The sequence below is a fragment of the Mycobacterium sp. IDUB_1 genome (assembly GCF_055419625.1).
Genome location: NZ_JBVAYA010000001.1, coordinates 224579 through 280555 on the forward strand (window position 1 = coordinate 224579; position 55977 = coordinate 280555).

At 67.1% G+C, this 55977-nt stretch carries 60 protein-coding genes and 1 tRNA gene (2 of these 61 only partly in view); 37 read left to right on the forward strand and 24 right to left on the reverse strand.

The window, feature by feature from the left end:
- The 5 genes from ACZYYX_RS01120 to ACZYYX_RS01140 form a co-directional block, all read left to right on the forward strand.
- Nucleotides 1-795, forward strand: the 3' portion of a protein-coding gene (locus tag ACZYYX_RS01120) for an oxidoreductase (protein ID WP_463812563.1). The gene continues 42 nt to the left of window position 1, outside the view; the window shows 795 of its 837 coding nt (coding positions 43-837); its start codon lies beyond the left edge, outside the window; the stop codon is at nucleotides 793-795.
- Nucleotides 792-1508 (forward strand): MBL fold metallo-hydrolase, encoded by a 717-nt coding sequence (locus ACZYYX_RS01125; RefSeq protein ID WP_463812564.1) that lies wholly within the window; start codon nucleotides 792-794, stop codon nucleotides 1506-1508. Before ACZYYX_RS01120 ends, ACZYYX_RS01125 begins: the two co-directional genes overlap by 4 nt.
- A 178-nt stretch (nucleotides 1509-1686) precedes the next feature.
- Nucleotides 1687-2769, forward strand: a complete 1083-nt coding sequence (locus tag ACZYYX_RS01130; protein ID WP_463812565.1) for an ATP-dependent DNA ligase — start codon at nucleotides 1687-1689, stop codon at nucleotides 2767-2769.
- Between the two features lie 48 nt (nucleotides 2770-2817).
- Entirely contained in the window at nucleotides 2818-3690 is an 873-nt protein-coding gene (locus ACZYYX_RS01135) for an LLM class F420-dependent oxidoreductase (RefSeq protein ID WP_463812566.1), read from the forward strand.
- A 113-nt stretch (nucleotides 3691-3803) separates the two neighbouring features.
- A complete protein-coding gene (locus ACZYYX_RS01140) occupies nucleotides 3804-4445 on the forward strand; it encodes an MBL fold metallo-hydrolase (RefSeq protein ID WP_463812567.1) in 642 nt (213 codons plus the stop codon).
- A gap of 31 nt (nucleotides 4446-4476) precedes the next feature.
- On the opposite strand, the gene ACZYYX_RS01145 is transcribed toward ACZYYX_RS01140, so the two are convergent.
- Genes ACZYYX_RS01145 through ACZYYX_RS01160 form a run of 4 tightly spaced genes read right to left on the reverse strand, consistent with a single transcriptional unit; the run spans nucleotide 4477 to nucleotide 10336 of the window.
- The gene (locus ACZYYX_RS01145; protein ID WP_463812568.1) at nucleotides 4477-6210 is read right to left on the reverse strand and encodes a diol dehydratase reactivase ATPase-like domain-containing protein; all 1734 of its coding nucleotides are present in this window, start codon (nucleotides 6208-6210) and stop codon (nucleotides 4477-4479) included.
- The gene (locus ACZYYX_RS01150; protein ID WP_463812569.1) at nucleotides 6207-6536 is read right to left on the reverse strand and encodes a diol dehydratase small subunit; all 330 of its coding nucleotides are present in this window, start codon (nucleotides 6534-6536) and stop codon (nucleotides 6207-6209) included. Before ACZYYX_RS01150 ends, ACZYYX_RS01145 begins: the two co-directional genes overlap by 4 nt.
- Nucleotides 6533-8773, reverse strand: coding sequence for a propanediol/glycerol family dehydratase large subunit (locus tag ACZYYX_RS01155; RefSeq protein WP_463812570.1), 2241 nt, complete (start codon nucleotides 8771-8773; stop codon nucleotides 6533-6535). Before ACZYYX_RS01155 ends, ACZYYX_RS01150 begins: the two co-directional genes overlap by 4 nt.
- A 33-nt stretch (nucleotides 8774-8806) precedes the next feature.
- Complete coding sequence (locus tag ACZYYX_RS01160) at nucleotides 8807-10336, reverse strand: APC family permease (protein ID WP_463812571.1); 1530 nt, start codon at nucleotides 10334-10336, stop codon at nucleotides 8807-8809.
- Nucleotides 10337-10526: 190 nt separating this feature from the next.
- Here ACZYYX_RS01160 and ACZYYX_RS01165 point away from each other — a divergent pair, with 190 nt between their 5' ends.
- From ACZYYX_RS01165 to ACZYYX_RS01230, 14 genes are all read left to right on the forward strand, one after another.
- Entirely contained in the window at nucleotides 10527-11807 is a 1281-nt protein-coding gene (locus ACZYYX_RS01165) for a class-III pyridoxal-phosphate-dependent aminotransferase (RefSeq protein WP_463814752.1), read from the forward strand.
- Nucleotides 11804-13354, forward strand: a complete 1551-nt coding sequence (locus ACZYYX_RS01170; RefSeq protein ID WP_463812572.1) for an aldehyde dehydrogenase family protein — start codon at nucleotides 11804-11806, stop codon at nucleotides 13352-13354. Before ACZYYX_RS01165 ends, ACZYYX_RS01170 begins: the two co-directional genes overlap by 4 nt.
- 3 nt (nucleotides 13355-13357) lie before the next feature.
- Entirely contained in the window at nucleotides 13358-13972 is a 615-nt protein-coding gene (locus ACZYYX_RS01175) for a BMC domain-containing protein (protein ID WP_463812573.1), read from the forward strand.
- Nucleotides 13969-14466 (forward strand): hypothetical protein, encoded by a 498-nt coding sequence (locus ACZYYX_RS01180; RefSeq protein ID WP_463812574.1) that lies wholly within the window; start codon nucleotides 13969-13971, stop codon nucleotides 14464-14466. Before ACZYYX_RS01175 ends, ACZYYX_RS01180 begins: the two co-directional genes overlap by 4 nt.
- A complete protein-coding gene (locus ACZYYX_RS01185; protein ID WP_335333126.1) occupies nucleotides 14463-14708 on the forward strand; it encodes a EutN/CcmL family microcompartment protein in 246 nt (81 codons plus the stop codon). The genes ACZYYX_RS01180 and ACZYYX_RS01185 overlap by 4 nt, the downstream gene beginning before the upstream one ends.
- 65 nt (nucleotides 14709-14773) lie before the next feature.
- The gene (locus ACZYYX_RS01190) at nucleotides 14774-15055 is read left to right on the forward strand and encodes a BMC domain-containing protein (protein ID WP_463812575.1); all 282 of its coding nucleotides are present in this window, start codon (nucleotides 14774-14776) and stop codon (nucleotides 15053-15055) included.
- A gap of 9 nt (nucleotides 15056-15064) precedes the next feature.
- Nucleotides 15065-15718 carry a microcompartment protein gene (locus ACZYYX_RS01195; RefSeq protein ID WP_463812576.1) on the forward strand — a complete coding sequence of 218 codons (654 nt, stop codon included), beginning with the start codon at nucleotides 15065-15067 and terminating at the stop codon, nucleotides 15716-15718.
- Complete coding sequence (locus tag ACZYYX_RS01200) at nucleotides 15715-16716, forward strand: phosphotransferase enzyme family protein (RefSeq protein ID WP_463812577.1); 1002 nt, start codon at nucleotides 15715-15717, stop codon at nucleotides 16714-16716. Before ACZYYX_RS01195 ends, ACZYYX_RS01200 begins: the two co-directional genes overlap by 4 nt.
- A 17-nt stretch (nucleotides 16717-16733) precedes the next feature.
- The gene (gene fabG, locus ACZYYX_RS01205; protein ID WP_463812578.1) at nucleotides 16734-17513 is read left to right on the forward strand and encodes a 3-oxoacyl-ACP reductase FabG; all 780 of its coding nucleotides are present in this window, start codon (nucleotides 16734-16736) and stop codon (nucleotides 17511-17513) included.
- A 53-nt stretch (nucleotides 17514-17566) separates the two neighbouring features.
- Nucleotides 17567-18343 carry a GntR family transcriptional regulator gene (locus tag ACZYYX_RS01210; protein ID WP_463814753.1) on the forward strand — a complete coding sequence of 259 codons (777 nt, stop codon included), beginning with the start codon at nucleotides 17567-17569 and terminating at the stop codon, nucleotides 18341-18343.
- 12 nt (nucleotides 18344-18355) lie between these two features.
- The gene (gene gluQRS / locus ACZYYX_RS01215; protein ID WP_463812579.1) at nucleotides 18356-19240 is read left to right on the forward strand and encodes a tRNA glutamyl-Q(34) synthetase GluQRS; all 885 of its coding nucleotides are present in this window, start codon (nucleotides 18356-18358) and stop codon (nucleotides 19238-19240) included.
- 45 nt (nucleotides 19241-19285) lie between these two features.
- Complete coding sequence (locus ACZYYX_RS01220; RefSeq protein ID WP_463812580.1) at nucleotides 19286-20752, forward strand: ABC transporter permease subunit; 1467 nt, start codon at nucleotides 19286-19288, stop codon at nucleotides 20750-20752.
- On the forward strand, nucleotides 20749-21504 hold the full coding sequence (locus ACZYYX_RS01225; protein WP_463812581.1) for an amino acid ABC transporter ATP-binding protein: 756 nt from the start codon (nucleotides 20749-20751) through the stop codon (nucleotides 21502-21504). Before ACZYYX_RS01220 ends, ACZYYX_RS01225 begins: the two co-directional genes overlap by 4 nt.
- Nucleotides 21505-21526: 22 nt before the next feature.
- Nucleotides 21527-22888, forward strand: coding sequence for a flavin monoamine oxidase family protein (locus ACZYYX_RS01230; RefSeq protein ID WP_463812582.1), 1362 nt, complete (start codon nucleotides 21527-21529; stop codon nucleotides 22886-22888).
- Between the two features lie 6 nt (nucleotides 22889-22894).
- On the opposite strand, the gene ACZYYX_RS01235 is transcribed toward ACZYYX_RS01230, so the two are convergent.
- A complete protein-coding gene (locus tag ACZYYX_RS01235; RefSeq protein ID WP_463812583.1) occupies nucleotides 22895-24157 on the reverse strand; it encodes a cytochrome P450 in 1263 nt (420 codons plus the stop codon).
- A gap of 3 nt (nucleotides 24158-24160) precedes the next feature.
- Nucleotides 24161-25408, reverse strand: a complete 1248-nt coding sequence (gene tgt, locus ACZYYX_RS01240) for a tRNA guanosine(34) transglycosylase Tgt (RefSeq protein ID WP_463812584.1) — start codon at nucleotides 25406-25408, stop codon at nucleotides 24161-24163.
- Between the two features lie 171 nt (nucleotides 25409-25579).
- Between tgt and ACZYYX_RS01245 the strand changes: the two genes are divergently transcribed.
- From ACZYYX_RS01245 to ACZYYX_RS01255, 3 genes are all read left to right on the forward strand, one after another.
- The gene (locus ACZYYX_RS01245; protein ID WP_463812585.1) at nucleotides 25580-26041 is read left to right on the forward strand and encodes a lipoprotein LpqH; all 462 of its coding nucleotides are present in this window, start codon (nucleotides 25580-25582) and stop codon (nucleotides 26039-26041) included.
- Nucleotides 26042-26120: 79 nt separating this feature from the next.
- Entirely contained in the window at nucleotides 26121-26492 is a 372-nt protein-coding gene (locus ACZYYX_RS01250) for a hypothetical protein (protein ID WP_463812586.1), read from the forward strand.
- Nucleotides 26485-26793 (forward strand): hypothetical protein, encoded by a 309-nt coding sequence (locus ACZYYX_RS01255; protein WP_463812587.1) that lies wholly within the window; start codon nucleotides 26485-26487, stop codon nucleotides 26791-26793. Before ACZYYX_RS01250 ends, ACZYYX_RS01255 begins: the two co-directional genes overlap by 8 nt.
- Before the next feature lie 26 nt (nucleotides 26794-26819).
- On the opposite strand, the gene ACZYYX_RS01260 is transcribed toward ACZYYX_RS01255, so the two are convergent.
- Both ACZYYX_RS01260 and ACZYYX_RS01265 read right to left on the reverse strand, forming a co-directional pair.
- The gene (locus ACZYYX_RS01260) at nucleotides 26820-27578 is read right to left on the reverse strand and encodes a DeoR/GlpR family DNA-binding transcription regulator (RefSeq protein WP_463812588.1); all 759 of its coding nucleotides are present in this window, start codon (nucleotides 27576-27578) and stop codon (nucleotides 26820-26822) included.
- 10 nt (nucleotides 27579-27588) lie between these two features.
- Nucleotides 27589-29580, reverse strand: coding sequence for a PTS mannitol transporter subunit IICBA (locus tag ACZYYX_RS01265; RefSeq protein WP_463812589.1), 1992 nt, complete (start codon nucleotides 29578-29580; stop codon nucleotides 27589-27591).
- Nucleotides 29581-29771: 191 nt separating this feature from the next.
- Here ACZYYX_RS01265 and ACZYYX_RS01270 point away from each other — a divergent pair, with 191 nt between their 5' ends.
- The 3 genes from ACZYYX_RS01270 to ACZYYX_RS01280 all read left to right on the forward strand — a co-directional run bounded on the left by ACZYYX_RS01270 (nucleotide 29772) and on the right by ACZYYX_RS01280 (nucleotide 32391).
- A complete protein-coding gene (locus ACZYYX_RS01270; protein ID WP_463812590.1) occupies nucleotides 29772-30857 on the forward strand; it encodes a zinc-dependent dehydrogenase in 1086 nt (361 codons plus the stop codon).
- A gap of 113 nt (nucleotides 30858-30970) precedes the next feature.
- Complete coding sequence (locus ACZYYX_RS01275) at nucleotides 30971-31144, forward strand: CsbD family protein (RefSeq protein WP_463812591.1); 174 nt, start codon at nucleotides 30971-30973, stop codon at nucleotides 31142-31144.
- Nucleotides 31145-31671: 527 nt separating this feature from the next.
- Nucleotides 31672-32391: a hypothetical protein gene (locus ACZYYX_RS01280; protein WP_463812592.1), complete on the forward strand. Its 720-nt coding sequence runs from the start codon at nucleotides 31672-31674 to the stop codon at nucleotides 32389-32391.
- A gap of 4 nt (nucleotides 32392-32395) precedes the next feature.
- Here ACZYYX_RS01280 and ACZYYX_RS01285 read toward each other — a convergent pair whose 3' ends face one another.
- Nucleotides 32396-34156 carry an Ig-like domain-containing protein gene (locus ACZYYX_RS01285; RefSeq protein WP_463812593.1) on the reverse strand — a complete coding sequence of 587 codons (1761 nt, stop codon included), beginning with the start codon at nucleotides 34154-34156 and terminating at the stop codon, nucleotides 32396-32398.
- 287 nt (nucleotides 34157-34443) lie between these two features.
- Here ACZYYX_RS01285 and ACZYYX_RS01290 point away from each other — a divergent pair, with 287 nt between their 5' ends.
- From ACZYYX_RS01290 to ACZYYX_RS01300, 3 genes are read left to right on the forward strand one after another with little or no spacing between them, the layout of a single operon-like run.
- The gene (locus ACZYYX_RS01290) at nucleotides 34444-35787 is read left to right on the forward strand and encodes a cytosine permease (protein WP_463812594.1); all 1344 of its coding nucleotides are present in this window, start codon (nucleotides 34444-34446) and stop codon (nucleotides 35785-35787) included.
- Nucleotides 35784-36515 (forward strand): biuret amidohydrolase, encoded by a 732-nt coding sequence (gene biuH / locus ACZYYX_RS01295; RefSeq protein WP_463812595.1) that lies wholly within the window; start codon nucleotides 35784-35786, stop codon nucleotides 36513-36515. Before ACZYYX_RS01290 ends, biuH begins: the two co-directional genes overlap by 4 nt.
- 7 nt (nucleotides 36516-36522) lie before the next feature.
- The gene (locus ACZYYX_RS01300) at nucleotides 36523-37242 is read left to right on the forward strand and encodes a GntR family transcriptional regulator (RefSeq protein WP_463812596.1); all 720 of its coding nucleotides are present in this window, start codon (nucleotides 36523-36525) and stop codon (nucleotides 37240-37242) included.
- A 56-nt stretch (nucleotides 37243-37298) separates the two neighbouring features.
- Here the strand turns inward: ACZYYX_RS01300 and ACZYYX_RS01305 are convergent.
- The 3 genes from ACZYYX_RS01305 to ACZYYX_RS01315 form a co-directional block, all read right to left on the reverse strand.
- Nucleotides 37299-37389 (reverse strand) — tRNA-Ser (locus ACZYYX_RS01305).
- A 45-nt stretch (nucleotides 37390-37434) separates the two neighbouring features.
- Nucleotides 37435-37884 (reverse strand): nucleoside deaminase, encoded by a 450-nt coding sequence (locus tag ACZYYX_RS01310; RefSeq protein ID WP_463812597.1) that lies wholly within the window; start codon nucleotides 37882-37884, stop codon nucleotides 37435-37437.
- A complete protein-coding gene (locus ACZYYX_RS01315; protein WP_463812598.1) occupies nucleotides 37881-38405 on the reverse strand; it encodes a tRNA adenosine deaminase-associated protein in 525 nt (174 codons plus the stop codon). Before ACZYYX_RS01315 ends, ACZYYX_RS01310 begins: the two co-directional genes overlap by 4 nt.
- A gap of 59 nt (nucleotides 38406-38464) precedes the next feature.
- Between ACZYYX_RS01315 and ACZYYX_RS01320 the strand changes: the two genes are divergently transcribed.
- Nucleotides 38465-39424, forward strand: coding sequence for a prephenate dehydrogenase (locus ACZYYX_RS01320; RefSeq protein WP_463812599.1), 960 nt, complete (start codon nucleotides 38465-38467; stop codon nucleotides 39422-39424).
- Here ACZYYX_RS01320 and ACZYYX_RS01325 read toward each other — a convergent pair.
- Genes ACZYYX_RS01325 through ACZYYX_RS01345 form a run of 5 tightly spaced genes read right to left on the reverse strand, consistent with a single transcriptional unit; the run spans nucleotide 39387 to nucleotide 43552 of the window.
- Entirely contained in the window at nucleotides 39387-39983 is a 597-nt protein-coding gene (locus ACZYYX_RS01325) for a putative glycolipid-binding domain-containing protein (RefSeq protein WP_463812600.1), read from the reverse strand. The two genes, ACZYYX_RS01320 and ACZYYX_RS01325, sit on opposite strands and share 38 nt — an antisense overlap.
- The gene (locus ACZYYX_RS01330) at nucleotides 39980-40756 is read right to left on the reverse strand and encodes an ABC transporter permease (RefSeq protein ID WP_463812601.1); all 777 of its coding nucleotides are present in this window, start codon (nucleotides 40754-40756) and stop codon (nucleotides 39980-39982) included. Before ACZYYX_RS01330 ends, ACZYYX_RS01325 begins: the two co-directional genes overlap by 4 nt.
- Nucleotides 40753-41427: an ABC transporter permease gene (locus ACZYYX_RS01335; protein WP_463812602.1), complete on the reverse strand. Its 675-nt coding sequence runs from the start codon at nucleotides 41425-41427 to the stop codon at nucleotides 40753-40755. The genes ACZYYX_RS01330 and ACZYYX_RS01335 overlap by 4 nt, the downstream gene beginning before the upstream one ends.
- Nucleotides 41427-42581 carry an ABC transporter ATP-binding protein gene (locus ACZYYX_RS01340; RefSeq protein WP_463812603.1) on the reverse strand — a complete coding sequence of 385 codons (1155 nt, stop codon included), beginning with the start codon at nucleotides 42579-42581 and terminating at the stop codon, nucleotides 41427-41429. The genes ACZYYX_RS01335 and ACZYYX_RS01340 overlap by 1 nt, the downstream gene beginning before the upstream one ends.
- Before the next feature lie 5 nt (nucleotides 42582-42586).
- Entirely contained in the window at nucleotides 42587-43552 is a 966-nt protein-coding gene (locus ACZYYX_RS01345) for an ABC transporter substrate-binding protein (protein ID WP_463812604.1), read from the reverse strand.
- Between the two features lie 96 nt (nucleotides 43553-43648).
- Here ACZYYX_RS01345 and ACZYYX_RS01350 point away from each other — a divergent pair, with 96 nt between their 5' ends.
- A complete protein-coding gene (locus ACZYYX_RS01350; protein WP_463812605.1) occupies nucleotides 43649-44002 on the forward strand; it encodes a LapA family protein in 354 nt (117 codons plus the stop codon).
- A 7-nt stretch (nucleotides 44003-44009) separates the two neighbouring features.
- Here ACZYYX_RS01350 and ACZYYX_RS01355 read toward each other — a convergent pair whose 3' ends face one another.
- From ACZYYX_RS01355 to ACZYYX_RS01365, 3 genes are read right to left on the reverse strand one after another with little or no spacing between them, the layout of a single operon-like run.
- A complete protein-coding gene (locus ACZYYX_RS01355) occupies nucleotides 44010-44822 on the reverse strand; it encodes a transglutaminase-like domain-containing protein (RefSeq protein WP_463814754.1) in 813 nt (270 codons plus the stop codon).
- Nucleotides 44823-44880: 58 nt separating this feature from the next.
- Nucleotides 44881-45900: a phosphotransferase family protein gene (locus tag ACZYYX_RS01360; protein ID WP_463812606.1), complete on the reverse strand. Its 1020-nt coding sequence runs from the start codon at nucleotides 45898-45900 to the stop codon at nucleotides 44881-44883.
- A gap of 10 nt (nucleotides 45901-45910) precedes the next feature.
- Nucleotides 45911-46519: a histidine phosphatase family protein gene (locus ACZYYX_RS01365; RefSeq protein WP_463812607.1), complete on the reverse strand. Its 609-nt coding sequence runs from the start codon at nucleotides 46517-46519 to the stop codon at nucleotides 45911-45913.
- On the opposite strand from ACZYYX_RS01365, the gene ACZYYX_RS01370 reads away from it, so the two are divergent.
- Nucleotides 46496-47299, forward strand: a complete 804-nt coding sequence (locus ACZYYX_RS01370; RefSeq protein WP_463812608.1) for an SDR family NAD(P)-dependent oxidoreductase — start codon at nucleotides 46496-46498, stop codon at nucleotides 47297-47299. The genes ACZYYX_RS01365 and ACZYYX_RS01370 overlap by 24 nt on opposite strands.
- On the opposite strand, the gene ACZYYX_RS01375 is transcribed toward ACZYYX_RS01370, so the two are convergent.
- Complete coding sequence (locus ACZYYX_RS01375) at nucleotides 47296-49170, reverse strand: alkyl/aryl-sulfatase (protein ID WP_463812609.1); 1875 nt, start codon at nucleotides 49168-49170, stop codon at nucleotides 47296-47298. The two genes, ACZYYX_RS01370 and ACZYYX_RS01375, sit on opposite strands and share 4 nt — an antisense overlap.
- A gap of 49 nt (nucleotides 49171-49219) precedes the next feature.
- On the opposite strand from ACZYYX_RS01375, the gene ACZYYX_RS01380 reads away from it, so the two are divergent.
- Nucleotides 49220-49771: a cupin domain-containing protein gene (locus ACZYYX_RS01380; protein WP_463812610.1), complete on the forward strand. Its 552-nt coding sequence runs from the start codon at nucleotides 49220-49222 to the stop codon at nucleotides 49769-49771.
- On the opposite strand, the gene ACZYYX_RS01385 is transcribed toward ACZYYX_RS01380, so the two are convergent.
- Both ACZYYX_RS01385 and ACZYYX_RS01390 read right to left on the reverse strand, forming a co-directional pair.
- The gene (locus ACZYYX_RS01385) at nucleotides 49755-50168 is read right to left on the reverse strand and encodes an MmcQ/YjbR family DNA-binding protein (RefSeq protein WP_463812611.1); all 414 of its coding nucleotides are present in this window, start codon (nucleotides 50166-50168) and stop codon (nucleotides 49755-49757) included. The genes ACZYYX_RS01380 and ACZYYX_RS01385 overlap by 17 nt on opposite strands.
- The gene (locus ACZYYX_RS01390) at nucleotides 50161-50664 is read right to left on the reverse strand and encodes a metallophosphoesterase family protein (RefSeq protein ID WP_463812612.1); all 504 of its coding nucleotides are present in this window, start codon (nucleotides 50662-50664) and stop codon (nucleotides 50161-50163) included. The genes ACZYYX_RS01385 and ACZYYX_RS01390 overlap by 8 nt, the downstream gene beginning before the upstream one ends.
- 76 nt (nucleotides 50665-50740) lie before the next feature.
- On the opposite strand from ACZYYX_RS01390, the gene ACZYYX_RS01395 reads away from it, so the two are divergent.
- The 5 genes from ACZYYX_RS01395 to ACZYYX_RS01415 are packed head-to-tail and all read left to right on the forward strand — an operon-like array spanning nucleotide 50741 to nucleotide 55477.
- Nucleotides 50741-51388: a WXG100 family type VII secretion target gene (locus tag ACZYYX_RS01395; RefSeq protein ID WP_463812613.1), complete on the forward strand. Its 648-nt coding sequence runs from the start codon at nucleotides 50741-50743 to the stop codon at nucleotides 51386-51388.
- Complete coding sequence (locus ACZYYX_RS01400) at nucleotides 51385-51675, forward strand: WXG100 family type VII secretion target (RefSeq protein ID WP_463812614.1); 291 nt, start codon at nucleotides 51385-51387, stop codon at nucleotides 51673-51675. Before ACZYYX_RS01395 ends, ACZYYX_RS01400 begins: the two co-directional genes overlap by 4 nt.
- A gap of 18 nt (nucleotides 51676-51693) precedes the next feature.
- Complete coding sequence (locus ACZYYX_RS01405; protein WP_463812615.1) at nucleotides 51694-54549, forward strand: glycohydrolase toxin TNT-related protein; 2856 nt, start codon at nucleotides 51694-51696, stop codon at nucleotides 54547-54549.
- On the forward strand, nucleotides 54546-55058 hold the full coding sequence (locus ACZYYX_RS01410; RefSeq protein WP_463812616.1) for an Imm61 family immunity protein: 513 nt from the start codon (nucleotides 54546-54548) through the stop codon (nucleotides 55056-55058). The genes ACZYYX_RS01405 and ACZYYX_RS01410 overlap by 4 nt, the downstream gene beginning before the upstream one ends.
- A 5-nt stretch (nucleotides 55059-55063) precedes the next feature.
- A complete protein-coding gene (locus ACZYYX_RS01415) occupies nucleotides 55064-55477 on the forward strand; it encodes a hypothetical protein (protein ID WP_463812617.1) in 414 nt (137 codons plus the stop codon).
- Between the two features lie 99 nt (nucleotides 55478-55576).
- Here ACZYYX_RS01415 and ACZYYX_RS01420 read toward each other — a convergent pair whose 3' ends face one another.
- Nucleotides 55577-55977 carry the 3' portion of a BTAD domain-containing putative transcriptional regulator gene (locus ACZYYX_RS01420; RefSeq protein ID WP_463814755.1) on the reverse strand. It continues 517 nt past the right edge of the window, so only the last 401 of its 918 coding nucleotides appear in the window; its start codon lies beyond the right edge, outside the window; its stop codon occupies nucleotides 55577-55579.

The following is a 55977-nucleotide window of genomic DNA, read 5'->3' on the forward strand; positions in this document are numbered from 1 at the left end:
ATCGGCGCGGAAACAGCCACCGCCTTGAACAAGGCCGGCTTCACCGTTTACGCCGCCGCCCGTCGCACAGGACACATGGCGAGGCTCAGTGCCTCCGGCATCAAGACAATCCCGCTCGATGTCACCGACGATGCGTCCGTCACTGCAGCGGTCGCGCAGATCATCGACACCGAGGGTCGTATCGATGCGCTCGTCAACAACGCCGGCTACGGCTCCTACGGCGCACTCGAAGACACCCCGCTGTCGGAAGCTCAGGCTCAGTTCGATGTCAATGTGTTCGGCCTGGCTCGCCTCACCCAGCTGGTCCTGCCGCACATGCGCGCCCAGGGGAGCGGCACCATCGTCAATGTCAGCTCCATGGGTGGCCGCCTCGCGACCCCACTGGGCTGCTGGTATCACGCCAGCAAGTACGCCGTCGAAGGACTGAGCGACGCGCTGCGACTCGAGGCGGAACCATTGGGCATCCACGTCGTCCTCATCGAACCGGGTTCCATCCAGACCGACTGGGGCGCCGTCGCTGCGGACAAGCTCGTCGCCACCTCGGGTTCCGGACCGTACGAACGGCAAGCCAACGCCGTCGCAGACCGACTTCGAGCCAGCTCACAACCCGGCGCGAGCTTGACGTCGCCGCCCTCTGTCATCGCCACAGCAATCACCAGGGCATGCACAGCCCGACGTCCCAAGACCCGCTATGTCGTCGGCGCCGGCGCCCGCCCCCTGATTGCGTTGAGCCGCCTTCTGCCCAACCGCACATTCGACGCCCTCATGCGGCGCGTCATCAACATGCCGACGTGAAGGTCCACCATCTCAACTGCGGCACGATGCGGCCGCCTGCGACGCCCGGCGGGTTGGTGTCGCACGTCCTGCTCGCCGAAACCGACACGGGTCTCGTCCTGGTCGATTCGGGACTAGGGCTGCGCGACGCCGAAGCGCCATCGCCGCGTTTCGGCGCCGCCCGTCACTACTTCCGGCCGACCTTCGACAGGGAAGAGGCGGCGATCAACCACGTTCGGCGGCTTGGCTTCAAGCCAGCCGACGTTCGCCACATCGTGCTCACCCACTTCGACGCCGATCACACCGGTGGCCTCGCCGATTTCCCCTGGGCCCGTGTCCACGTCACGAACGGCGAAGCTCTTGCGGTGCAGCGCCCGCAGACGTTGATGGAGAGAACGCGGTATCGGCCCACACAGCGCGCACACCAGCCCGCAATCGTCGAACACCATCCCTCGACGAGCGAACCGTGGCACGGGTTTCCGGCTGCGAAAGAGTTGACCGACGTTGCCCCGGGTCTCGTGATGATCAGCCTTCCCGGACACAGCCGCGGCCACGCCGCAGTCGCCGTGGACACGGGTCAGCGGTGGGTCCTTCACGCGGGAGACGCCTTCTATCATCACGGCCAGCTCGACGGATCCCGATCGGCACCGATTGCCCTCACGGTCTTCGAACGCCTCATCGCCCATGACTGGAAGAAAGTTCAGGAGAACCATCGGCGGCTACGCGAACTGTGACTGGCGGACGACCCCGGCATCCTCCTCGTCAACGCCCACGATCCGCTCTTACTGTCTCAGGCGCGCTCAGACGATCGACAACTGTAGCTCCGATTCCGAACGGCGCGCCGTTGACTGGAGTCGCTTAACCAAGGGAGTGGGCCCACACCGCGGCTGGATCGCCGCCAACAATAGGGTGATGGACCTGCCCGTGATGCCGCCCGTCTCGCCGATGCTGGCCAAGTCGGTCGCCGAGATGCCGCCCGGCGCCTGGTACGAGCCGAAGTGGGACGGGTTTCGTTCGATCCTGTTCCGCGACGGCGACGACGTCGAACTGGGCAGCCGCAACGAACGGCCGATGACGCGGTATTTCCCGGAGATCGCCGACGCCGCGCGGGCCGAACTACCGCCGCGCTGCGTGATCGACGGCGAGATCGTCATAGCGACGGGACACGGCCTCGATTTCGAGGCCCTCCAGTTGCGGCTGCACCCGGCCGCCTCGCGGGTTCGGATGCTGGCTGATCAGACGCCCGCCGCGTTCATCGCGTTCGACGTGCTGGCGTTGGATGACGAGGACCTGACGGGACGACCGTTCTCCGACCGCAGAGCCGTGCTCGTCGACGCGCTGGCCGGGGCGGGACCGGTGTTTCACGTGACACCGGCGACGACCGATCTGGCCACCGCCCAGCGCTGGTTCTCGGTGTTCGAGGGCGCCGGTCTTGACGGCGTGATCGCCAAACCGGCGGAGGTCACCTACCAGCCCGACAAACGCGTGATGTTCAAGATCAAGCACCAGCGCACGGCGGACTGCGTGGTCGCCGGGTACCGGTTGCACAAGTCGGGACCGGATGCGATCGGCTCACTCCTGCTGGGCCTGTACGCCGACGACGGATCGCTGGCGTCTGTCGGCGTCATCGGCGCGTTCCCCATGGCACGCCGGCGTGCGCTGTTCGCCGAACTGCAGCCGCTGGTGACGACGTTCGACGAACACCCGTGGAATTGGGCGGCGCACGTCGACCCCGATGTGGTGCGCCGCTACGGCGGCGGGTCGCGGTGGAATGCGGGCAAGGATCTGTCGTTCGTGCCGCTACGGCCGGAGCGAGTCGTCGAAGTGCGCTACGACCACATGGAGGGCACGCGTTTCCGGCACACCGCACAGTTCAACCGGTGGCGGCCCGACCGCGAGCCACGCTCGTGCACCTTCGACCAGATCGACCGGCCGGTGACGTTCCGCCTCGACGACATCGTGCCCGGGCTTGGCCGTCCGGAGCCCCGCAACTAAGTTTCTGCCAAGCGGAATGCACGCCCCGGATAGCGACTTTAAGCAAGCATGGACCTAGGCCTCAGCATTCCGATCCTCGACATCGACGGCGGCACCACAGCCATCGGACCCGAACTCGCCCGCGCCGGCGCAGCAGCAGAGAACGCCGGCGCGACCTCACTGTGGTTCATGGACCACTACTTCCAGATCGAGCCGACCGGCCTGCCCGCGGAGGCCAACATGCTCGAGGGCTACACGCTTCTCGGCTTCCTCGCGGGCCAGACCTCCCGCATCGACCTCGGCCTGCTCGTCACCGGCGTGACCTACCGCCACCCCGGGCTACTCGCGAAGACCGTCACGACCGTCGACGTGCTCTCCGGCGGCCGCGCGGTGTTCGGCATCGGAGCGGCCTGGTTCGAGCGTGAGCACCTCGGCCTCGGGGTTCCGTACCCGCCGCTGGCTGAGCGTTTCGAGCGGCTCGAAGAGACCATCCAGATCTGCAACCAGATGTGGGACCCGAACAACAACGGCGAGTACCACGGCAAGCACTACCACCTGCAGGAGACGCTGTGTAACCCGCAGCCGATCAACAAGCCCAAGGTGCTCATCGGCGGCAGCGGCGAGCGCAAGACCCTGCGGTTGGTGGCCAAGTACGGCGATGCCTGCAACCTCTTCGGCACCTCACCCGACGAGGTCGCACACAAGCTGCGGGTGCTGCGCGGGCACTGCGACGACGTCGGTACCGACTACGACGCCATCCGCAAGACCATCATGGTCAACGATCTGAGCCCGGCGCCCGAGACCCGCGACGAGTTCGTCCGCGCCATGGGCGATTACGCCAAGCTGGGTGTCGACGAGGCGATCGTTTTCCCGCCCAACGGTTCTCCGGCAGCGTGGATCGACAGCATCGCCCCTACGGTCAAGCAACTCGCCGAGCTCTAGACCCCCCGCGAGCAGACGCGAACTCGCGTGTTTCCGCGGCGATTCACGCTAGTTCGCGTCTGCTCGCCAGGAGTACTTGACCTCAATGGGTGTTGAGGTTGCAGCCTGAGAGCATGCATCAGGTACTCAACGATCTCTACGAAACCCGCACCGACTCACCGTTTCCCGGGCTGACCACCCACGCCTATCTGTGGACACCGGCCAACATCCTGTTCTACTCACCGGCGACCGACGCCGACTTCGACGGACTCGACGCACTTGGCGGCGTGCGCCACCACTACCTCAGCCACCGGGACGAGGCCGGCCCGATGCTCGCCCGCATCGCCGAGCGGTTCGGGTCCACACTGCACGCGCCGGCCGGCGATCTCGCTCAGATCACCAGGCACCACCATGTCGACGTGCCGGTGACAGGCCGCTACACCGACGCCAACGGCATCGAGATCATCCCCACCCCGGGCCATTCGCCGGGCAGCGTCTGCTATCTGGTTCGCGGCGCCGAGGGCCGCTACCTCTTCACCGGCGACACGCTGTTCCACATCGACGGTGAATGGCGCGGCGGCTACATCGACAGCTTCCACACGCCCGCCGATGCTGCCACGATCGCCGAGAGCCTTCGCGTTCTCGTCGAGATCACTCCGGATGTGGTGATCTCCAGCGCCTTCGACGGTGACGCGGTCCACCGCATCGACCCCGCACACTGGCGCGGCCACATCGCCCACGCGATCGCAGGACTGCCGCTTCCTGCGCGGCGCTGATCACCGACGAGCAGACGCAAACTCGCGAGTTTCAGCGGCGATTCGCGCGAGTTCGCGTCTGGTCGGCGTAGAGGGCGACCAGGCCGCGGGCGACGGCGAAGCGCGGACCGTGCACACCGTCGATGTGTGCTCGGCCCACCACGACCCGGTCGGGTCGCAGCGCCTCGGCGACCGTGCGCATCAACTCGTCGTCGAGCGCACCGCCCCCGGCCAGCACCAGCGCGCGCGGCGGCTCGTCGAACGCGGTCAGGCACCGCGCGATGTTGGCCGCGACGGTCTCCTGCTTGACCGCGAGCCTCAGGCTGCGCCATTCCTCGGCGGCCAGGCGATTCGAGAACGGCACCAGGCCCGCACTGCCCCTCGTGCACAACCGACCGATCGCGTCCGAGGATGCGGGGGCGTCGAGGAACACTCGCCTGCCGTCCTCCTCGTGTGCGACGTGCGGACCTTCGACTCGCACCGCGGGGGTGCGTTTGACCGATTCGGCGAGTGCCTGCGGGATACCGAGCACCGCAGCGATCGCCACGGTGATCGACTCTCCCGCACCCGCGGCCACCACGGTCGAGCCGGCGCCGATGAGATCGACTGTGCCGCCCCCGATATCGCACACCATCGCCTCCGGCGGGAAGCCCGGCGTGGTGCGTGCCCCCCACGCCGCAGCCTCGGGCTCCGAGGCCAACGTCTGGGCAGGACGGCCGGTCAGCTCGCTCAGGTGAGCGGCGGCGTCGGCCGCTTCCTCGGCAGCCAGCAACGCGACGACGGTCCCGTGGGCGTCGACGACGCCGCGCCGCAGCCACGCCCCGTTGTCGATCGTCGCCAGGTCGGTGAAGAACGCATCGTGTACGGCCAGCCCGCGTGCGGTTGACGGAACAGACTGCAGCCGAACCTTTTTCACCGAGCCAGGCACCGAGCGACGCAGCACCGCATGCGCCTCCGCGGGCGTGTACCGCACCACTCCCCCGTCGACACGGATCTCCACGTAGTCATCGTCTTCGGCGGGCGGGGTCGGTGGTTCGGTGCGCGCGGTGACGGCGATCGCCGCCGCATCGGCCAGCTCCCGACAGAACTCGGCGACATCGGGCAGACACTCCACGTCCAATCCCAACGCCGCCGAAAGCGCGATCGGGTCGGCCATCGCCCGGTAGGCACGTCCCTGTTCGACCACCTCGACCGCGATCAGCGCACCGGGTGCCAGTCCGTCGAGCTCGCACTCGTCGACGACCGGCACGGCGACCGGGATTCGGTTGCGGATGAGCACGGCGTCGTCCTGTGCGGCCACCACCCCGACGATGCGCCAGCCGCGAGCCACCCCCGCGCCGATCTCCCGCGCGGCCACCTCGAAATCGGTGACCGCGTCGACTGACACGATCACCGGTCGTGGCACCGGTTCGGAACCCAGGTCGGTCAGCCGAACATGGTGCCCCACCGCATGTCCCGCGCCGGCAGGGGTGCTGGCGTCCGGGCGGCGCAGGCTGCGCACCGGTGCGGCCGGTGAGTAGGCCGGCGGGATCGGCGCGGTCGCGGTGTCGACCGGGCGCAGCGCGGAGAGCAGCAGTTCGTCGGCGCTGACGCCGGCGTCCACCTCGAGTTTGTGCAGCAGGGCGGCGGCGCCCTGCAGCGAATCGTGGCTGCCCTTGCGACCGCGGGTGGGAGCCTGGCCGTGCGCGAGTGTGGTGACACGACCCTCGGCGCCGCTGTCCACCCGTGCCAGCACGATCTCGGTGGTGTGGTTGCCGATGTCGATCCCGGCGACCGTGCGGGTCAACGCAGCAGGCCGCGGCGAGCGTAGGCGGCGGCGGCCTGTTCGACGAGCGCGGCGCACCGCGGCGCTCCCCGCTCGATCAGGGACGCGCACAGTTGGTCAAGCTCGTCGGCCGTCGAGCGGTGCGGACGCAGCGCCTCGTAGAGCGCCATCACGTCCTCGTCATCGATCGTCGCCAATTCCGCTGCCCGCAGGAAGTTCTCGGCGAGCTGTGGGTTGCCGCCCCGTTCGGCCACGGCGGCCTGGTGAGCCAACGCCGCAGGGTCCATCCGCAGATCGCCCAGACCCAGCTTGCCACCGACAGCGTTCTCGACGGTGATGTCGCTCATGGCCGGTCCACCTTCACCGTGACGGGGGCTACCCCCGGCTCGCATGCCTCACGTTCCAGCGCCACCAACGCCACCGCCCGGGCGTGATAGCGCGCGGAGATGGATTCGTCGGTGCCGCCGGTGAAGATCGGCACGGGCGCCATGCCTTTCGCGTGCCGGGCGGCGTTGCGGCCCAGTTCCCGGTACATCTTGGCGGTCAGCAGTGGCGCCACGCTGAACAGTTCCAGGTTCGCCAGCGGCGCAAGGTCGCGGCGGTGGATCAGCGCTGTTCCCTTGCCCTGCAGGCCGATTCCGATTCCGGAACCGGAGAGCCGGGCCGCGGTCAGGCCGATCAGGCCGACGTCGATGGTGGAGCGAATCTGCACGGTGCGCGCCACACAGCCTTCCTCTTCCAGCCCCGCCGACAGCTGCCGAAGCACCTCACCGATCGTCAACCCGCACAGGCTCAACCACACACTGTGGCCCCAGGCCGGGGACAGGCCGATACACACCTCGCGCGGATCGCTGCCCTGGCGGGCGGGTTCGACGTCGACGACGGTGACGTGGCCGCGGTGCTCTTCCTGGTCGGCGGTCAGCTCTGCGCTGGTGCGGGCCTGCCGGATCGCGTCGATCTCGGCGCGTCGCGCCTCGGTGAGCGCGTAACCCGTTGCCGGGCCGGTGTAGTCGTTCGGATCGGTCAGCTTGGACAGCACACAGAACTGCTCGTCGAAGATCGCCGAGGTCTGCAGTTGGTCACCCTTGAGGCGCTCTCGGGTCAGGGTGGTGATGGCCTCGGCCTCGTCGGTGAAGCCGGTGCGATGCAGCGAGGCGATGACGTCGAAAACCGTGAGCTGCCTGGCCTCGATCGACGCCGCGGCCTCGGCCACCATCTTGGGGTGCCCGGGGGGCAGGTCGCGGGACCCGTTGGCCGCCACCACCTGGTCGACGCGCGCGTCGTCGTAGTCGGCCAGGCCGAGGTCCCGGTAGACCGCCTGCACGGCCTTGGCCGCCCGACGGCGCACCGCCTCGAGACGCTCGGGTGCGACGGTGCGCAACCCGCCGTCGGCGCCCCAGTCACGCTGGAGCACCAGGAAGTCGTCCATGTCGTCGGAGTTGAAGTTCGACAGCGCAAAAGCATTGTCGTAGCGCGGAATCGACCCGAACCCCGAGAAGATGAAATCGGCGCCGGCGAGCAGCACCGGCAGCGTGTGCGCGCTGCGGCGGATGTCCGACTCGGAGATCAGGTTGTCGTTGCCCGCGCACGACTCCAGGTCCCGCATCATCACCATCAGGTTCTCGGCGAGCAGTTCCTTCATGCCCTCGGGCACGGACGCGACCACACCGACACCGTCGATGCCGCCGTTCTGCACACCCTGGGAACCGAGCGCTCGAGCGAGGGATACGCAGCGCGATTCCAGGTAGAGGATCGAGCACTGCTCTGCCGCGCCCATCAGGACCTCGGCGCCGCCGCCGCTGGTGACGCGCATCTTCAAGCCGCGCGATGCGTACGCCGACGTGAGGATCGCCTTGCTGAACGGGGTGTCGTCACCGTCGACGAAGACCTGCTCGGTGCCGTAGATCGAGATGGTCTCGGCGTAGCTGGTCAGCCCGCGCAGGCCCAGCCGCAGTTCCAACGCCTCTTCGATCGAGCACTGCGCCATCGCCCCCGGCGTGCCGACCTGCGAACCGATCAGCAGCGCAACCGCATTCGAGGGCGCATCGCCGAGCACCGGGACCGTGGTCTCGACTTCCCGAAAACCGTAGGCGACGGCGCTGGCGGCGTCGGCGGCGATCAACAGCGGGTCGTCGAGCTGGTTGGTCACGTGCGCCTGATTGCTCGGAGTCCGACGGGCGCGCATCTTGGCCATGGCCATCTGCATCTCGACCGGGGACATCAGCGCGATGACGCGCGCGAGCTTGGCCGGGGTGGTGCCGCCGATCAGCCGCACCACCTCGGCGCGGGGGACGTTGATGTCCACCGCCATCCGGGCCAGCGTCACATCGTCGAGCGCCATCGCCTCGTGCGCGACCGAAAGGTCGATGCCGTAGCGGGCGATGAACTCGTCGATCACGTCGAACTCGCTGGCGCCTTTGCCATCGAGCTCGGCGACCTCCCCGTCCCGAATGGTCAGGGACGGGGAGGGGTCATGGGGGCTGCTCATCGCGGCCAGACCGAGCCGGGCGTCCGGGACGCTGAACCCGTCGAGATTGACGGGCTTTGCGTTCAGTACCCGGAACCGGCCCAACTCGTCTGCCACCGAAGCCTCCTCGCCGGTCTCCTCTGCGCGAATCTAGTCGCGAACTTCGTTGTCCTCGTACACGATCCGACCGATCAGTTCGTACCGGTCCTTGTCCGCGAATTTGAAGTACAGCGCCATCGCCGCACCGAGCACGAACAGGCCGACCACGATCCATGGTGTCAGCTGGAACAGCAGTGTGCCCGACGCGGCGCCTGCGGCTGCATCTTTGTGTTCCCACAGCAGGTACACCACGTAGAGCATCCCGATACCGCCGAGCAGAGGCGCCAGGAACGTCTTGAACCAGTGCGCACTGGACGGATGGTTCTTGTGGAAGTGGAAGTACGAGACGACGGAGAATGCGCACAGCGCCTGCACGATCAGGATCGCCATGGTGCCCAGGATCGCCAGCAGCGTGTACATGTGCACGTAGGGGTCCATACCGGCGAAGAAGAAGGCCAGGATGATCACCAGCGTGATCCCCGTCTGCACGAACGAGGCGATGTGCGGCGAGCCGTGGTGCGGGTGCGTGGCGCCGAGCGTCTTCTGCAGGCCGGCATGCAGGCCCTCGCGGCCCATCGCGTAGAGGTAACGCGAGGCGCAGTTGTGGAATGCCATGCCGCACGCGAACGATCCGGTCACCAGCAGGATGTTGAACAGAGTGATGGCCCACTCGCCGTAGGTGCTGCGGACGGGACCGAAGAAGATCTCCGACGAGGTATCGGCCGACTGAGCCAGCTCGATGGACTTCTGCGGGCCGGTGCCGGCGATCGCCATCCAGGACACGAAGATGTAGAAGATGCCGACGCCGAGCACCGCGATCATCGTGGCGCGCGGGATGATCTTCTTCGGGTCCTTGGACTCCTCTCCGTACATCGCGGTGGATTCGAAGCCCACCCACGACCAGAACGCGAAGAACAGGCCGAGACCGGCGCTGGCGCCGGCAATGGCGGCAGGCTGGAAAGCACCGACCGGGTTGAGGATCTGACCGACGGCGAAACCATCCGGGCCGCCACCCTTGACCGCGACGGCGATGGCACCGAGCGAGAGCATCACGATCTCGGTGATCAGGAAGACGCCCAGCACCTTGGCGGTGAGGTTGACGTCGAAGTAGGTGAGGATGCAGTTGAGCGCGAGCATCAGGAGCGCCGGGATCAACCAGTGGACCCCGATACCGAACTGACTCTCGAACAGGTTCTGGAAGAAGAACGCGAAGATGCCGATCAGCGAGCCCTCGAACACGACGTAGGCCATCGTGATGATCAGGCCGCTCGCCATCCCGATGACACGGCCGAGGCCGTGGGAGATGTAGCCGTAGAACGCACCCGTGGAGGTGATGTGCTTGGCCATCGTCGCGTATCCGATCGCGAAGAGGCCCAGCACGATCGTCGCGACGAGATAGCCGGCCGGGGCGTGGGCGCCGTTGCCGAAACCGACGGCGATCGGCACGTTGCCGACCATCGCGGTGATCGGGGCCGCTGTCGCCACTGCCATGAAGATCACCCCGAAGGTGCCCACGGCGTTGCGCTTGAGCCGCTGCACCGAATCGTTCGATGTTTGGCGGGGAACGACATCTTCTGTCATAAGACGAACACCTTCCAGGCGAAGGAGAGACCCATCATGGGCAGTCTGTGTGGCCTAGACCACAGGGCATATTCGCAGTCATATTGGCACTACCAAATGAACCGCGCAACCCCAAACGGTCCCTGTTGACATAAATGGTCCTACCGTTTAACTTTTGGTCAACCCTCGCGACCTGACGACAGGGAGTTTCGTGTACGACTACGGCACGTTCTCGTTCGAATCCAAGGCACAGGTGCTCGAACGCGCCAAGGAGTACTGGAACCCGGACAAGACCCAGTTCTGGACCGATTCCGGTGTCGACCTCGTGATCGACCGCAGGCAGGACTACTTCCTGTGGGACATGAGCGGTCGCCGCCTGATCGACATGCATCTCAACGGCGGCACCTACAACCTCGGCCACCGCAATCCCGAACTGGTCGCAGCGCTTTCCGAAGGCATGCAGTACTTCGACGTCGGCAACCACCACTTCCCCTCCGTCGCGCGAACGGCTTTGGCGCAGAAGCTGATCGAGTCGGCACCGGCGTCGCTGACCAAGGTCGCGTTCGGTTCCGGCGGCGGAGAGGCCATCGACATCGCGCTCAAGAGCGCACGCCACGCCATGCAGCGCCGCAAGATCGTCTCGATCGTCAAGGCCTACCACGGCCACACCGGACTGGCGGTCGCCACCGGCGACGACAGATTCGCCAAACTCTTCCTCGCCGACCGGCCCGACGAATTCGTCCAGGTGCCCTTCGGCGACACCGACGCGATGGAGCAGGCGCTGCGCGGCCGCGACGTCGCCGCGGTGATCATGGAGACCATCCCCGCCACATACGGATTCCCGTTGCCCCCCATCGGATATCTGGAAGCGGTCAAGGACCTGTGCGTGCGCTACGACGCGCTCTACATCGCCGACGAGGTGCAGACCGGGCTGATGCGCACCGGTGAGATGTGGGCGATCACCAAGCACGGCATCGAACCCGACATCATGGTGACGGGCAAGGGCCTCTCGGGCGGCATGTATCCGATCACCGCCGCACTGCTGAGCGATCGTGCCGCGCAATGGCTCGATCAGGACGGCTTCGGCCACATCTCCACCTTCGGCGGCGCCGAACTGGGCTGCGTGGCCGCTCTCAAGACTCTCGAGATCACGAGCCGTCCCGAAGTCCGCTCATCGGTGCATTACATCGCCGACATCTTTGCGCGCGGTCTGGCCCGCATCCAGGCCGACCATCCGGAGTGGTTCGTCGGCATCCGGCAGAACGGTGTGGTGATCGGCCTGGAGTTCGACCACCCGGAGGGTGCGAAGTTCGTCATGCGCGAGCTGTACCGGGGCGGCGTGTGGGCGATCTTCTCCACCCTCGATCCCCGTGTCCTGCAATTCAAACCGGGCCTGCTGCTCAACCGTGACCTGTGTGAGGACGTGCTCGACCGCGTCGAGGTCGCCGTCGGGCGCGCGAAGCTGGCCGCGACCGGACGGAGGAAGCCGTGATATCGGTAGCGCAGGCGGGTCAACTTCTGGAACGGGCGCGCTTCGCCGCGGCCGCCTACGCCGAGTACGACCAGGCGTCGGTGGCACGCATCGTCGACGCGGTCGCCGACGCCGGGCACCGCAACGCAGAACGCTTTGCCGCCGCCGCGGTCGCCGAGACCAAGATGGGCGTCGTCGAGCACAAGATCGTCAAGAACCGCGCCTGCTCACGCGGAATCGTCGAGTTCTATCGCGATCAGGACTACGTGACCCCGCGTATCGACACCGCCCGCAAGATCGTGGAGATCCCCCGCCCGGCCGGCGTCGTGCTGGCGTTGTGCCCGACCACCAATCCCGTTGCGACGGTGTACTTCAAGGTGATCCTGGCTCTGATGACGCGCAACGCGGTGGTGGTCGCGCCGCATCCGCGGGCTCGGCAATGCTCGGCCGACGCGGCCCGGCTCCTGGCTGAGGCCGCCGTCGCCGCCGGTGCCCCCGACGGGATCGTCGAGGTGATCGACGAGCCGACGCTGCCGCTGATCGAGGCGATGATGATCGACGAGCGCACCGATGTCATCGTCGCCACCGGCGGCACAGGCGTCGTGCGGGCGGCCTACTCCTCGGGCAATCCTGCGCTGGGCGTCGGCCCGGGCAACGTTCCGGTGTTCGTCGACGCCACGGCCGACATCGACGCCGCCGCTCGGCGCATCGTCGAAAGCAAGGCGTTCGACAACTCGGTGCTGTGCACCAACGAATCCGTGTTGATCGCCGAGGAGTCGATCGCCGGCAAGCTCACCTCGGCACTCACCCGCCACGGGGCCCACGTTCTGGATGCTGACGCCACCCAACGCCTGCGGGAGTACATGTTCGGAGAGGGCACCTTGAACACCGAGGTGGTCGGCCGCGATGCGGCATGGATCGCCGAGCGCATCGGGCTGCGCGTCACCCCCAAGACGAAGGTGCTGATCGCCCCGTTCACCGACCTCATCGGTGAGGAGGTGCTCACCCACGAGAAGCTCAGCCCTGTACTGGGCATGACCACGGTCGCCGACGCCCAGCGCGGTATCCGCGCCGCACGCGCGGTGGTGCGCATCGCCGGTGCCGGACACTCGGCCGCCATCCACAGCGAAAGCGCCGCTGTCATCACCGAGTTCGCCGCATCGGTGCCTGTGCTGCGGGTGTCGGTCAACGTCGGGAACAGCACCGGTAGCTCCGGTTTGGAGACCAACCTCGCGCCGTCGATGACCATCGGCACCGGATTCGTCGGGCGCAGCTCCATCGGTGAGAATCTGCAACCCGAGAACCTGATGAACTGGACGCGGATCGCCTACAACGCCGACGCCGGCGTGGCGATGCCCAGCTTCGCGGGTCTCTCGCCGTGGCGCTCCCCCGCTGAGCCGGTGCCCGCCTATCCGCGTGCGTCCAACGACGCGTCCGGCGCTGCACCCGCTCCCGCGCCGAGCCACCCGACCCCGTCCCGCCGCGCCGCCGACCCGGGCATCGAGGCGCTGCGCGCCGAGCTGCGCGCGATGGTGGCCGAAGAACTCGCCCAACTGATCAAGAGGTGACCCGTGGCTGAACTGCGTTCGTTCATCTTCATCGATCGGCTCCAGCCGCAGACGATGTCGTATCTGGGCACCTGGATCAAGGGCGCCCTGCCGCGCGCCGGCGTGGCGGCTCAGATCATCGAAGTGGCACCGGGTCTGGACATCGAGGGCATCACCGACGTCGCCCTCAAGCACGCAGAGGTGCAGGCCGGTGTGCTCGTCGTCGAGCGTCAGTTCGGGTACCTGGAGTTCCACGGTGACACTGATGCGGTGCAGTCCGCGGCCGACGCCGCACTGGCCGAGCTCAATCGGGACGGCGATGCAGCGGCTGACGTCAAGCCACCGCAGATCCTGGCGTCGCGCATCATCTCGAGCATCGACTCCCAGCACGCATTCCTGATCAACCGCAACAAGATCGGGTCCATGGTGCTGGCCGGGGAGACCCTCTACGTGCTCGAGATCGCGCCCGCGTCGTACGCGATCCTTGCCACCAACGAGGCCGAGAAGGCCGCCGACATCAAGGTCATCGATTTCCGCATGATCGGTGCCACGGGACGGGTCTACCTGTCCGGCAGTGAGTCCGACATCCGTCAGGCCGCCGCGGCGGCCGAAGAGGCCCTGGCCCGGAGCGTGCGGTGAGCATCGACCGCGACGCGCTGCGCCAGATGGTGCGCGAGGTGATCAGAGAGTCGATCGGCGACCTCACGAGCGCGCCGGCGACGCGGCCGGCCCCGCAACCCCCAGCACCGGCACCCGCGCCCGCGCCCGCACAGAGCGGTCCCGTGGCCACCGGACCGCTGGCTGCCGACGAGCGGTCGCGAACCGACACCGTGCGGATCGCGACCGACCGGGACCTCGACGCGTTCGTACGGAATCTGTTGCGGCTGTTCGAAAATCCCAAGACCCGAGCCGACCTCAAGCACGGCCGACTGTCTTTCCGGCTGGCAGGCACGCAACGTGGCGGCGCCGGCGGCAGCAGACGCGTCGACCGGGGCGCGGTCACCGAGCGGCAGATCGCCGACATCGCCGCGTCCGGATCTTCCCTCGTCCTCGGCCCCCGCGCCGTACTCACCCCGCTGGCCCGCGAACGCGCCCGTGCGCTGGGCGTGACGATCCACAAGGAGCGAACATGATCCGTGGCACGGTCACCGGTCAGGTCTGGTCGACCCGACGCATCGACGGTCTGCCCGCCGGCGCCTTTCTCGAAGTCGAGGTCGACGGCTCCGGGTCGCGAATGATCGCATTCGACGTGCTGGGCAGTGGCGTCGGCGAACACGTCCTCATCACCCAGGGTTCCGTCGCGGCGAGCTGGTTCACCGGCACGCCGCCGCCCGTCGACGCACTCATCATCGGCTCCATCGACGCCAACGAATAGCCGACGAATAGCCACCCCGTCACAACCCGTACACCCGTCACAACACCCACACAAAAGGAGAAACCATGGCCAGCAACGCGATCGGCATGATCGAGACCAAGGGCTTCGTCGCGGCGCTCGCCGCGGCGGACGCGATGGTCAAGGCCGCCAACGTGACCATCACCGATCGTCAACAGGTCGGCGACGGCCTCGTGGCCGTGATCGTCACCGGCGAGGTGGGTGCGGTCAAGGCCGCGACCGAGGCCGGTGCCGAAGCCGCTTCCCAGGTGGGCGAGCTCATCAGCGTGCACGTGATCCCGCGCCCGCACAACGAGCTCGGCGCGCACTTCTCCGTCGCCTCGCAGTAACCTCACCCGATGGCCGCCACCGACGCACCGACCCGGACCGACATCCGCGTCTACCTGCTTGTGGAAGACCTGCAGCAGCAGTTCGCCGCCTATCTCGGGACACCGACCCGCGCCAGGGGATATCCGCCGTATGCCGGTGAGCACGCGCTCATCGTCGAGGTGTCACCTGCGCTGGCGATCGAACGGGTCATCGATCTGGCGTTGCGCGAGGTGCCCGGTATCCAGCCCGGAATCCTCTACGTGGAGCGCCAGTTCGGTGTCCTCGAGATCCACTCGAGCGATCTCGCCGACGTGCGCCGTGCCGGCGAGGCGATCCTGAGCGGCACCAAGAGCTCGGCGTCTGATCAGCTGCGCCCGCGGGTGCTCTACCACGACGTGATCGACGACATCACCGATCAGCACGCGGTGATCCTCAACCGCAACCGTCAGGCCTCGATGGTGCTCCCGGGGCAGTCGTTGCTCGTCTACGAGGTGACGCCCGCGCTGTTCGCCGCGGTGGCCGCCAACGAAGCCGAGCGCGCCGCGCCCGGACTGACTCTGGTGGACGTGCAGATGATCGGAGCTGCGGGCCGCCTCTACATCAGCGGCAGCACGGCCGATGTGGTCACTGCCCGCGAAGCGATCACGACCGTGCTTCAGGGGATCGAGGGGCGGGACCATTGAGCGGATCCGGTGATGACCTCGGAGACGATGAGGTCGTCGCGCAGAAGGCACTCGAGGATTTCGACCTGCCGCAGGGTTCGGCGTTGCGGCTGCTGAACCTCTCGGAAAACGCCACCTTCGCTGTCGAGGAGCCGGGCTGCGGGCATCGGTCGATCCTGCGGGTGCACCGCAAGAACTACCACCGCGCCGATCAGATCGAGTCGGAGCTGATGTGGCTGGACGCGCTGCGCCGCGACAGCGACGTCACGGTGCCGATGGTGGTACCGGCCCGGGACGGGCGCCGGGTGGTCACCGTCGAGCACGACGGCGCGCAGCGGCACGTCGTGCACTTCGAGATGGTGGCCGGCGCCGAACCCGACGAGAACGCGCTCACCAGAACCGATTTCCACACCCTGGGTCGCATCACCGCCGCATTGCACGACCATGCTCGCAGCTGGCAGCGTCCGGCGGCGTTCAGCCGCTTCGCCTGGGACTGGGAACACAGCCTGGGTGCTTCACCTCGCTGGGGTCAATGGCGCGACGCGATCGGAGTCGGCGCGCACGAGGCCGAGGTGCTGACGCGAGCCGAGCAGCTCCTCGGCCGCCGCCTCACCGAATACGGTACGGCGACTGACACCTTCGGATTGGTGCATGCCGATCTGAGGCTGGCCAATCTGCTCGTCGACGGCGAAACGATCACGGTGATCGACTTCGATGACTGCGGATTCGGCTGGTACTTCTACGACTTCGGCACCGCGGTGTCGTTCTTCGAGGACCATCCCTCGGTCCCGGACTGGCAGGACGCCTGGGTCGGCGGCTACCGCACCCGCCGCGAGATGACTGCCGCCGATGAGGACATGCTCGCCTCGTTCGTCCTGCTGCGCCGTCTGCTCCTGCTCGCCTGGATGGGCACGCACAGCCATTCCCGGGAATCACAGGCGATTTCCGTGACCTACGCCGCGGGCAGCTGCACGCTCGCCGAGAAGTACCTGTCCTCCGATGGTCACTCGCTGACCTGACACTCGAAAGGTTGTCCATGTTCACCTCCCTGCAGGGCCGCACGGCCATCGTGACCGGCGGTAGCAAGGGCATCGGCCGCGGGATCGTCGAGGTCTTCGCCCGGGCCGGCGTCAACGTCGTGCTCACCGCCCGCACCCAGGCCGACATCGAGCGCACCGTCACCGATCTCGCCGATCTCCCTGGTTCGGTGAGCGGCGTGACGGCCGACGTGACGAGCCCCGAGGATTGTCGCGCGGCGGTGGCTGCCGCCGTCGAACGCCACGGCGGCCTCGACATCGTGTGCGCCAACGCCGGGATCTTCCCGTCCGCGTCGCTGAGCGAGATGACGCCCGAGGACCTCGACCAGGTGCTCGACACCAACGTCAAGGGCACCTTCTACATCGTGCAAGCGGCGCTGGAGCCGCTGACCGCCAGCGGCCACGGCCGCATCATCCTGACCTCGTCGATCACCGGGCCCATCACCGGCTTTCCCGGCTGGTCGCACTACGGCGCGAGCAAGGCCGCACAGCTCGGGTTCCTGCGCACCGCCGCGATCGAGTTGGCACGCAAGAAGATCACGGTCAACGCGGTCCTGCCGGGCAACATCCTGACCGAGGGCCTCGTCGAGATGGGCGAGCAGTACATGGACCAGATGAAGGCCGCCATCCCGACCGGCACACTCGGCACGGTCGCCGACATCGGCAACGCCGCACTGTTCTTCGCCACCGACGAGGCCGTCTACATCACCGGCCAGACACTCGTCGTCGACGGTGGCCAGATACTGCCCGAATCGGCAGAGGCGCTCGCCGACCTCTAGAGAGCACGTATCCTGATTTGGTCAGACCAAATTCAGGCGGGAGGGGCACGGTGGTGGCCACGCATACCGAGGATCTGCGGCGCCGCATCGTGGCCGACATCAACGCGGGCGTACCCGGGACCAAGCTCGGCAGCGAGCGTGAGCTCGCCGAGCGGTACCGCACCAGCCGGTCCAGCCTGCGCCAGGTCCTCGCCGCCCTCGAAGAGGCCGGCCTCATCGACCGGGTTATCGGGCGGGCCGGCGGGATCTTCATCAGCCACGCCCAGGTGCAGCGCAGCCTCGGCGACGTCGTCGGCGTCCCCGCGTTCCTGGCCAGCCAGGGCTACGTGGCAGGCACCAGGGTCCTGTCCACGAAGATCTGCACGCCCGATTCCGCCGCCCAGAAAGCGCTGGGCCTCGCCGCCGATGACTTCGTCATCGAGATCCAACGCGTGCGTCTGGCCGATGGGTCGCCGATCTCCCTGGAATTGGCGCAATTTCCCGCCGACGCGTTTCCCGGTCTGCTCGAACAGCAACTCGGCGGCTCGCTCTACGAGATCCTGGAAAGCCGCTACGGTCTGGTCGCCGCCCGCGCCGACGAGCGCATCGAGGCGGTCAACGCGACCGCCGAAGAGGCCACGCTGCTGGGCATCAAAGCGAACTCCGCGCTGCTGCTCATCACCCGGATCACCTACGACCAGCACGACACCCCGTGCGAGTTCTCCCGCGACCTGTTCCGCGGGGATCGCACGCGCCTCGCGGTCACCGCGCAGGGGCGCGGCGTCGGCGTCGCACCCGCGGTGGCGGCGGCATCGGTCGCACTGCAGAGCCAGGACCGGCGCGCCGTCTGACACAGTGAACCGGTGACCCGTTCGACCGGCGCCGGCAGGTTCGCCCCGAGCCCGTCGGCCGACCTGCACCTGGGCAACCTGCGCACGGCGGTGCTGGCCTGGCTCTTCGCCCGCTCTACCGGCCGCCGGTTCCTGATGCGGGTCGAGGACCTCGACGAGCGCACCCACACCGACATCGCCGAGCGTCAGCTCGCCGACCTGGCCGCCCTCGGCATCGACTGGGACGGTCCGGCCACCAGGCAGACCGACCACCCGCAACGCTACGACGCGGTCGTCGAGGATCTGGACCGCCGCGGCCTGCTCTACGAGTGTTATTGCAGCCGTAGGGATATCGCACAGGCGCCGCGCGCTCCACACGCCCCTGAAGGGGCGTACCCGGGCACGTGCCGCGACCTGACCGACGCCGAGCGGGCGCGGCGACGCACCGACACCGGACGGCCCCCGGCGCTGCGGCTGCGCACCGACACGACCACGGCGACGGTGCACGACGTGCTGCACGGCGACTACACGGGCCTGGTCGACGACTTCGTCGTCCGCCGCGGCGACGGGGTGCCCGCCTACAACCTCGCGGTGGTGGTCGACGATGCCGAAGCCGGGATCGACCAGGTGGTCCGCGGAGACGACCTGCTGTCCTCCTCGCCCCGACAGGCCTACCTCGCACGGCTGCTCGGCCACGAAGAACCGGTCTACGCCCACGTCCCCCTCGTCCTCAACGCCGACGGCGCCCGGTTGGCCAAGCGCGACGGCGCGGTCACCCTCGCCGAGATCGGGGTCGCGCAGACGCTGTCTCTGATCGGCGATTCTCTCGGTTTCACGTCGACGACGGTGGCCGGCATGCTCGACGAGTTCGATCCGGCGCGTCTGCCTCGCTCACCGTGGATATATCTGCCCGGGTGAGCAGAACCCTTTCGGTCGACGGGCGGTGTTGCTAGCGTGCGCCCGATGCACCGACTGCGCCGTGCGTTACCGGCGGTCCTCCTCCTCGTGGCGCTGCTGCTCGCCGCGTGCGGCGGACCGGCCACCGACAGCGATACCCCGATCAAGTCCTCGGGCGTGCTGCGGGTCGGCACCGAGGGCGTCTACGCGCCGTTCTCCTACCACGACGCCAGCGGGGCACTGGTGGGCTACGACGTCGACGTGGCGAGGGCGGTCGCCGACAAGATCGGCGTGACGGTCGAGTTCGTCGAGACGCCGTGGGATTCGATGTTCGCCGCGTTGGAGGCCAACCGGTTCGACGTGGTCGCCAACGAGGTCACGATCACCCCCGAGCGGGACGCCAAATACGATCTCTCTCAGCCGTATTCGGTGGGTGAAGGAGTGATCGTCACCCGTGCCGACAACACCTCGATCAAGACACTGGCCGACATCAAGGGCAAGGTCGCGGCCACGAGCGCCACCAGCAACTGGGCGGATCTGGCCCGCAAGGCGGGCGCACGCATCGAGACGGTCGAGGGCTTCACCCAGGCGATGGCACTGCTCAGCCAGGGCCGGGTGGACGTCGTCATCAACGACAGCATCTCCGTGTACGCCTATCTCGCCGAGACCAAGGACACGGCGGTCAAGATCGCCGGTCCCGCAGGCGAGAAGAGCGAGCAGGGGTTCGCGGCGCGCAAGGACAGCGGCATGCTGCCTGAACTCAACGGCGCACTCGACCAACTGCGCGCCGATGGCACGCTGGCCCAGATCTCGCAGAAGTACCTGAACGCCAACGCCTCGGGCGCACCTGACGCCGCGACGCCCGCACCGCGTTCGACATGGACGTTGATCGCCGACAATCTGTGGCCGCTGGCCAAAGCGGCGTTGACCATGACGATCCCGCTGACCGTGATCAGTTTCGCGCTGGGATTGGTGATCGCGCTCGCCGTGGCCCTGGCGCGCCTGTCGTCGAATGTCGTGGCCAGCAACGTGGCCCGGTTCTACATCTCGGTGATCCGCGGAACCCCGCTCCTGGTGCAGTTGTTCATCGTGTTCTTCGCCCTCCCGCAGTTCGGCATCAAGATCGATCCGTTCCCCGCCGCGGTGATCGCGTTCTCGCTCAACGTCGGTGGTTACGCGGCCGAGATCATCCGGTCGGCGATCCAGAGCATTCCGAAGGGCCAGTGGGAGGCGGCACAGACCATCGGGCTGGACTACACCGGCACCCTGCGCCGGATCGTCCTGCCCCAGGCCGCGCGCGTCGCGGTACCGCCGCTGTCGAACACCCTGATCTCGCTCGTGAAGGACACGTCGCTGGCGTCGACCATCCTGGTCACCGAACTCCTGCGGCAGGCCCAGATCATCGCCGCGCCGACGTTCGAGTTCTTCGCGCTGTACGGCACCGCCGCCGTCTACTACTGGGTGATCTGTCTGGTGCTGTCCTTCGGCCAGGCCAGAATCGAGCATCGACTGGAGAGGTACGTGGCGAGATGAGCGAAGACCGGATCGTCGCCACGGGCGTGCGGAAGTCCTTCGGCCCGCTGGACGTGCTCAAGGACGTGTCGTTCACCGTGCCCCGCGGCTCGGCGACGACGATCATCGGCCCCTCCGGGTCGGGCAAGACCACGCTGCTGCGCGCACTCAACGCACTCGACGCGCCCGACGCAGGCGTGATCCGGGTCGGCGACGTCGAGGTCGACTTCAGTGCGCCCGTCGCGAAGAGCCTGCTCCGGGAGTACCGGTCGCAGAGCGGCTTCGTGTTCCAGTCGCACAACCTGTTTCCGCACAAGACGGTGCTGGACAACGTCACCGAGGGGCCGATCGTCGCGCAGAAGCGTCCGCGTGATGAGGCCCGGGCCGAGGCGGTGACGCTCCTCGAGCAGGTGGGGCTGGCCGACAAACGAGACCAGTATCCGTTTCAGCTCTCCGGCGGGCAGCAGCAGCGGGTCGGGATCGCCCGGGCGCTGGCGCTCAAGCCCAAGGTGGTGCTGTTCGACGAACCCACCTCCGCGTTGGACCCCGAACTGGTCGGTGAGGTGCTGGCGGTCATCCGCGATCTGGCCGTCGAGGGCTGGACTCTGGTGATCGTGACTCACGAGATCCAGTTCGCCCGTGCCGTTTCCGATCAGGTTCTGTTCACCGATTCCGGGGTCATCCTCGAGCAGGGTCCGCCGGCCTCGGTGATCGGCGATCCGCAGCACGAGCGCACCCGGCAGTTCCTGCAGCGAATTCTCAACCCGCTCTAGGCCGTCGTGAGAAGCTGTCGGCATGGCAGCACTCGAGGCGGACGTCGCCATCGTCGGCGCGGGTATCTCCGGGTTGATCGCGGCCCGCACCGTTCTCGCCGCGGGCCTGACTCCGGTGATCCTGGAGGCCGACGAACGCGTGGGTGGCCGCGTCCTCACCGAGGAGGTGGCGCCCGGCTTGCCGGTGGAACTGGGCGCCCAGTGGATCGGCGACACCCACCACCGGATGTTCGCGCTGGCCGCCGAACTCGGGGTGCAGACCTACGAGCAGTACGACGAGGGCGAGACGTCCTACGAGCTGGCAGGCTCAGGTGTGTTGCGCGAGAGCGAGTTCCATCGCAGGTTCGGCGGTGAGCTCGCCGAGCTGGAAAAGGTGCTGCGCCTGCTCGACGAGCTGGCCGCCGAGGTTCCCCCGGAGGCGCCGTGGACGGCGCCGCATGCCGCGGAGTGGGACGCGATCACCGCGGGCGCCTGGTACGACGGTCAGGGACTCTCCCCGGTGGCACGCACGCTGCTCGAGATCTGCACGGTGGGAATCCTCGCGGTGCCGACGGTCGAGGTGTCGTTCCTGCACCTGCTGTTCACGATCCAGACGTGCGGTGTCACCGCCGAGCTGTTCGCCGAATCCGAGGGTGGGGCGCAGACGACCCGATTCGTCGGCGGTACGGCCGAGATCCCGAATCGATTGGCCGCGTTGGTCGAAAGCCACCTGGTGCTCGAGGCGCCGGTGCAGCTGGTCGAGCACACCACCGACAGTGTCACTGTGCACTGCCGCGGCGGCCGGACCGCCCGAGCACGCCGGGTGATCGTGGCGATCTCGCCGATGCTGGCCGGCCGCATCTCCTACGACCCGCCGCTGTCGGGCTATCGCGACCAGCTCACCCAGCGCATGCCGAATTCGGCTGCCATGAAAGCGTTTTTCGTCTACGACGAGCCGTTCTGGCGTGCCGACGGCCAGAACGGCCAGCTGATCTCCGACGTCGGACCCGCGCGGATGTCGAACGACACCTGCATCCCCGGCGACGACCGCGGGGTGATCCTGCTGTTCCTCGAGGGCGAGCAGGCACGCACGCACCTGCACTGGTCCGAGGAGGACCGGCGGGCAGCGCTCACCGCGGAACTGGTCCGTCACTACGGGGACCGGGCAGCGCATCCCGAGTTCTACATCGACGGCGAATGGGGCAGCCGACAGTGGACGCGCGGCTGCTACAACGCCAACTGCGGTCCACTCGTGTGGACCACCTACGGTCCCGCGCTCGCCGAGCCGATCGGCGTCATCCACTGGGCCTCCACCGACACCGCGACGCACTGGAGCGCCTACATGGAGGGGGCGGTCGAAGCCGGCGAGCGCGCCGCCGGTGAGGTCATTGCGGCGCTGAGTTAGCTTGCGTCACAATATGATCGACAGCTCCTCCATGCCGCGCAGCGTGACGTTCGGTTTGTAGACCGGCTGGGCGGCCAGCCGTGCATCGGGGAAGCGGTTGGTCAGCGCGGTCAGCGCCACGGTGGCCTCGAGGCGCGCGAGCGGAGCCCCGATGCAGAAATGCGGGCCCTTGCCGAATCCGAGGTGACGGATCAGCGGGCGGTCCGGATCGAAATCGTCCGGGCGCTCCGTCGCCGCCGGATCACGGTGCGCGGCGGCCAACATGAGCAACATGTTGTCGCCCTTGGGAACTCGAACATTTCCCCTGTCGCTCCGCTCCTGCCCGCCGGTTGCATCCCCGATGACCATTTCCTCCCCCGCGACCCGACCGATGAGCTGCACCGGCGGGTCGTAGCGCAGCGTCTCCTCGATCACCGTGGCGGCTCGGCCCGGATCCCGGGCCAGCGCCGCCCACTGGCCGGGGTGGCACAGCAGCGCCAGCGTCGCGTTGGCGATCAGGTTCACCGTCGTCTCATGCCCGGCGACCAGCAGCAGATGGCACGTCGCGACGATCTCGTCCTCGGTGAGCACGTCGCCGGACTCTTCGACCGCGACCAGAGCCGACATCAGGTCCTCACCCGGTTCGCGCCGCCGGTCGGCGATCAGGCCGCGCAGGTACTCCCGCAGCCAGCGAGCCGCCCCCAGACGTTCCTCGATGCCGTCACCGGCGGCCCCGGTGATCGGCAGGAACGGATCGAGAGACTGAGCCGCCAGCGCGGAGGCGGCGCGGAACTGGGGCTCGTCCTCGACCGGCACCCCGAGCAGACGGCAGATCACCGCGACCGGCAACGGGTGGGCCAGCCCGGCGACCGCGTCGAACGGGCTCGTCACCTCGTCGAGCAGATCGTCCACCATGCGTGTGATGGCGGGTTCCAGCTCGCGCACCACCTTCGGGACGAAGGCCTTGCTCACCAATCGGCGCAGCCGGGTGTGGTCGGGCGGATCGAGGAACAGGAAGCCGGGCGGTCCCAGGGGGCGCGCCGGTGCGCCGTCGGCTATCGCACGCTGCGCCACCGTGGACTTCAGCCGATCGCTGCACGCCGCGGGGTGACGCAGCACCTCGTCACAATCGGCGTACGACGAGAACACCGCGAGATTGTGGTCGGGTAGCAGCAGGGGGCCGTGAGCGCGCAGGCCCGCGTAGAGCGGATACGGATCGGCACGGTGGGCCGGGTCGAGGAGCTCGCGCAGCAGGACGTCAGGCGTCTCTTCCGTCCTCCCTGCAGTCATGCCCTATTGTGCGCGCGCCGCGTAGTACCGACCCAGAACGTGCTCGCGCAGCTCGTCGAACCGACCCTCGATGATGGCCGCGCGGATGTCGTCGACCAACCGGACCACGAAGCGCTCGTTGTGGATCGTCGCGAGCGTGGAGGCGAGGATCTCCTTGGCCTTGAACAGGTGGTGAAGGTAGGCCCGCGTGTAGTGCGCGCAGGTGTAGCAGTCGCACTCGGCGTCCAGCGGCGTGAAGTCACGCCGGTAGCGCGACCCGGTGATGTTGTAGCGGCCGTCCGCCGAGTAGATCGCGGCGTTGCGTGCCACCCGCGAGGGCGAGACACAGTCGAACGTGTCCGCGCCGGCCTCCACCGCGGCGAACAGGTCGTCGGGCTCACTGATGCCGAGCAGATGTCGCGGCTTGTCATCGGGCAGCTCGCTGGTGACCCAGCCGACGATGGTGGCGAGATTCTGCTTCTCCAGCGCGCCGCCGATCCCGTACCCGGCGAAACCGACGCCGTCGTCGTCGACGATCTCGGTCAGCCCGCGCGCGGCCTGCCGGCGCAGGTCCTCGTACTGGGCGCCTTGGACCACACCGAACAGAGCCTGCGGCGGTTTGTGGGCGCGCACCTCCGTCAACCGGCGATGCTCGGCCAGGCACCGCTGCGCCCAGCGGTGCGTGCGCTGCACCGACTGCTCCTGGTAGCCGCGGGTGTTCACCAGCGTGGTCAGCTCGTCGAACGCGAAGATGATGTCGGCGCCGAGCTGATGCTGGATACCGATCGACACCTCCGGGGTGAAGCGGTGCGTCGAGCCGTTGAGATGCGAGCGGAACGTCACGCCGTCGTCGTCGACGTGGGCGAGCCGCTGTTTACCCTCGGCGATGACGTCGTCGGTCTGCACCCGCGTGGTGTCCATCGCCAGCACTTTCTTGAACCCCACACCCAGCGACATCACCTGGAAGCCGCCGCTGTCGGTGAACGTGGGACCCGGCCAGTTCATGAAGGCGCCCAAGCCGCCGGCCTCGTCCACGATGTCCGCGCCGGGCTGCAGGTAGAGGTGGTACGCATTGGCCAGGATCGCCTGCGCACCAAGACTTTTCATGGCCTCTGGGAGCACGGCCTTGACGGTGGCCTGGGTGCCGACGGCGATGAACGCCGGAGTGCGGATCTCGCCGTGCGGAGTACGGATCACGCCGGCCCGGCCCGGACGCCCCGGCAACTCCGCGTCGACGCTGAAGAACGGATCGGAGAGGGTGGGGGGCGGCACGAGCGTCGATTCTTCCACTGCCGGAAATCGGGGCCACGAGGGCCGAGTCTGGGTATCGGCTGGCTCCCGGCTGTGTCACATTTTCGTCATATTGCTCACCCGGCCCGGCCCGCCACCCATACTGACCGCGGCGATCCACCGGCGGATCGCACGATATGAAGGAGAACCGTGATGAAGCGTGAATTCCTGGTCGCCGTCGGCGGCGCAGCGATCCTCATCGCCGGCCTGTCAGGCTGTTCCTCCGAGAAGAAGTCCGAGACATCAGGAGAGACCTCGTCCGCCGCGGCGGCCGAAGGGAAGTCCACCGTCACCATCGACGGCAAGGACCAGGAGATCCAGGGCAACGTGCTCTGCACCGACGCGGGCGGCAACACCAACATCGCGATCGGTAACCCGACCGGCGGTGTCGGTGCGGTGGTCACCACGGGTGACAGTCCGTCGGTGGTCTCGGTCGCACTGGGCAACGTGAACGGCGTGACGCTGGGCTACGCCAGTGCTGCGGGCCAGGGTGAGGCCAAGGTCGAGAAGGACGACAAGACCTACAAGATCTCGGGCAACGCCACCGGCATTGACATGGCCAACCCGATGCAACCGGTCACCAAGCCGTTCGAGATCGAGGTCAGCTGCCCCTGACGCCCCGACAAGACTGAATTGGGGCCAATGCCGGCAAAGCCCGCTCGGGAGGACGAGCCGACCACTTAGGCTGCAGGGCATGAAAGGTCTGCTCGCTCTTGCCGGTGGTCTGCTCGTCGCTCCGATCCTGGGCGTCGGGGTAGGAACCGCCACGGCGTCGCCCGGCGCCTGCGACGACGCCTCATGCGTCCCGTACGTGGATCGCGGCGTGCATGCCGGGGGCGAATGTAACCAGGCCACCCGCTACAACTTCGGCCTGGATGCCAGCGGCAACACGCTGGCGTGCGGGTCCAAGCGCATGTGGGTGTCGTTCCCGCCGCTGGAAGGCGTGCGCCTGCTGCGCTCACCGTGCGGGGCTGCGACCGGCGTGGCGCAGTCGCCCGACGGCGTGCCGCTCAAGTGTTCCGGGGGCGCGTGGACCGCCGATTACTCCGTGATGTTCTATGGCTGACGACATGGATACCAACGGCGATTACGACGATTCAGGGCCCGACAACACCCTCGGGCCGAGTGAGTCCCTGGACTCCGACGAGGTGCGCAACGACGACGGCGACATCGTCGTCGATCCGCCGGATGAGTGGATCGACGCCGAGGAGGACGAGAGCCTCGACGAGCGGCTCGCCGCCGAAGAGCCCGACGTGCTGCCGCCGCCCGATCCCGAGGTGCAGACCGATCGCCGCACGCTCGGCCAGATCGACGGCACCCCGGAAGACGGTGACTCGTTCTACACCGTCGTGGACAACGACGAATGATGAAGCGCGTCGACGACGGCGAGTGACTAGGCGCGGACCACGACGGGGCCGAGGGCCTCGTACCTTCGGGCGAGCGACGTGTCGAGTTCGGCTCCACTGACGATCGATTCGAAGTCGGACACCTTCGCGAAGCGACAGAAGCTGCTCTCGCCGAATTTCGAGTGCGCGGCCACCAGGATGGGTCGCCGCGCCACCTGTACCGCGGTGCTCTTGACCGCGGCCACCGCCGGATCGGGCGTCGTCAGCCCGTGCTCGAGGGAAATTCCGTTGGTGCCGAGGAAGGCCACGTCGATCACCAGCCCGGAGAGCATGTCGACGGCCCAGTGATCGACGGTGGCCAGGGTCCTCCCCCGCATGCGGCCGCCGAGGAGCAGCACGGTGACGGTGCGGCTGTGTGCCAGTGCCTCGGCCGCCAGCAGTGACGACGTGACGACAGTCAGCTCCTCCTCGGCCAACCGTTCGGCGATCAGCCGGGGCGTGAATCCCTCGTCCAGATAGACGGTTTCGGCGCCGTGCAGCAGCTCGGTGGCCGCGATCGCGATGCGATGCTTCTGCGCGAGATCGACCTGGCTGCGGTACTCGACACCCGACTCGAAGGACGCCGTCTCCAGTGGCACCGCGCCGCCGTGCACCCGCTTGAGCAGCCGGCGGCCGGCGAGCACCTTCAGATCACGGCGGATGGTCTCGCTCGCGACGTCGAGCTCTGTCGCGAGCGATGCCACCTCGACTCGCCCACGGGTGCGGGCGAACTCGACGATCCTGCTCTGGCGGGTGTCGGAATCCACCGACGTCACGCTAGTCGGCTGCGGTGAGGATCGTCTTGATCTCCTGGGCCGTCGTGGCCTGCCGCAGCCGGGCGACGTCGTCGGCCTTGAGGAACACCTGTGCGATCTTCGTCAGCAGCGCCATGTGATCCTTTCCGGCCCCGGCGATCCCGACCACGAACTCGGCCGGCTTGCCGTTCCAGTCGATCGGCTCGGGGTAGCGCACGAACGACAAGCCGGTGCGCCGGATCGCGTCTTTCGCCTCGTTGGTGCCGTGCGGGATCGCCAGACCGTTGCCCATGTAGGTCGAGATCGAACTCTCCCGGTCGTGCATGGCGGTGACGTAGGCCTGCTCGACTGCGCCTGCGGCGACCAGCAATCGGCCTGCTTCGTCGATGGCGTCGGCAGCGCTGCGCGCGGTGCCAGCGAGCACGATGGAGTCCACGGACAGCACGTCGCCGTCGGTGGCCGGCGCGGGCTCGTCGGGTACCGGTGTCGCGTCGGTGCCCGCTGCGCCGTTGGTCTCGGCGAGCGTGCCGACGATCTCGTCGTAGCGGGGGCTGCCCATGAAGTCGTCGACAGAGACGTGCAGCGCCGACGGCGTGCGCTGGCGGGCGCGGTCGGTCAGGTCGCGGTGGGACACGACGAGGTCGTAGGTGTCAGTCAGGTTGGAGATCGCCGAGTTCGACACCTTCACGTCACCGAAACCAGCACTCTGGATCTTTCTGCGCAACACCGACGCACCCATGGCCGACGAGCCCATACCGGCATCGCAGGCGAACACGATGGAGTGGATGGGCCCCATCCCCGAACCAGGACCAGTCGCGACCCCGCCCACGAGAGCCGAAGCGACACTGGACTTCTTGCCCTTCATGGACTCCATGCTGGCGGTCGCAGCCGCCAGGTCGGGCTCGTCGATGTCCTTGTCCGTCTTCAGCAGGAACGCGGCGACCGCGAACGACACCGCGGTGGCGCCCAGCACGGCCAGCGTCACCCCGAGGAAGCTGTTGCCCGGCGTCTGCGCGTAGATCGCGATGATCGATCCCGGCGCGGCGGGAGCGCGCAGCCCGGAGCCGAACAGCACGTTGATGAACACGCCTGTCATACCGCCGAGGATGGTGGCGGCAAGCAGCTTGGGCTTCATCAGGACATAGGGGAAGTAGATCTCGTGGATGCCGCCGAAGAACTGGATGATCGCGGCGCCCGGCGCGGAGGCCCGCGCCGCTCCGCGGCCGAAGAACATGAACGCCAGCAGCACACCGAGCCCGGGGCCGGGGTTTGTCTCCAACAGGAACAGGATCGACTTGCCGGTTTCCAGGGCCTGCGTGGTGCCCAGCGGGGTGAGCACGCCGTGGTTGATGGCGTTGTTGAGGAACAGCACCTTCGCCGGCTCGATCAGCAAGGAGGTCAGGGGCAGCAGGTCGTTGGAGACGAGGAAGTCCACGGCGTTGCCGGCGCCGCGGGTGAACGCCGAGACGATCGGGCCGACACCGAAGAAGCCCACGATCGCCAGCAGCATGCCGAGGATGCCTGCGGAGAAGTTGTCGACCAGCATCTCGAAGCCAGGACGGACCTTGCCCTCCCACAGGGCGTCCAACTTCTTCATGCACCAGCCACCGAGGGGACCCATCAGCATGGCGCCCATGAACATCGGCACGTCGGCACCTGTCACCACGCCGATCGTCGCGATCGCGCCGACGACCGCGCCGCGGTTGCCGTGCACCATCCGGCCGCCGGTGTAGCCGATCAGGATCGGCAGCAGGTAGGTGATCATCGGGCCGACGATGCCGCCGCCGTCGTAGGAGCCCCATCCGCCGATGTGGGCGACCCATCCGTCCGGGTTCTTCAGAGCGGAGAAGATGCCCTGAAGCCAGCCCTGCTCGATGAACAGCGCGGTGATCAGACCCCACGCGATGAACGCCCCGATATTGGGCATGACCATGTTGGACAGTGCGGTGCCGAATTTCTGGACGCGCACCCGCGCCCCGGCACGGGGTGGTGTGTCCTGGGTTGCTGTTGACATGGAGCTCCTCCGATTCTCGCCGGTGACGCCGGTCACATCGTCAAGTAGACCGCACAAACGGGCATCTCCGCAAGGACTCGGGCATATTCGGTCAAGATTTACGGTGGTTTTATGCCCGTATGCCGGATAGAGTGCTGTAGAGCACACCGTCCGAGCACGAGCGTGTCGGCACAACCGAGAGGACACCCACGATGAAGGCACTGCGCTTCTACGCCCCCGAAGACGTCCGGCTCGAAGACGTTCCGGAACCGGACTGCGCGCCCGATGAGGTGAAGTTGCGTGTCCGCAACTGCTCGACGTGCGGAACCGACGTCAAGATCTTCTACAACGGCCACCAGAACCTGACGCCGCCGCGCACGATCGGACACGAGATCGCCGGCGAGATCGTCGAGGTGGGCGACCAGGTCAACGCGACCTTCGGCAGCAACTGGGCAGTGGGCGATCGCGTCCAGGTCATCGCGGCGGTGCCGTGCGGCGAATGCTACGAGTGCCGCAAGGGCTGGATGGCGGTGTGCCAGAACCAGACGTCGATGGGCTACCAGTACGACGGCGGCTTTGCCGAGTACATGATCGTGCCGCGCCAGGTGCTCAAAGTCGATGGGCTGAACCGTATTCCGGACAACGTCGGCTTCGACGAGGCGTCGGCAGCCGAGCCGTTCGCGTGCGCGATCAACGCCCAGGAGCTGCTCGGCATCGAAGGGGGTGACACCGTCGTGGTGTTCGGCGCGGGCCCCATCGGCTGCATGCACATCCGCATAGCGCGTGGCGTGCACAACTGCGGGCCCGTGTACCTGGTCGACGTGAACGCCGCGCGCCTGCAGATGTCCGCTGATGCCGTCGCCCCCGACGAGATCATCAACGGCGCCGAGGTCGACGTGGTCGAGCGCGTCATGGAACTCACCGGCGGCCGCGGCGCCGACGTGGTGATCACCGCGACGGCAGCCAATGTGGCTCAAGAACAAGCCATTTCGATGGCAGCGCGCAACGGGCGGATCTCGTTCTTCGGCGGTCTGCCGAAGACGAACCCGACGATCACCTGCGACTCCAACCTGGTGCACTACCGGCAGCTGCACATCCACGGCGCCAACGGCTCCGCCCCCGAGCACAACAAGCGGGCGTTGGAGTACATCTCGACCGGGCAGGTGCCGGTCAAGGACCTCATCACCCGTCACATCCCGCTCGACGACGTCCTCGAGGCCTTCAAGATTGTCAAGAACGGCGAGGCGATCAAGGTGACGGTCGAGCCCGTCCCGGCGGAGGTGCCCGCCGGCGTGTGACCTGACCGTCGGAGTCGACCCGTGACGGTGTGTTTCAAATGCGGACCGTTCAGGTACCCCACTCCCAACGGCCCGACCCTCGGGCTGGACACACGAGCGAAGGGACCGCGCAGATGGGCGCCGACGACAAGGCCAGCAACAAGATCGACGACCTCGGCGGGAAGGCCAAAGAAGGCCTGGGCAAGGTGACAGGCGACAAGAGCACCGAGAACGAGGGCAAGCTCGACCAGGCCAAGGCGAGCGTCAAAGACGCCGTGGAAAACGTGAAGGACGCTTTCAAGAAGTAAGCGCCCGACTCAGAAGGCCCGCTACCTCTGGTGGCGGGCCTTTTGCGTGCCACCGATAGCTACCTCCGCCGTCTTTGCCCTGGATGTCAAGATCAGCCGATAGAGTCATGCTTGGTCGACGGCCCGCCCATTCTGCGTGCCGCCGAGGGGGGACGGAAGGTATGGCCATGGGCCGGCACAGTGCTGGGTATTTCGCACAGCAGCAACTTCTTTCACAGAGTGAAGCAGAACCGTCCGGGTCCTGCATCGGACGTGTCGGGCTGCTCGCCTTCATGCTCGGGGTCGGCGCCGCCGTCGCCAGCGGCACGGCCGTCGCACACGCTGACGAATCCGCCGGCAACACTCGTGGCGTTTCTGCCACCGAGTCGAGGCCGTCGAAGACGGTTGAGTCGAAGACGACCTCGCGCGGCCCCAGCACGGCAGACGGGCCGGCGACCCGGCCTCGATCGCTGTTCCGAGCACGAGCCACGAGCGACGGCGAGGAGCAGTCGACGACTTCCCCGACTGCCACTCGGCCCAGGCTCCAGGTGCTCGAGGTCGTTCAGCGGGAACTCGAGGCCGCCGCAGATCGTCGCGCCGAGCGCGCCACCACCACTGCCACCGCTGAGAGCGCCACGGCCACGACCGCGTCCGAGCCCGTGGCACCTGCGCCGAATGACCGGGCAACCACGCAGTACGGCGACATCGGCAAGTGGATGATCACGCCCACAGGCAAGATCTCCGACTACGGCGGCCAACTCGACGACGGCAGGACCTTGCTCGAGCCGGTCAACGTCGTCATCGTGGACTCCAGGTCCACCAACGCATTTCAAGCCAAGATCCGGCTGAACAAGGCCATGCGCGCATCGGGCTTTCCCCCGCAGTCCATCCACAGCGGCGGGTTCCGCGGCATGATCGACGGCAAGACCTATCGTCAGCAGCCGAGCGGCCTTCTACTGGGCTATTCGGACAATTTCTTCCTCGAGACCAACAACCATGGCCGGATCTTCGGCCCTGCGCCGGTGGCGACGCCCGGTGGCTACGTGTGGAGCGGGGCGTTCAGCCAGGAGGAGTGGGGTACCTACAACGGCCGCCCCGCCCATCTCTACGTCTCGTCGAACATCGCCCGCGAGGCGCTGGCCACCAAGCTCGTCGCGAGCGGACAAGCCACCTCGGCAGGTCACGTCGCGCTCGACAACGCCTACAACACCGACACGGTCACCACCGGTGACCACGACGGCGAGGCCGTCGTTCTGATTCTGACGTAGCCGATTACAGGCTCGTGGCGATGGCGGTCGTGAACACCGACGCCGCCGGCGACACCACCGTGTAGCCGAGATCGCGGAGGATGGCCTGCTCGACGGGGCTGATCGTTCGGAGGATGACGCCGGTGGACAGGGTGGGACCCATCAGCTTGCGGCTCGCGGTGTTGTACGGGAAGGTCGACGACCGCAGGTGCGACACCGAGTATGCCTGCAGCGGAACCGGTCCGCCGTACACGGCTACCGCGTTGGCGCCACCGAAGTACAAGCCGCCGTTGCCCCCGGTGACATTGGTGGCGTAGGCACTGTTGAATCGGCCTCGACTGCTGATCACCCGCACACCGTTCGCATCGGTGATGAACTTGTCGTACGTGAGCCACGATTTCCGGCTCGTCTGCAGGGTGTCCAGCATGCTCTGGTAGCCGAGACTGTGCAGCAGCTCATGCATGGCCGCCGACTGGAAGTCATTTTCGTTCAACGCCGGCGAATCGTCGTAGGAATACGTGTACGCGAAGTTCCACAGCAGTGTGCCGTCCGCAGCCGAACGATTCGCGTCGGTGTGGAAGCGCGACGTGACCTTCTTGATCATGGCGTTCGAGAAGGCAGGTCGGCTCGGCACACCGAAATTCGAGCCGCCTCTCGCAAGATACGTTGCCGACGAATTGATTTCACCGGATACGTCATAGGTGAGGGTGACCGGACTCGACGTGGCGATGTACTCCGACACGCGGCTGGCCGCGGCCTCCAGCGCCGCCTTGGCCTGCGGCGTCCAGTACTGCGAGCCGCTGCCGTAGGTGAACTTGAAGACGATGTCGTCCACGGCAGCGACTGTCAGCGTGACGATCGCGACATTGCTCGCGGCAGCGCCGTCGAAGGCGGAGTAGCTGAACGTGTCGGCGCCGTGGTAGTTCGTCGTCGGGGTGTAGACGAACGAGCCGTTCGAGCTCAACGTCACCACGCCGTGCAGCGGGGCGACGACCACGCTGGCGGTGAGCGCGTTGCCGTCGGCATCGGTGTCGTTGTCCAGCACATTGCCTTTGACGGTCTTGTCTTCGAGGCCGGCGTACACGTCACCGGTGGCGACCGGAGAACTGTTCGCTGCTGCCAGCGCGGTCGCGCTCACCGAATCCTCGTCGTGCATTTGGCGGCGCACCCAGGCCATGAGGCCCCACAGAAGTGGAGTGCCGGGCTGCGTCCCGTGGCCGAAGTCGGAGGCGAGGAAGTCACTGACCGTGCCGAGAACCGTGCGGACCACCGGAATCCGCGTGGGTGCAGCCGTCTCCGTCGATGTGACCGGTGCCTTCACCGCGGCAGGCTCGGGAACGCTGATACTCGTCGGCTTCGGTTCCGGCGGCGGCTCGGCCGGAGATTGCACAGCCGGCTCAACGGACGTCCGATCGGGTTCGACCCGGACCCGCGACGTCGGTGCCACACCTTCTGTCCGCTCGCTCAGTCGGGCGTGGCGCTTCGACACCAAAGGCTCGTCGTCGGTGCGCTTGGTCTTTCTGGTCTTGCGGGGTTGCGTAGCCGGTTCATCTGCCGGTTCGCCCTGCATTTCGGTCGGGCGCTCGACCGAAGGGGTGTCGTCGGATGCATCGGCGGTTCGCGCTTTCCTAGACGGCGCGCTGCGGTCCGGGCCGTTGTCGACCGTTGACGAGCTCTCCCCCGTGCCGTCAGCCAACGCGACTGCCGGGGAGCTGGCCACGGCCAACCCGATCCCGAGTGCGACAGCTAATGCCCCGACCCGACCGATAGATGCGGAATGAACCATGACGCCCCCCTAAACAAGCAGGTTCCCCGATGAGCCCGCTTATTTTCGGCAGAGTAACACCAACGGCGGCGCCGCTACAGCAAAACCCTCGCTTCGAGTCGCAGGCTCGAGACGTCGGCGGAGCGGCGCGGGTGGGAGACGTCGGTGGCGCGCAGGAGCACCCTCAGCGTGAGGAGATGGTCATCGGAACTTCACGCAGGTCAACAGACCGGTAACACGTATACCGCACTGTATACAGCAATGGATACAGCTTCGTATCCGGACCTACCGAGCGAAAGAGCTGTGCAGTGGCGAATTCCACGACAACCGACAGCCATGTCCAATCCGGCCTCGGCGAAGAATACGAACACGAACCCGTACCCGACTCCGCCCGCAAGTCCCTCTTTTCGGTCTCTGCGGTCTGGGTCGGGTTCCCGATGATCATGACCTCAGCGGTCTTCTCCGGGATCATCGTCTACAACCTGGGCTTCACCGTCGGGTTGGTCGCGATCCTGATCGGGGATCTCGTCCTCATGGGCTACGTCGGCACGCTGAGTTATCTGGCCGGCAAGTCCGGCAAGAACTTTGCACTGACCGCGGTTGACACCTTTGGTAGCAACGGGTTTCGCGTCGTGTCGAGCTTCCTGTCGACGCTGGTGATCGGCTGGTTCGCCTTCCAGACCGGCATGGTCGGTTCGACGCTCAACGTGTCGATGGGATGGAGCGCGCCGTGGATCACTCTGTTGGCCGGCGTGCTGTTCGTCGCGTTGACATTCGTCGGTATCCGGGCGATCTCGTGGATCGGGGTCGTCGCGTCGGCGTTGTTCGTCCCGCTCGGGGTGGTGGCGGTCATCATCGCGGCTGCCGGAACCGGGCTCGGCACAGCGTTTTCCTATCACGGCGGCGCGGGCGCCGCGGCATTCAGCTTCGGTGTCGCCGTCACGATGACCATTGCGTGTTTTGCCGATTCCGGCACGATGACTGCCGATTTCACCCGATGGGCTCGCAACGGCACGGAGGGTGCGCTCGCCGCATTCGCCGCTTTCCCCGTCGCCTACCTGATCGCCCAGCTCGTCGGTGCGCTCATCGTCGCGTTCGGTGCTTCTGCAGAGGCGGGCACGACGGGCGGCGACTTCCTCCACGTCCTCGTCGGCAAGGGCGGCGTTCTCATTCCGCTCGGCATCCTGTTCGTCTTCGTCAACCTCGGCAGCGTGTGTGCGCACTGCCTGTACAACGGGGCCGTGGGCTTCGGCCACATCACCGGGAAGACGATGCGCCAGTTGACAATTGTGCTCGGAGTCGTTGGCATTGCAGCGGCAGTCGCGGGTATCTGGTCCTACTTTGCGACGTGGCTGAACATCCTCGGCGTGCTGGTACCGCCCATCGGCATCATCATCATCCTCGATCAGCTGATCTTCGCTTCTCGACGCAGCGCGGCACGCCGCGGCGTGTATTGGAAACCGTTCGCCGCGTGGGCAATCGGCGCGGCCGTCGCGCTGTTGACCCACTTCTTCGCTCCGCAGCTCTCGGACGCCGTGGTCGCGATGGTCGCCGGAGGCCTGGCGTTCACCGCGTTCGCCTTCCTGCCCGGGCAACCGTCACCCCAGACCGCACCCGTGACTGAGCCCGCCCTCACAGGAGAGAACGCATGAGATCGGTGACCATCCCCGCCAACCCGTACACCTGGCCCTACGACGGCGCCATTCCCGGCCGAAACACTGCGCTGATCAACATCGACTGGCAGGTCGACTTCTGCGGAGAGGGAGGTTACGTCGATGCCATGGGTTACGACCTGTCGCTGACCCGTACGCCGCTCGGACCCGCGCAGGAGGTGTTGGCCGCGGCCCGCCGGGCCGGCCTCTTCGTCATCCACACACGAGAGGGGCACCGTCCCGACCTGTCGGACCTGCCCGCGAACAAAAGATGGCGATCGGCACAGATCGGCGCCGAAATCGGCTCGCTCGGGCCGTGCGGGCGCATTCTGACCGTCGGCGAGCCAGGCTGGGAGATCGTCCCAGAGATGGCCCCGCTTCCTGGTGAGCCGGTCATCGACAAGCCGGGGAAGGGCAGCTTTTACGCGACCGACTTGGAGTTGATCCTGAAGAGCAACGGCATCACGCACATCGTGTTCACCGGAATCACCACCGACGTGTGCGTGCACACCACGATGCGCGACGCCAACGATCGGGGATACGAATGCCTGGTCGTGTCGGACGCCACCGGGGCCACCGACTACGCCAATCACCTGGCGGCGCTCAACATGATCACCATGCAAGGCGGTGTGTTCGGTGCGCATGCGTCCAGTGAGGCGGTCATCACCGCGCTCGGCCAGTTGGGGTCGGCGTCGGCGTCTCCGCCGGAACGGGCGGTAGCGGGATAATCGCAACGTGAGCCTCACCGTCAACGAACCGGAATCCCTGCGAGACCGGGTCTACGTGGACCTGGGCAAGAAGCTGATGACCGGCGAGATCGATGACCGGACCAGGCTGGTGGAATCGCAGCTATGCGACGTGCTCAACGTGAGCCGCACCCCACTTCGCGAAGCGCTCGTGCGACTGCACGCCGACGGCATGCTTGAGCGACGCCACGACGGCTACTACCCCGTCGCACTCGACATCGTTGGCGTTCGCGACCTCTACGAGCTGCGCATCACCATTGAATTGCGGGGCATCACCAGAATCCTGCAGAACGACGAGTTCTCCTATGACAAGAACAAGCTCGTGATGCTGCGCACTACGTGGAAGCAGTTCGAGGCCTCACCACCACCGGCTGAAGCGGACATGGTGCTGCTCGACGAGTCGTTCCACCTGGAGCTGGCGATGGCCTCGGGCAACATGGCCATGGTCGACGCGCTCGCGAACGTGAATCGGCGCATCAGGCTGATCCGGATGTACGACTTCATCACCGAGGAGCGGGTGACGGCGACCATCGCCGAACACCTCGAGATCGTCGACCTGCTGCTCGACGACCAGCTGGAAGCCGGCAGGACCGCGCTTCACAACCACGTGGGAGCCAGCTTCGATGTCGTCGAGCGGCGCGCGATCAAGGCAATCAGCGCGAGGGCGCTCGGTCGCGGCGTCAGCAATGTCGAAAAGCTATGGGCGTGAGCTCACGACGTCACTCTGGTGATGCGACGAAAAACCCCGGCCGACGGCCGGGGCTTTGGCGGTGGCGGAGGGATTTGAACCCTCGGACGGGGGTTACCCGTCACACGCTTTCGAGGCGTGCTCCTTAGGCCGCTCGGACACGCCACCGTGTGGCAGCTTACCGATGGGCGGCCTGCGACCCAAACCGGCTCGTCAGCGCTGACCGGCGAAGAACTCTTCCAGCGGCGCCGCGCACAGGTCGGCGAGCACCCCGCCCGTCACCTGCGGCCGGTGCGTCAGCCGGCGATCGCGCACCACATCCCACAGCGAGCCGACCGCCCCGGTCTTGGGCTCCCACGCGCCGAACACCACCCGCGCGACCCGCGCCATCACCAGCGCGCCCGCGCACATCGTGCACGGCTCGACCGTCACCGCCAGCGTCGCACCCGCGAGCCGCCACCCGTCACCGTGCACCGTGGCCGCGGCCCGCAGCGCGAGGATCTCCGCGTGCGCGGTCGGATCGCCCAGCTCTTCGCGCGCATTCGCCGCGCGGGCGAGCTCGGTACCGTCGGCAGCCACGACGACCGCTCCGATGGGCACGTCACGCGGACCCGCCGCCGCGGCGGCGTCCAGGGCAGCCCGAATCAGCTGCTCGTCGGTCACCGGCCCAATTTGTCCAGCACAGCGGCCAGCTCGTCGGCGAAACCCATCTCCCGCGCGATTCGACCCACCTGTTCGTCGGCGTAGAGGTCGTCACTCTCGTCGAGGATCACGCCCAGGACGGCCTCGGGCAGGCCGATGTCGGACAGCACGGCCAGATCGCCTTCTTCGAACGGGTCGGCCCTCTCGAGTTCCTCGTCGTCGAAGTCGGCGTCGAGCTTCTCCAACACCTCGGCCGCGATGTCGTAGTCCAGCGCCGCTGTGGCGTCGGACAGCAGAAGACGAGTGCCCGACGGCGCCGGGCGGACGATCACGAAGAATTCGTCGTCGATGTCGAGAATCCCGAAAACTGCTCCTGCGCTTCGTAATTCGCGGAGCTCCGTCTCGGCGACCGACAGACTGGTCAGTGCGGCCGCGCGCAACGCGGTGCACCTCCACTTCCCGTCTTCACGCACCACCGCCACGCCGAAGCCGTCCGGTTCGTCGACCGAACGCTGCTGAGCCTGTGCACGCTGCGCTCCCATGAGAGCTAACCGTAGTCCCCTGTCATGGCCTTGACCATGCGCTATGCCAACCTGGACAGGTGGAGAAGACACCCGTCTGCGTGCTGGGCCTCGGCTTGATCGGGGGCTCGCTGATGCGCGCGGCCCGGGCGGCCGGACGTCCCGTGTTCGGATACAACCGATCGGTCGACGGGGTCGAGGCCGCCCGCTTCGACGGATACGACGCCACCACCCACCTCGACGAGGCCCTCACCCGTGCCGCCGATCTCGGTGCGGTGGTCGTGCTCGCCGTCCCCATGCCCGCCCTGCCGACGATGCTGGCCCACGTGCGTGCCGCCGCGCCGCAGTGCCCGCTGACCGATGTCACCAGCGTCAAGGGCGCAGTTCTCGACGAGGTACGCAAGGCCGGGTTGCTCGACCGGTTCGTCGGTGGCCATCCGATGACGGGTACCGCCCACTCGGGCTGGACTGCCGGGACGGCGGATCTGTTCATGGGCGCGCCGTGGGTCCTCAGCGTCGACGACCATGTCGATCCGCGGGTCTGGACCGAGGTCATGACGCTGGCTCTGGACTGCCGCGCGTTCGTCGTCCCCGCGCGGTCCGACGAGCACGACAGGGCCGCGGCCACGATCTCGCACCTGCCCCACCTGCTCGCCGAAGCGCTCGCAGCGACGGCCGGGCATGTTCCGCTGGCGTTCGCGCTGGCGGCAGGCTCTTTCCGGGACGGCACGCGGGTGGCGGCGACGTCTCCTGAGCTGGTGCGTGCGATGTGCGAAGCCAACGCCGCGGAGCTGCTGCCGGTGCTGGACGAAACGCTGGGGCTGCTGACCCGAGCCCGCGAGCAGCTGGCCGAGCACGGCTCGGTGGCCGAACTGGTCACCGCGGGGCACGGCGCCCGGGTGCGCTACGACAGCGTCAGCCGGCCCGACATCGTCGGCACGACGATCGGCGCGCCGGGCTGGCGGGACGAGCTGGCCGCCGCCGGCCGTGCCGGCGGGGTGATCAGATCCGTTCTGCCAAGCCGGGATAGTCGAGGATGAAGCCGTTCGCGTCCGCGGTGACGGTGGTGTCGGCGACGGGCGAATTCAGCTTGATGCCGTCGGGCGTGGCCGCGTAGCTGATGTGCTCGACGTCCACCGACAGGTCAGGAACCCGAAGGTAGACCACCGGAACGGTGACCGACTCCCCGCTGCCTGGCATCACTCCGGCGCGGCGGATGGGCAGGGCGTTGAAGAACGGGCTGAAAATGACGTCGACGTCGAGCGCGCCTTCGTAGGACGACCGGCTGGTCTGGCCCGAGTGCTCCTGGACCAGCCACATGTTCTCCTCGTCGCGCGCGACCGAGAGCTGCCGCTCCCGCTCGGCGAGCGTGACGGTCATCGACAATCGCTTCGTGGCCCCGGTCTCGTCGGTGACGAGATCGTAGGAGGCGCTGAATGCGGGATGCGCCGCGGTGGCGGCCGCCACGACGCGACCGTAGGCCTTGATGCGATTGCCTGAGAGCTGCACGCGGACCGACTCCATCCGCGGCACGTCGGGCGCACGCCACGTCAGCACGGCGGGGAAGGTCGTCGTCTCAGAGCGGTCGGCTTCACTCATGGGTCTACCGTAGGCGACGGCCCCACCCGTTCGTGGCGGGCTGCCGAACTGGGCCGAGATTCGAGTGCGACCTCGTCGGAGAGGAAGGGCTGGGGCAGCGATCGGCTGCCACGCAACCGCCCACTGCCGGGCACCGAAAGCCACACCGCAAACGCCATCGCAGCGTCGAGGATCAGCGCCAGCAGGGTCACCATCAGGGCCCCCACCAGGGCGACGTGGAACTGCCGGACCTTGATGCCGTCGATCAGGTAGCGACCGAGGCCGCCAAGGCTGGCGTAGGCCGCGACGGTCGCGGTGGCGACGATCTGCAGCGTCGCGGTCCGCAGGCCGCCGAGGATCAGCGGCATCGCGATGGGGGTCTCGACACGCAGCAGGATGCGGCGTTCCGTCATGCCCATCGACCGCGCGGCGTCGATCACCGCTCGGTCCACGTTCGCGATGCCGGCGTAGGTGCCGGCCAGCAGCGGTGGGATGCCGAGCAGCATCAGCGCCACCGTCGGCGGCACCAGCCCGAGACCCCACAGCAGAACGCCCAGCAGCAGCACGCCGAGGGTGGGCAGCGCGCGCAGCGCGTTGACTCCGGTCACGACGAGGAAGGTGCCGCGCCCGGTGTGGCCGATCAACATCCCGATCGGCACGGCGATCAGCGCGGAGAAGAACGTGGCCACCGCGGTGTACTGCAGGTGCTCGACGATCCGCATGCCCAGCCCTGAGGGCCCGGACCAGTTGGCCGCGGTGAAGATGAAGGACAGTGCCTGTTCGAGGAAGTTCACACCGACGCCCCCTTCGGTGCCGCCTTCGCCGATCCGGTCTGCGCCCTCGTCCAAGGCGTCAGTAGTTTGCCGGCGAACATGATCAACGTGTCGATGACGAGCGCGAGGACGAAGATCGCGATGATGCCGGCCACGATCTGGTCGCTCTTGTTCGACTGATAGCCCTCGGTGAACCACGTCCCGAGGCCGCCGATGCCAATCACCGAGCCGACCGACACCATCGAGATGTTCGTCACGGCGACCACGCGCAGGCTGGCGATCAGGACCGGAACCGCCAGCGGGAGTTCAACTTTCAGCATTCGGGTCAGTGGCTTGTAGCCGACCGCGGTGGCCGCGTCGAGCACCGCCGGCGAGACCGCGTCGAGCGCCTCCGGCACGGCCCGGACCAGCAGCGCCACGGTGTAGAGCGTGAGCGCGACGATGACGTTGGCCTCGTCGAGAATCCGGGTGGGGATGATCAGCGGCAGCACCACGAACAGCGCCAGCGACGGGATCGTGAAGATGATGCTCGCCGTCACCGTAGTGAGCCGACGCAGCGCCGTCGTGCGCTGCACCAGCGCGCCCAGCGGAACTGCGATCACCAGACCCAGCACGATGGGAATCAACGAGAGCCGCAGGTGGATCACCGTCAGCGCCCAGAGATCGTCGAGATGGGTGAACAGATAACGCATTACTTCGACTCTTCTCTCCCCGAGTCGCTGCGCTCCTGCCCCGCCGGAACCGCCTGCCGAGCGGTGCGCTGGGCGTCCAATGCCTGGAGCACGTCGTCGGCGCGGACCCCGCCGACGACCTGATTGTGTTCGTCGACGGCGACGCCGAGACCGGCCGGCGAGGACAGCGCGGCATCCAGCGCGAGGCGCAGGGTGCCGTCGGGACGGAACAGCGATCCCCCGGCGATCGTGCTGTCGTACAGCGAGCGGCCCTCCCGGTGCAGGTTCACGCCCTCGGCATCGATCCATGCGTATGGGGAGCCGTCGGGGTGGGTGACCAACACCCAGTCGCCGGAAGCCAGTGTCAGCGCGTCGATCTCGGGCTCACCCACGTGCCGGATGTCGTGCAGCGGGAGGCCTGTGGCGTGGAAGAACTGCAGACCCCGGTAGCCGCGGTCGGCTCCGACGAAGCCGGCGACCGCGTCGTTGGCGGGATTGGACAACAGGCGAGACGGCTCGTCGTACTGCTGCAGCACCCCGCCCCGGCCGAACACCGCGACCTTGTCGCCGAGCTTGATCGCCTCGTCGATGTCGTGGGTGACGAACACGATGGTCTTGCGCAATTCCTTTTGCAGCCGCACGATCTCGTTCTGCAGGTCGTCGCGCACCACCGGATCGACCGCGCTGAACGGCTCGTCCATCAACAGGATCGGCGGATCGGCGGCCAGCGCACGCGCCACCCCGACGCGCTGCTGCTGACCGCCGGAGAGTTGCGCGGGGTAACGGTTGGCCAGGGCCGGGTCCAGGCCGACCCGCTCCAGCACGCCCAGCGCGGATTTCCTTGCGTTGCGCCGGGATTCGCCGCGCAGCACCGGGACGGTGGCCACATTGTCGATCACTCGCAGATGCGGCATCAGACCCGCGCTCTGGATCACGTATCCGATGCCCAGACGGAGCTTCACGGCGTCGACTTTCGTGACGTCGTCGCCGTTGACCGTCAGGGTGCCCGACGTCGGTTCGATCATCCGATTGATCATCCGCATGGACGTCGTCTTGCCACAGCCCGACGGCCCGACGAACACCGTCAGCGTGCCCTCGGGGACCTCGAGCGTCAGGTCGTCGACAGCGACGGTGCCGTCCGGATACTTCTTGCTGACATTGGTGAAGGTGATCATCGCGCCTACTTCCCGACGGGTTTGTCGAAGCCGTTGTCGGCGATCCACTTTCCCGCAGCCTCGTCTGGATCGACGCCCTGGTTGCCCTCGACAGCGGTGTTCAACTGGATCAGCGCCTCGGTCGTCAGTTTGGCGCTGACGGCATCGAGCACTGTCTTCAGATCGGACGACATCTTCTGCGAGGCGACCAGCGGCACCACATTGGCCGCCAGGAACACGTTCTTCGGGTCCTCGAGCACCACCAGCTTGCTCTGCTCGATCGCCGGGGAGGTGGAGAAGATGTTCGCCGCGGTGACTGTGCCGCCGGTGAGCGCCTGCACTGTCGCGGGGCCGCCGCCGTCGCTGATCGCCACGAAGTTGGCCGGCGTGATGTCCAGACCGTACTTGTCCTTCAGCCCCACCAGCCCGGTCTGTCGCGTCTGGAATTCCGACGGGCCGCCGACCTTCACCTCAGGCGAGCGAGGTGCGAGATCCGCGATCGACTTCAGGTTCCATTGCTGCGCCGTGGCTTCGGACACCGCCAGGGTGTCCTTGTCCTCGGCGGGTGAGGGAACCAGGATCGACAGGTCGCCGGGCAGCGCCTTGAACAACGCGAGCAGCACGGCATCCGACGTGGTGGCCGGGCTCTTCTCGTCGAAGTACTGCAGCAGGTTGCCGGTGTACTCGGGGATCAGGTCGATCGAATGATCCTGCACGGCCGGGATGTAGGTCTCACGGCTGCCGATCCCGAACTGCCGCGAGACGGTGAAACCGTTGGCCTCCAGCGCCTGCGCGTAGATCTCGGCGATGATCTTGGACTCGGTGAAGTCCGCCGAGCCGACCTTGATCGACTTCAGATCGCCCGAGACCTCCCCACCACCGAGCGGATTGGAACTGCCACACGCCGCGACGGCGAAAGCGAGGACCACGGCCAGAAGGACGCGCAGCGGCGACCATCGGGATTGTCGAGACTGGCATCGGAAACGGATCACGCTGGAACGTCCTCTCCAGATCGCGGAAGCTGTCGTGACCCTAACGCGACATCTGCGCATGTTTCATTCGAAGCGCGAAAGGGCAAGAATGGTGCCATGTCCAGCGAACCGTTCTCGTCGGCCGAGCCGCCGCCCACGTACGACGTGCCGACGACACCGGCGAAAGGCACCCCTCCGCCGCCTGAATCCGCGGTGCACCGGACCCGCGCCGCGGCGCTGTGGTCGGCGCTGACACTGGGCTTCCTGATTCTCATCGTGCTGCTGATCTTCATCGCTCAGAACACCGAGTCGGCCGAATTCGCTTTCCTCGGCTGGAGCTGGAGCCTGCCGCTGGGTGTCGCGATCCTCGCCGCGGCGGTCGCCGGCGGCCTACTCACCGTGGCCGTCGGGGCGGTGCGCATCTTCCAGCTGCGCCGGGCGGCGAAGAAGAATCTCAAAGCCGGGTTGTAGGCCGGCCTCACTGAATCGACACCACCTGATCGACGGAATCCCTCGGTAGGTCACCGTCGACGGTTGCGGTGACGACCATGTTGTTCACGTTGATCAAGCCCTTGTGGTTGTCCAGCCATGCAGTGTCGGCTGCGTCGCGCCCCGTCGCGATGCGCACCAACGACTGTCGCGGCGCCAGGAGGGTCGCGTCGACCACCCGCCACTGCCCGTCGACGAACGCCTCGGCCACGGCGTGGAAATCCATCGGCTGGCAGCCCGGCGCGTACACAGACACCAGGCGGGCCGGGACGTTGACCGCGCGCAGCAGAGCGATGACGAGGTGCGCATAATCGCGGCACACCCCGGATCCGGCGAGCAGAGTGTCTGCCGCGCCGTCGATCGGATCGCTGGACCCGGGCACGTACTGCAATCGCGACCCGACCCACGACGACACCTTCTCCAGCAGCGCCACGGAGTCGGTGTAGTCACCGAATTCGGTCGCGGCGAAGCCGAAGAACTTGTCCGCCTCGGCGTACCTACTGGGCCGCAGGTAGGTGGTCAAGTCGAGTTCGGTGACCGGCGTCGGATCGGCCAGCCCGCGCACGGATGCGGTGTAGCTGACCTTCAGGTTGCCCTTCTCGACATCGAACTTGTGGATGCGGTTACCGTGATCGCCGGAGATCTCGTTGATCTTCTCCAGCGGAATCTCCTTGCCGTCCAACACGAATGACAAGGATTCGGTCACCTCGGCGCCCGGCTGCGGCGCAACTGCAATCTGGAATTCCAATGTTGTCGGCGCACTGATCTCGATGTCGAGTTCAGCACCGACGTCACGCTTCATCTCACCTGAGGGCACGCGTCACTCTACCCACCGCTACCGCGGAAGAAACCTCGTGAATCTACGAGAGGGAGCTCAACCCCGCGGCGATCAACGGTGCGACGGCTTCCTCGACGCGGTCGCCCTCGTCGGTCACGCCGGCCTCTCGGGCTCGATATGCGATGCCGGCGCCGATGATCGCGAGCTTGAAATAGGCCAGCGCCATGTAGAAGTCCCAGTCGTGCAGCTCGACACCGGCGGCCCGCGAGTACTTCTCGGCGAGCGCGTCCGGATCGGGTACCAACTCCGACGCCCACGCCGCGTCGGCATGCACGAAGTGGAACGTCGGATGCCGGTAGACGCACATCAGTGCGGCGTCACTGAGCGGATCGCCCAGTGTGGACATCTCCCAGTCGAGGACGGCGACGACCTTCGTGGCGTCCTCGGAGTCCAGAATCGTGTTGTCGATGCGGTAGTCGCCGTGCACGATCGCGGCCCGGCTCTCGGCCGGCACCGATTCCGCCAGGCGAGCGTGCAGCTTCCTGACGTCCGCATCGCATGCGTCGTCGGGCTGCTTCACCAGATCCCACTGCGATCCCCAGCGCCGCACCTGACGCTCGAGATAACCGGTGGGCTTGCCGAAGTCACCGAGACCGACCGCCTCGGGTTCGACCGCATGCAGATCGGCGAGCACGGCGATCAGCGCATCGACGGACTGCTCGATGGCCGCCTTGTCGCCGAGAGCCTCGAGTTGATGGGTGTAGCGCACCACCCGGCCGGGGACGAACTCCACCATCTGGAAGGGCGCACCGAGCACAGAGTCGTCGTTGCGCATCGTCACTGCCCGGGCCACCGGCACCGCAGTGTCTTTCAGTGCGGCCACCACGCGGTACTCGCGGGCCATGTCGTGGGCCGACGGCGTGAGCCCGTGCAGCGGGGGCCGGCGCAGCACCCACGTCGAGGCATCGTCGGCCACCAGGAACGTCAGATTCGACCGGCCGCCGGACACCAACTCGGCGCGCAGATCACCGGAGCGGGGCACGCCCACCTCGCGCAGGTGGCGATCCAGGGCAGTGAGGTCGAGGCCTTCGAGGTCCGTCACGGCGTTCTGTTTACCACCTGGTGTTTCGCGGCAGCAGATCCCATACGTGTTCGGTGCCGTTGACGCTGGCCACCGAGAGCCGACCGCTGCGGGAGGACAGCACACGAGTCACCGAGGCGTAGTCGACGTGGAAGTTGAGCAGCCGCGGCGTGCGCAGGATGGTGTGCAGTAGCACGTTGATCACGCCGCCGTGGCTGAACACCACGACGGTGTCCTCGTGATCGGCAGCAGCCACCACGTCCTCGACGCCGGCGGTGATGCGGGCGCGGAAAGCGTCCTCGTCGACGCTGCTGGGCAGGTGACCGTCGATCAACCGCTGCAGCTCCTGCGGGCTCTCCTGCGCGATCTGTTCGATCGGGATGTAGTGCTCCAGGTCGCGGTCGTACTCGGCGAGCCGATCGTCGACCTCGATGGGTAGGCCGAGGGCGTCGGCGACGGGCCTGCCGGTGTCGATGGCCCGCACCTGCGGGCTGCTCACCAGCCGGGTGATCGGGAAGCGGGCCAGCGCGTCGGGCAGCCGGGCGGCCTGAGCCACACCGTCGGGCGACAGGCTCGGGTCCGAACCCTCCCCCGGCTCGCTGCGCAGCGGGAGCGCATGTCGGACGAGAAGCAGTTGCACCGTGCCACCATAGGGCCCGTGACCGGGTACGCCGATGCGCTGTTCGACATGACCGACCGCGTGGTGCTCGTGACCGGGGGCAGCCGCGGGCTGGGGCGCGAGATGGCGTTCGCCGCGGCCCGGTGCGGCGCCGACGTCGTGATCGCCAGCCGCTCCTACGAGACCTGCGCCGCGACGGCCGACGAGATCACGGCCGAGACGGGACGCAGCGCGTTGCCCTACGCGGTGCACGTCGGACGGTGGGATCAGCTCGACGGCCTCGTCGACGCCGCCCACGACAGATTCGGGCGCATCGACGTGCTGGTGAACAACGCGGGCATGTCCCCGCTGTACGACTCCCTCACCTCTGTGAGCGAGAAGCTGTTCGACGCCGTGCTCAACCTGAACCTGAAGGGGCCGTTCCGACTCTCCGCGCTCGTCGGGGAACGGATGCTGGCCGCAGGCGGCGGGTCGATCATCAACGTCAGCACGAGCGGCTCGCTGCGACCGGATCCGATGTTCCTCCCGTATGCGGCAGCCAAAGCGGGCCTCAATGCGATGACCGAGGCCCTGGCGAAGGCCTTCGGACCGACGGTACGGGTCAACACGCTGATGCCCGGTCCGTTTCTCACCGACATCGCCGACGCGTGGACGTTCGACCCCGACCAGGCGTTCGGCCACCTGGCAATGAAGCGCGCCGGCCAGCCGCGCGAGATCATCGGCGCTGCGCTGTTTTTGATGTCGGACGCGAGCAGCTTCACCACCGGATCGATCATCCGCGCCGACGGCGGCCAGCCCTAGGGCGTCACGATGTCGAATGCCGGGTCCGGCTTGTCCAGCACCCCGACCAGTTGTGTGAGAACTGCTGCGTCCCCGACGATCTCGACCCCCGGTGACGTCGCGTCACCGGCCGCCAGGCTCAGCAGCCGCACTTTGGTTGCCAACCGCAGCGTCGCCTGCGCGGTCTGTTCGTCGGCATCGACCTTGCGATAGACCAACACACCGTTGCGCAGAGTGAGCCGGTAATTGGTCGCGAGGTCTTGGAATGTCACGTCGATCGCCAGGTCGAGATCCCATGCGCGCGGCCCGTTCACGCTGATCGCCAGCACGTCGAACATCTGCTCCGGGGAGAGCTGGGCCGCCATCGTCGTCGATGTCGACGTCGGGGTGCCGAAGTTGCCGTCGCGCAGCTCGGTGGCTCCCGCGAGAAAAAAGTTGCGCCACGTGGCGGTCTCCGCCCCGTACGCCAGCTGCTCGAGGGTGTCAGCGTAGAGCTGTCGAGCACCCGCATGATTCTCGTCGGTGAAGACGGCATGGTCCAGAAGTGTTGCTGCCCATCGGAAATCACCGTCATCGAAGGCTTGCTGCGCGATCTCCACCACGCGGTCGAGCCCGCCCATCGCGGCGACATAGCGGGGTCCTGCCGCCTCCGGGGGATGCGGCCACAACCGGGCGGGGTTGCCGTCGAACCAGCCCATGTAGCGTTGGTAGACAGCCTTGACGTTGTGGCTCACCGAGCCGTAGTAACCGCGTGCATGCCAGGCGTTCTCCAGCGCGGGCGGCATCGTGAACGTCTCGGCGATCTCGATCCCGGTGAAGCCCTGGTTGAGCTGGCGCAAGGTCTGGTCGTGCAGGTAGGCGTACAGATCCCTTTGCAGGGAGAGGAATTCGACGATGCGGTCCTTGCCCCACGTGGGCCAGTGGTGCGAGGCGAACACGACGTCGGCGCGATCGGCGAAGGTGTCGATCGCCTCGGTGAGGTAGCCGGCCCAGCCGTGTGGATCGCGCACCAGCGCACCGCGCAGCGTCAGTAGGTTGTGCAGGTTGTGGGTGGCGTTCTCGGCCATGCACAGGGCGCGGAATTTCGGGAAGTAGAAATGCATCTCGGCCGGCGCCTCGGTACCGGGCGCCATCTGGAACTCGATCTCGACACCGTCGATGGTGTGGGTCTCCCCCGTCTCGCGAATGTCGATGGTCGGCACGATGATCGCCACCTCACCGGTGGACGGGGTCTGACCGAGGCCGCAGCCCACCTGACCCTGCGGTCCGCGTTCCAGGACCGCCCCGTACATGTAGCCGGCGCGGCGGGCCATGGCCGTGCCCGCGTAGACGTTCTCCTGCACGGCGTGCGCGGTGAAGCCCTCGGGTGCCAGCACCGCGACCGTGCCCGCGTCGACGTCTGCCTGTGTGGTCACCCCGAGAACGCCACCGAAATGGTCGACGTGGCTGTGGGTGTAGATGACGGCGGTGACGGGACGCTCGCCGCGGTGCTCGCGGTAGAGGGCGAGGGCAGCTGCGGCGACCTCGGTGGAGACCAGCGGGTCGATGACGATGATGCCGGTGTCGCCTTCGACGAACGTGATGTTGGACAGGTCGAATCCGCGGACCTGGTAGATGCCTGCGACTACCTCGTAGAGGCCCTGCTTGGCAGCCAGTTGCGATTGCCTCCACAGGCTCGGATGCACCGATGTAGGCGCGTCCCCGCTCAGGAAGTCGTAGATGTCGTTGTCCCAAACCACCCGCCCGTCGGCGGCGGTGATGACGCACGGTGTCTTCGCGGCGATGAAGCCGCGATCGGCGTCGGTGAAATCCCTGGTGTCGTCGAACGGGAGGGTGCTCAGATGCTGGCGGTGGGCGGCTTCGATCGTGCCGGTGGGCGGCTTGTGCTCCATTCCGCTGAGACTGCCACGACCGGGGTGGTCTCGGTGGTTGACTGAGTCAATGGATGTCCGTCGGGTTGTCACCGGTCACGATGCCGCCGGGAAGTCGGTGTTCGTCAGCGACCAGAGCGTCGCCCCGCGCACGCCGGTGCTGCTTCCCGGGTCGGAGTTCACGATGCTGTGGGGCGGCGACCAGACGCCGCACTTCCCCGACGACGGGTCGATGCCGAACTGGCGCACCTACTTTCCGCCGATCGGCGGGTTCCGGTTCTCGATGTTCACGCTGCCGCCGGGAACCGCCACGGCCAGGACGGACGACCTCACCACCGAGGAGGCGATCGCCGACGGCGAGGAGAAGCTGCCCGGCCTGCTGGCCTACATGGAACTCGATGATCCCGGTATGCACACCACCGACACCATCGACTTCGAGGTGGTGCTGGAGGGCACCGTGATCCTGGAGCTCGACGACGGCGCCGAGGTGACGCTGCACCCCGGGGACACCGTGGTGCAGAACGGGACTCGGCATCGGTGGCGCAATCCCGGCGACGTGCCGGCCCGGCTCGCACTGTTCTGCTGCGGTGCCGAGCACGACAAGGTCACTCGTCTCGGCTGAGCCACTGCTGCGCGCGGCGTTTCGACGCGCGGGACAGCCACGCGTCCTGAATCAGTTCCTGGAGCTCGCTCACCGCGACCTCGCCGAGACGGCTCGCGCGCACCAGCACCGACAGATGCCCGTCGAAATGCGGCGTCGTGAAGAACGGCGACGACGGGTCCTGGGTGAGTGCGAGCTTGTCGGCCTCGGACTCCACCCAGATCACGATGACGTCCGGGTACTTCTCCCCGGTGTCGGGATCGACCGCGTCGGGCCGCGGGGTCCGGAAGAACACGAACGACTTGCCGCCGACCTGGTAGATCGGATTGCCGGCCTTCGGGCCCTCGATGCGCGTCACGTGCGGCATCCCGGCGGCGATGCGGTGCACGTCGTCGACGGTCGCGGGCCGCTCACTCACGGCGAGGCACCTGGTGCAGCTCGACGTCGGTCAGCTCCCCCTCGCCGACCGTCGCCGTCATGTAGGTGCAGTGCGGCTGACGCCGGCGATCGGTCGGCGAGCCCGGGTTGAGCAGACGCAGACCGCCCTCGGCGGTGGTGTCCCACGGGATGTGGCTGTGGCCGAAGACCAGCACGTCGGTGTCGGGGTAGGCCTTGGCCATGCGAGCCTCGCGGCCGGCGGCACCGCCCGTCTCGTGCGTGACGGTGAAGCGCAGCCCGCCCAGTTCGACGTCGGCCCGTTCGGGCAGCCGGCGGCGCAGTTCGTCGCCGTCGTTGTTGCCCCAGCAGGCCACCAACCGGCGGGAGCGCTGCTCCAGCTCGTCGAGCAGTTCGGGTTCCACCCAGTCCCCGGCATGGATCACGACGTCGGCCGCGTCGACCGCATCCCACACCTGTGGCGGCAGGTCCTTGGCCCGCTTCGGCACGTGTGTGTCGGCGATCAGGAGGAGGCGCACGTCACCACCCTAGAACCTCGGGGCGCCGCGAAATTGGCGCACGGACCCCCTCCCGGCGGCCCATAGGCTGCTTGCCGTGGAGCGTTCGGTCGAGGTGGTGGTCTCGGAATTGCAGGCGGCGTCGGAGCGCCTGCGCGACGCCGGACAGCGGCTGCAGGACGGGTTGTCCGGCGTCGACCTGGAGACACGGCAGCTGCTGGGCTCGGGCTGGAAGGGCGGGGCTGCCTCGGCGTACGGGCCTGCGTGGGACCAGTGGCACACCGGAGCCGGCCAGGTGGTCCGCGGCCTGCAGAACATGGCCGACCTGCTGAGCCTCGCGGGCAAGGAGTACGCAAAAACCGACCAGCAGTCCGGTGAGGCACTGAACGCGACGATGCAGGGCGGTGGCGGCGGGGGTGCGCCCGCCGGAGGTGGCGGAGGCGGGGCGCCGAGTGCGGCGCCGGCGGCTTCCGCGGCGGTCGGTGGGGCTGTTACTCCCTCCTCCGAGCCGCTGACGGGGTTGGCCAAGGCGATGAACCTCGATCAGCTGGGGTCGGTCGCCGAGTCCGCTCAGTCGGCGCCCCAGCAGCTCGGCGGCTTCCTGCAGCAGGGCGCTCAGATGGCCGGCGGCCTCGTCGAGCAGGTGTCGTCGATGGTCGAGGGCGCGGCACAGGGCGGTGAGGCTCCCGCACCCGAATCGCCACCGGAATCCGATCAGGATCCGAAATCAAGGGACGAGCGATGAGCGAGCTGGTGGTGGACTTCGATGCGCTGCGCGCCGCGATCCGTCACATGGAGGAATTCGGCCGTGAGGTCACCGAGTGCCTCGACGACATCGAGCACACGATGGCCATGCTGCGCGGATCGTGGGAAGGCGCCGCCTCCGACGCCCAGGACCAGGCACAGAAGCAATGGGAGAGCGGCGCAGAGCAGATGAAGGAATCGCTCACCGCGCTGCAGAAAGTCGCCGACACGGCCCATAAGAACTACACCGACGCCGTCGCCAAGAACGGTCAGATGTGGCAGGTATGACCATCGGGGGGTCACTCAGTGCGGATCGAAGTTGACCCAGAGGCGCTGATCGCCGCGGGTCAGCAGACCGGAGCGATCGGTGCCCAATTGGCTCGGCTGTCGGATGCGCTGGGCGCGGCGCTGGGTGGCGGCATCTCCTCCGGCATGGACCCGGCGGGCATGAATTTCGGGCTGAAATACGGCCATCAGGCAGGCGAATTCACCTCGGCCGTCGCCGATGCCGCCAACGCCTTCAACGCCGTGGGCATGCTGTTGCAGGCCACCGGTTACAACTACCGCAACGCCGATGCGTCGGTGACGATCGGCGGCCCCGGCCCCTCGGGCGGCGTCGGCGCCGAGCCCGGTAAGGCCTTGCCCGCCCACGTTCCGGCCGGGCCCAACGGTGTCACCGTCCCGCCGCCGGACAAGTGGTATCTGATCCAACCGTTTCTGCAGGTGCTGCCTGGCATCGGCTTCTTCGCCGGCGCGGCGATGACGTGGCCGTCGGGCAACGCGCCGATCATGGGGGTGACGGCGACGCAGTGGCGCAACTTCGCCACCGGATTCGCGCTGATCGAGCCGCAGCTGACGGGCATCAAGAACGTGATCGCCGCCCAGCAGATCCCCGAGGTCGCGGCGATGAAGACTGCGATGGAGAGCCTGGGCACCGCCATCTCGTCGCTCGCCGACGTGTCGAAGTCTGTGGCGCAATCGATTACGGATTTTGCGAACGGCGTCCAGGAGACCCAGGACGCGATCCGGCGGATACTCGACCGGCTGTCGTTGGACGGCCTGTGGGACACGGTGAAGGGCATCTTCACCGGTGAGGCCGACGACATCCTGCGGGAGGTCGCCCACGACATCGGCACGGTCCTGCACAACTTCCAGAGTCAGGTGAAGGGCATCGTCGGGCTGCTCGACGAACTCACCGGCCTCATCGGCGATGCGGCGACTGCGTTCCAGAAGTGGATCCGCCCCATCCTGGTCGAGACGTTCGGCGACCGGGTAGGCAACGACCTCGCCAACGCCGTGACGCTGTACACCGATATCCAGGTGGGTGCGGTGACCGGCTTGATCGGGACGGTGTCGGGGATCGTGGCGATGGCCGATCCGGACACCTGGAAGGGCATGGCCGAGATGGCGCTCTCGGTGGCCAAGGACCCGTCGAGCCTGCCTGGCGTGCTGGCGAACATGGGCAAGGAGTTCGTCGCGTGGGACAAGTGGTCGGGTGACCATCCTGGCCGTGCCGCGGGCGAGGCGGCGTTCAACATCGGCTCGCTGTTCGTGCCCGGCGGCGCGCTGTCGAAGACCGGCAGCGTCGCCAAGGGCCTGAACCTGAGCCGACGGGTGCTCGAAGAAGGCCGCCTGCCCAAGGTCGGCGAGCTGGGCAGCTGGACCCGTGGGACGCCGAGTCGCATTGAGACGCCGCATGTTCCGGAGTTCAACCCCAACGGCGCAGGCGGGGTGCCGCCGCTGCGGCCCGAGGGTATTCCGGGCGGTGCGGGGCCGGGGTCTGTCGGCGCCGGACCGGCGCCGGGTGGGTCGACGCCGTCGGGTGGCTCGCCGTCAGGTGGCGGGCCGTCGGGAGGCGGCCCGCGCACTGGTGAGCCATCGGCTCCTGGGGGCCGGCCGTCGGGCTCGGGTGCTGAGGGCGGTTCCGGTCCGCGGGCACCGGTGGATGCAGGACGAGGCGGCGGCGGCGACACGTCACCAGGTTCGGCGGCTTCGCCGAATGGATCGTCGCCGGGCGGGTCCACGCCGTCGGCGTCACCCGGCGGGGTCCCCGAATCTGGTGGCGGATCGACAACGCCGCACGGACCGTCGGGAGGGGCAACGGAGGCGCCCGCACACTCGGCTTCTTCCCAGCCGCCGGAGTCATCAGGCGGAGGTTCGCCCTCGCATGATGGGCCGTCAGAGGCGCCGACAAGCGCTGCGCCGCAGCATGTTCCGTCAGCTGAATCGACGCATCCCAACGGCGCGGATACGCCTGCCAACCCGCAAACAGACGCGCCACACCCAGCCGAGGCGCCTCCTCATGGGTCTCCTACCCCTGAGCACGCGACTGATGCCTCACCGCAGAGCAAGGAGTCGTCCGGTCATACCACTCCAACAGATGGCAGTCGGCTAGGAGAGCACGCAGGCGGAGGCACTGCGTCCGATACGCCCGCGTCAACTGCCGACGGCCATGACGGATCGGACACCGACCATCACACGGACGCGGGCAGGCACGACCACAATGCGCCGGGTCCAGATCCTCACGCGCATTCCCCGGTGCACTCCCACGAACCGTCCGGAGATGGATGGCATCGAATTGATGACAAACCTGACGATCCGAACTACGGTCAGCCACTCGAGCACCACTGGCAGTCAGGCGATTATCCGTCACCGAATGACGTCAACCGGGAGACATTGAGCCTCGTCGAGAATCCTGACGAGCCGTACGGGCATGATGAGCACGGCAACCCACTCAGCAAGGAACAGTACGACGAGCGGTACAACAAGATCGGACCCGACGGTGACCATTGGCATAACTACCCGCCGAATGACGGAGCGGTACCGGGAACTCGTGTGATGTACGAGTCGGGAAGCGCGTTCCTCCGAGACTACGGGCAGCACCTGGACCGGATCGGCGGCCCGGGCGGCGTGTACCTTGGCGTGATGCCGGAAGGTGTTGCGCCATCATTTGAATCGCGCTCGCTTCCTGTGAAATCTCTGGAACTCGAGTACCACGCCTACACCTTTGGTGAATTGCCCGACGGATGGTCGATAGAAGTTTCACAGATCGCACCAGCTTTCGGCAGAGACGGCGGCGCTCTTCAAGTGCTCGTTTACAACGCCGAGAAGGTTGAAGTGCCTGTTGAACAGCTACTCACCGATGGGATACTTGAGGAATGACCGCGCCTCCGATTTCAGACCAATTGGCCGAGTGGGCGGCAGCGGGAAACTTCACGTTGACTCCTGAGGATGATTCAGGTGCCGCCATTTTCTGGTCGACTGGAGGCGAGACCCGCCTGTACGTCAGACGAACTCAGGATAGATATGCGCTCACGAGGGCACAGCGCCGGTCAACAGAACACCTCGAGTTGTTCGCTCCTACGATGAGCACCATCGAGCGCTACCTGTACGGCCAGTTTGGCGCGGCATATAGATCCATGCACCGCCTGAAACGTCTGCGGATTCCCAGTAAACGCGAGCTCATTGCTCGTGGCTACCGTCTCAGCGATATCGATGAAGAAGGACACTGCACCCTTTTCAGCCGAGAGGGAGATGTCGTAGCCGTTGCTGCCGGCGATATCAGTGCCGTATCGCGGCTCGTAATGCTTTCCCATTTTCTCTCGTCGTCGTTAAGTGACCTCACGGCTTCATTCAGTGATGCCGAAGGACGTCCGCTGTTTCCGGAGTAAGGACCATGACCGAGACGCCAGTCAACAGCGCATTTACCCTTTATCGTGGACGCTGGTTCGAGGTTCACCGCAGCACAAACGAGTGGCTAGCGATCAGCCACGACTATGGATTCGAATATCCGGACGCGCTGCAGTATGGCTCCTCACATGAGAGGTTCAGCCTTCCACTCAAGTGGGTCAAAGTGCCAAGGTCCAGCATCGGGGGCATCATCCACCGCCGAGTAACAGGAACTATCAAGGGGCACATCGTTTCCCTCAGTCGGCGATCACCCAACGGATTGATCTCTGTGAGTTTCATCGGATCCCCGGCAGCGGCAAAGGAAATCGGGCTGACTGGCGACCAGTACATGGGGCGGACCGGCACTTTCTCACCGGAAGAATTCGAGAACATTGATGTGAAGGAGACGCGTCACGAGTGACTTCAGGGCTCCACGAACTGAACAATTCGAGTGTAACGCTAGCTTTACGCTCCTCGCCGAGGGTGGCGGTAGCCTCACACTCGCGACTTGCTGGAAACGCTACGAACCCGTCACGAATCCGAGCACCGTCAGCCCGAACACCCCGAACAACAGCAGCGTGCCCGCCGCGTCGGATACCGGGTTCGCGCCCACCGCCGCCGTCACCACGCCCAGCAGCACCGCCAAAGCCACGAAAGCCATTCGCACCCCGAGCAAAAGACGTTGCTGCACAACAACACTCAAGACCGCCGCAGGGACCGTACGCACCACCCACACCAGCGGGACAACGAGAGCCAGACCCAGTACTCCCGCTGCGATCCGCGGAATCACCGTCGACATCCCGTCGTCGTGTGCTGCCATCACCACGATCAGCGCCACCGCCAGGAACACCACCGACGCCGTCGCCATCCGCAACACGCGCGCCATCGCCAGCCCGATGTTGTCGGTCACCAACGGGCGCA

Bases quoted from the DNA above. Each gene is read 5' to 3' on its own strand.
- ACZYYX_RS01355 (WP_463814754.1), bottom strand. From the start codon at position 44,822: ATGAAGCGTGACGTCGGTGCTGAACTCGACATCGAGATCAGTGCGCCG.
- ACZYYX_RS01335 (WP_463812602.1), bottom strand. From the start codon at position 41,427: ATGCGTTATCTGTTCACCCATCTCGACGATCTCTGGGCGCTGACGGTG.
- ACZYYX_RS01410 (WP_463812616.1), top strand. From the start codon at position 54,546: ATGACCGCGCCTCCGATTTCAGACCAATTGGCCGAGTGGGCGGCAGCG.
- biuH (WP_463812595.1), top strand. From the start codon at position 35,784: ATGAGATCGGTGACCATCCCCGCCAACCCGTACACCTGGCCCTACGAC.
- ACZYYX_RS01150 (WP_463812569.1), bottom strand. From the start codon at position 6,536: ATGAGCGACATCACCGTCGAGAACGCTGTCGGTGGCAAGCTGGGTCTG.
- ACZYYX_RS01325 (WP_463812600.1), bottom strand. From the start codon at position 39,983: ATGAGTGAAGCCGACCGCTCTGAGACGACGACCTTCCCCGCCGTGCTG.
- ACZYYX_RS01195 (WP_463812576.1), top strand. From the start codon at position 15,065: ATGGCCGCCACCGACGCACCGACCCGGACCGACATCCGCGTCTACCTG.
- ACZYYX_RS01140 (WP_463812567.1), top strand. From the start codon at position 3,804: ATGCATCAGGTACTCAACGATCTCTACGAAACCCGCACCGACTCACCG.
- ACZYYX_RS01265 (WP_463812589.1), bottom strand. From the start codon at position 29,580: ATGTCAACAGCAACCCAGGACACACCACCCCGTGCCGGGGCGCGGGTG.
- ACZYYX_RS01415 (WP_463812617.1), top strand. From the start codon at position 55,064: ATGACCGAGACGCCAGTCAACAGCGCATTTACCCTTTATCGTGGACGC.
- fabG (WP_463812578.1), top strand. From the start codon at position 16,734: ATGTTCACCTCCCTGCAGGGCCGCACGGCCATCGTGACCGGCGGTAGC.
- ACZYYX_RS01370 (WP_463812608.1), top strand. From the start codon at position 46,496: ATGTCGGACGAGAAGCAGTTGCACCGTGCCACCATAGGGCCCGTGACC.
- ACZYYX_RS01375 (WP_463812609.1), bottom strand. From the start codon at position 49,170: ATGGAGCACAAGCCGCCCACCGGCACGATCGAAGCCGCCCACCGCCAG.
- ACZYYX_RS01220 (WP_463812580.1), top strand. From the start codon at position 19,286: ATGCACCGACTGCGCCGTGCGTTACCGGCGGTCCTCCTCCTCGTGGCG.
- ACZYYX_RS01135 (WP_463812566.1), top strand. From the start codon at position 2,818: ATGGACCTAGGCCTCAGCATTCCGATCCTCGACATCGACGGCGGCACC.
- ACZYYX_RS01225 (WP_463812581.1), top strand. From the start codon at position 20,749: ATGAGCGAAGACCGGATCGTCGCCACGGGCGTGCGGAAGTCCTTCGGC.
- ACZYYX_RS01285 (WP_463812593.1), bottom strand. From the start codon at position 34,156: ATGGTTCATTCCGCATCTATCGGTCGGGTCGGGGCATTAGCTGTCGCA.
- ACZYYX_RS01245 (WP_463812585.1), top strand. From the start codon at position 25,580: ATGAAGCGTGAATTCCTGGTCGCCGTCGGCGGCGCAGCGATCCTCATC.
- ACZYYX_RS01230 (WP_463812582.1), top strand. From the start codon at position 21,527: ATGGCAGCACTCGAGGCGGACGTCGCCATCGTCGGCGCGGGTATCTCC.
- ACZYYX_RS01130 (WP_463812565.1), top strand. From the start codon at position 1,687: ATGGACCTGCCCGTGATGCCGCCCGTCTCGCCGATGCTGGCCAAGTCG.
- ACZYYX_RS01185 (WP_335333126.1), top strand. From the start codon at position 14,463: ATGATCCGTGGCACGGTCACCGGTCAGGTCTGGTCGACCCGACGCATC.
- ACZYYX_RS01235 (WP_463812583.1), bottom strand. From the start codon at position 24,157: ATGACTGCAGGGAGGACGGAAGAGACGCCTGACGTCCTGCTGCGCGAG.
- ACZYYX_RS01250 (WP_463812586.1), top strand. From the start codon at position 26,121: ATGAAAGGTCTGCTCGCTCTTGCCGGTGGTCTGCTCGTCGCTCCGATC.
- ACZYYX_RS01400 (WP_463812614.1), top strand. From the start codon at position 51,385: ATGAGCGAGCTGGTGGTGGACTTCGATGCGCTGCGCGCCGCGATCCGT.
- ACZYYX_RS01255 (WP_463812587.1), top strand. From the start codon at position 26,485: ATGGCTGACGACATGGATACCAACGGCGATTACGACGATTCAGGGCCC.
- ACZYYX_RS01275 (WP_463812591.1), top strand. From the start codon at position 30,971: ATGGGCGCCGACGACAAGGCCAGCAACAAGATCGACGACCTCGGCGGG.
- ACZYYX_RS01160 (WP_463812571.1), bottom strand. From the start codon at position 10,336: ATGACAGAAGATGTCGTTCCCCGCCAAACATCGAACGATTCGGTGCAG.
- ACZYYX_RS01350 (WP_463812605.1), top strand. From the start codon at position 43,649: ATGTCCAGCGAACCGTTCTCGTCGGCCGAGCCGCCGCCCACGTACGAC.
- ACZYYX_RS01380 (WP_463812610.1), top strand. From the start codon at position 49,220: ATGGATGTCCGTCGGGTTGTCACCGGTCACGATGCCGCCGGGAAGTCG.
- ACZYYX_RS01270 (WP_463812590.1), top strand. From the start codon at position 29,772: ATGAAGGCACTGCGCTTCTACGCCCCCGAAGACGTCCGGCTCGAAGAC.
- ACZYYX_RS01190 (WP_463812575.1), top strand. From the start codon at position 14,774: ATGGCCAGCAACGCGATCGGCATGATCGAGACCAAGGGCTTCGTCGCG.
- ACZYYX_RS01315 (WP_463812598.1), bottom strand. From the start codon at position 38,405: ATGGGAGCGCAGCGTGCACAGGCTCAGCAGCGTTCGGTCGACGAACCG.
- ACZYYX_RS01340 (WP_463812603.1), bottom strand. From the start codon at position 42,581: ATGATCACCTTCACCAATGTCAGCAAGAAGTATCCGGACGGCACCGTC.